We start from the raw sequence: 57,671 nt of genomic DNA, 5'->3' as shown, positions 1-57,671 counted from the left end.
AGGTGCTAGAGCAGCCTTACGTTTGGGATGGTCTCAAGCGTGCGCTTCGCTCACGTCAGCTGAGCCTGACTTCGTTAGAGAAAGAGGTCACCTTAACAGGGGCGGTTTCGCTTGACCCTGAGCCAATCCCATTGGATGTGAAGATCATTCTGTTCGGTGATTACCGCACTTACCAACTGCTTCAGCATTATGATGCGGAGTTTGGTGAGCTATTTCGCGTGACTGCCGATTTCGAAGATGAAATGAAACGCACCGCGGATTCAGAGCTGCACTACGCGCGCTTTATTTCGAGTATCGTTCATGACAACGGCATGCTGCATTGTGACCGAAAAGCAATTGCCCGCATCATCGAGCACAGCTCTCGTCAGGCTGGCGATCAGAGCAAGCTGTCTTTACACTCGGCTCATATCGCGAACCTGTTGCGTGAGTCCAACTATGTAGCCAAAGGCTCAAACTCGAATCTAATTCGAGCAGGTCATGTTGAACAAGCATTGGCAAATCAGCAGCTGCGTGTGGGTCGATTACAAGATAGCGTGATGGAGACCTTTACCAACGGCACAACTCTGATGCGAGTTGAAGGAGAAGCCGTCGGACAAGTGAATGCGTTGTCGGTGCTGAGTACGACTGATCATATGTTCGGTGCGCCAAACCGTATCACAGCGACGACTGCTTACGGTGATGGTGAGGTGATCGATATTGAGCGAAACGTTGATCTTGGTGGCAGCATCCACTCGAAAGGGGTGATGATCTTGTCGGCTTACCTCTCTTCTGTGTTTGGTAAAACCGCAAAAGTGCCACTCACCACCAACATCACTTTCGAGCAGTCGTATGGCGGGGTAGATGGAGACAGTGCGAGTATGGCCGAGTTCTGTGCCGTTGTGTCTGCTTTCTCAAAACAGCCTAACCGACAAGACATCGCGATTACGGGCTCGATGAACCAGTTTGGTGAATCGCAGCCTATTGGTGGTGTGAACGAGAAAATCGAAGGCTTCTTCGATGTGTGTGAAATCAAAGGGCGCAGTAATACTCAAGGCGTCATTATTCCACGCTCTAACGTGCACAATTTGATGCTACGTAGCGATATCGTGAAGGCGGTAGAGAAAGGTGAGTTTAACATCTGGGCTATTGAGCATGTGACTGAAGCGATCGAGCTGTTTACGGGTAAACCTGCAGGTGAGCCAAGTGACGAAGGTAGCTATCCGATTGATACCATCTTTGGTATTGCTCAAGCGAAACTCAATGCGCTGAGAAAATAGCGAGATAGACACAAGCAAAAGGTTAGCCTCGCTTGTGTCACCGTTCCTAACGAAAACAGCCATCAAATACGATGGCTGTTTTTATTGGATATACGTTTGGAAGCTTGGCACTTGGTGATTTTAGCCTTGTCTCAGGCGTAATTTCGTCCCATCAAACTTCAATTTGCTTAGAAGGTTGCGTGCATTAGTGCGTCCAACCTCGTCAAATTCGACGCCATATCTGGCATAGTGGGTCGATTTTTGAAGGTTACAGATCACCCCTTTTAATGGCGGTAATAAAGGACCATTGTAGTTGTCTGGCGAGATCTCAATCGAAACGCGCTCAGCCACCTGAAGGTTTCTTGAGGTCGGTGACGTGACAAATCGACACCCACTCTTTGAAAGGTCGCGGATTTCACAATCAGTGCGCTGATCATTGATGTTGATCTTGCCTGCTAGGTTGACCTCATAACGAGTCTCTTTACGCAGTTGTGTTACCTGCATAGTACTTGGCGTTGACAAGATCAGTAGTGGGAAGGGTTCACCGATGTTGTGGTGAATCTGACTTCTAAAGTGGATCAGTGCGCCTTCACCTCGAAGAGAGTATGCGCGAACGGTCATCCAGAAGCCCTCTTGAAAGAAAAAGCCAAGATCGTCTGATGAGACTTCAGGAACTTCAATCAAGATGCAGTTTTCACTGTGGGTGCCAATGAATTTGGTGGTGGCTAAGAATTTACTGCCAACTGGGGTAGTTATGTTGAGAGTCAGTTCACTGCCGTGCTCAATCATCGCCAACGCATCCGTGCTGTTGATGGTTGATACGGTGCGATTTCGCGGATCTTGCAGTGATTGGTTCGGCTCCACAGGTTTCTTTAGTGGTGCGTTCATTGTGTTTTCTCCATGCGCCAACATGCGTTGTCTGACAATAGACGGTTCTTACGTGCTAGATTTAGGTAAGTGAGGTGATTGAATGTTGAATCTGATGTGGCTGTGTCCATTTCAGATTTATTTGTAATCCCCACTACATCGTTTTATTTATATGCACATGCGTTAGTCTATTAACATCAATCCAAGACTTCAATTGTTTATCGTTTAGCATGTCGAATATTTATAGGAGTTGAGAATGCAGGCAGTAAAATGGGATCAGGAAGCCCAAAAAATAACGGTAGAGCTAGCTCCCGAACAGTATGCTGTGGTGAAATACCAGCAACAAGGACAGGTGCTTCACATTACCTCAACTCGCGTTCCGGATGAGCTACAAGGGAAGGGCATGGGCAAAGTGATGATGGAAGCGGTACTTCCAGAGATCGAAAAGGCGGGCTTTAAAATTGTCCCTGTCTGCAGCTATGTTGTGCACTACATGGCAAGGCAAAAACAGTGGTCTCATCTACTTGCAGATGAGGCATAACGAGAAAAGTATGTCTTGTTTAACCACAGATTCTACAACACGATTGTACAATGCTATTGCCCACTCTATTCATGGTTCTGAGCGCCACCAAGTCGAAGTGATTCAGCGCTTATGGGGAGGATACGGAGAGCTAGTTCGCTTACACTTCCCAGATGCAACGGAGGTAGCCAGTGTTATCGTCAAACATGTCGCACTGCCGGACAAAACCGAACATCCTAAGGGATGGAATACCCAGCTTTCACACCAGAGAAAAGTAAAGTCATATCAGGTTGAAACCTCTTGGTATCAAGGGTTTACTCAAGAATATGATCCACATTGCCCTGTACCTATTGGTTTGCAATGTCAGCAAACTGAGGGTGAGTGGCTGATCGTCATGCAGGACCTAAAGACGCTCGGCTTCCCAAACACATCCAACTTTGATGTGCTAGCGAGTGAAGTCGAGGGTTACAGTCTTGAAGAGGTGCAGCAGCGCAATGCTTGTTTACGCTGGCTTGCGCATTTCCACGCGAAACATATCAACATAAACCCGAGTGATGTATCGAGTTTGTGGGAAACTGGCACCTATTGGCATTTAGCAACGCGACCGGATGAACTGAGTGTATTGGATGATCAAGCTCTCAAGACAAACGCTGAGAAGATTGATCATAAGTTGAAAGAGTGCTCTTACCCAACATTAGTGCATGGTGACGCCAAGTTAGCCAACTTCTGTTTTGATGTTGAAAATAAAAATGCGGCAGCAGTCGATTTTCAATACGTAGGGCTTGGCTGTGCCATGAAGGATGTGGCGCTGTTTATGAGTAGTGCGATTAGGCCAAGAGATTGTGCAGAGCGAGAGAGCGAGGTGTTAAATGTCTATTTTGAGCAGCTTACTCACGCATTGGCACTCTATCAGCCACAATTAAATGCAGTGCAAGTCGAAGTGGCTTGGCGCCCTATGTTTGCAACCGCATGGGCCGATTTTCAACGCTTTGTTAAGGGCTGGAGCCCAAATCACTGGAAGATTAACCCATACACTGAGCAGCTAACGAAAAAAGCGCTCAGTGAGATGAACGAACAGGAGTTTGTTGATGTTCGATAAAACTGCAAGCTGGAAGACGCCGCAGAACTTTTTATTGCTGATTTCGATTATTGTCCCGATCGCGTTTTCTAGCTGGATGGCACTGTTGAACAACTTTGTTGTTGAGCGAGCTAACTTTGACGGTGCTGATATTGGGTTACTTCAGAGTGTACGTGAAATCCCAGGCTTTCTTGCGTTTACGGTTGTGTTTGTGTTGGCCTTTATTCGCGAGCAGCGATTCATGTTGGTCTCACTGGCAATGCTGACTGTGGGCACCGCAATCACGGGTCTGTTTCCAACATTGACGGGGCTTCTGCTTACAACGATTTTAATGTCGACTGGCTTTCACTACTTTGAAACCCTGAAGCAATCGCTGTCGCTGCAATGGCTAAGCAAAGAAGAAGCGCCGGAGATGCTGGGTAAGATGATCTCAGTCGGTGCGCTGGCTTCTCTTGTTACCTACGGTTCGATTTGGGTGATGTTGGAGCAACTGAAGCTCGATTTTGCATGGGTTTACGGTATTACCGGTGGGATAGGTTTCTTGCTTGTATTGGTAATGACCTTTGGTTTTCCTGAATTTAAAACCGAGACCCAGCAGAATAAAAAGTTGGTACTGCGTAAACGCTACTGGCTCTACTATGCATTGACCTTTATGAGCGGAGCACGTCGACAGATCTTTACCGTATTTGCAGGCTTCTTGATGGTAGAGAAGTTTGGCTATTCTGCAGCCGATGTGACGCTACTGTTCTTGATTAACTATCTATTCAACTTCTTATTTGCAAAACGTATTGGTAAGTTCATCGGAGTCGTTGGTGAGCGCAAAGCCCTGATGTTTGAATACGTTGGCTTGATTGGCGTGTTCGTCGGCTATGGCTTGGTGCAGAGCGCTGAGTGGGCTGCCGCTCTGTACGTGATTGATCATCTGTTCTTTGCATTGGCATTGGCGATTAAAACCTACTTCCAGAAGATCGCAGATCCAGCAGATATGGCTTCAACGGCAGGAGTTTCTTTCACCATTAACCATATAGCAGCCGTTGTTATCCCGGTGGTGTTTGGTGTTATCTGGCTAGCTTCTCCAGCAACTGTATTCTTTATTGGTGCTGCGATGGCGGGTGTCTCTTTGCTACTGTCTCTGAACATTCCTAAGATTCCTGAAGATGGCAATGAGGTGCGTTACTTTAGTTGGCGATAGCAATAGATTACTTTGATGAAGTTTGAATAAAACAAAAGCTCCAATGTCGCCATTGGAGCTTTTTGTATCTGAATGGATTTAACTACAGCGTTGGTTTTATGAGGCCAGTTTATTACTGACTTACCTTTAACCCGCTGCGTAGTTTGAACATGTTCTTTGGCGCTTTGGTCAGTAAGATACCAAACAGCAGTGGCAACATGAGAATCAGTGACTGTTCCGCAAGCATTTCACCGTTGATTACGGCTGAAATCACGAGCGCAACCACTGGGAAAATTAGGAAACAGATTGAAGCTTGGAACGGTGTCGACACTTGTCCCAGTTTGAAGTAAGCCACAATGCCACCGACACTTGCTACAAAACCTAAGTAGACAACGGCAGAGATTGAGTCCCAAGTAAACGCAGACACATCGACGTTTTCACCAACAGCAGACACTGCGAATAAGAAAATGGCAGCGATGAAGCTTGGTACCGCGTTGTAAGTCAGTACTTCAATGTCTTTACAGTGCTTCTGAACCAGTACGTACATGACTGCGTGAATCGCAACCGCTAGACCAAGAGATACAGTACCAATTAGGTAGTCTTCACCACCCATTTGCATCTCATTCCCTAGGATTAGACATAAGCTGATCACGGCTGTGATAAGACCAAAAATCTGGTGCTTAGCAAGGCGCAAACCTAGGAACAGACCCGACATCAACATCACGGCGACAGGCATGTTGGCAAAGATAATGGAAGCGAGACCTGAAGAGATGTACTGCTCACCATAGATCATTAGGGTGAACGGAATAGCAAAGTACATCAGAGCGACAATTAAGATCCACTGGCGCTTGCCTTTTGGAAACAATAAAGGCTGGTTGAATACTTTGGCTAGTACGACTAGCAGAGGTGCCGCCAAAAGGAAACGCAGTGCCGTAGCAAAGATTGGTGGGATAGAGTGCAAAGCAACTTCCATCGCAAACCAAGTGGTGCCCCAAATAAGACACACCGACAAAAAGAGCAAAACAGTAAAAGACTTCGAATTCATGGTGACTTCCCAATACTTATAATTGTAAATCATAGGCTTGTGCCGCCTAATTGATGTGCCACAGTATAAGGAGCTCGCAAGAGAAAAAATTTGCCTTTTTATCTCTAATTTGGAAGTTTGGTGAAATATTTTTCCTTTTATTGCTTTTTTTTGGAAAATATTTTCACTCAAGTAAGTTAATGTAATATCATTGTTCTTTGTGAGGGTATATTGAGTGTTTGAATGGAAAAATCCCCTTTATCCAAGATACGAAAATAAAGGGGTGAGAGTTACCAAATGAAACGGTAAAAAGGTTCAAATCTCAACAGGGTTCTAGAACCTTAAGTTAAACCCCAGTTCCACGCTGCCATCAGAGCGAAATACATCTCCAGGACTGACTCGTTTTTGCCCAAAGGTGTATTTCACATAAGGCTCTACCCACTTAGGTTTTAAAGTGAAAGTGACGTCTTGGCTGTTGTAATAGCCTTTTGCTCCCGTTAATTGGCGATCATGACTGAAAGAATAAGAAAAGCTCATGTGCTCGGAAGGTGAGTAGCTCGTACCTATGGTGTTCTTCCATTCGCGATTGGCATCATGAAGGTCAGCAAGCGAGAATTTTCGCCACTCATGCGAGGTATTGGCAAACAACATGATATTTTCTGATAGTGCTGTCCCACCAAAGAGCCCAACGTCATAAATATCAATAAGATCTGCACGACCATAGCTGACAAAGGCTTCGGTATAGAACTGGCCGAGTACTACGCCATAGCCTGTGCCAAGCTCTAGGTAGCCTTCACTGTCGATCTCAGCATTAATATTGATGGCATCAGTCGCTTGAATCACGCCAGATACGGTGCCGACCCATGTATCGCCAGCTTTGGCGGTTTGAAAGCTGAGGCTTGGTTCGTGGTAGCTTAATTGTTGTAGCTGGTGGTCATTGGCGGAAACACTAAGCGTTACCAGCATAGCCAAAGATATTTGTTTCATATCAATCTCAAACTTGGTTCAAACAAAAAGGAGCCACTTAAAAGCGGCTCCTTTGCTTTGATTCGCTGTTTTATTTAGCCGCGGCTCACACGGTCTTTCACAGCTTGTTTGATTTGCTGACGTTGCTCTTGAGAAAGCGATTGAACTTTTTGTTTTAGTTCTGCTTTTTGCTCCGCTGTTAGGTTTGGTTTCGCCGGAATCCAATCATTGATTGCATCTGATATAGCAGCCTTTGCTGCGCTACGAAGCTCTTCTACTGTTTTTCTTTCACCGGTTAGTAAGTAGTAACCTAAAGAGTTTCCTTGAAGGTCCATTTCAATATTGGCGATTTTAAGCATGGTTAGTTTGTTGTCTTGAGACCACTCTTTAGTCATCTCTTTAGTTACGGTCCAAGCTTTAATACGCATCTCTTCGTTAACTGCACCCGCACCTTCATTTGCTACAAAAGCTAGAGCTAGGAACTTCTGCTCTTCTTTGGTTAGGTGTGTCATCGCTTCTTTGTATGCATTTACTGTTTTAACGGAAACAATGCTGAAATCTTCACCACCAGCGATAATTGCACCAGTAGGGGTATCAGTAATTGTTACTTCACTCGCGCCAAGAGTAATAACTAGTTTGTTATCGTCAACCACTTCGAATTCGAAACCGATGCCATAATCTGGGTCTGTGATAATTGGATGATCAGGAGTGATTGGTAAGCCATATTCAGGATCGATTTCAATCGGGTGATCAGGTAGTAATGGCAGACCAAAATCTGGATCGATCTCGATTGGTGTATCAGGTGTAATAGGTACTCCAAAATCAGGGTCAATTGGTTCACGTACGTCTGAAACAATGAGACGCCCATTCTCAACTGTTAGTACAACTTCACCGCCATGATTACCTTGGAAAATGATTGCGTTGTCTTCTTTCTGAATATAACCGATGGTGTCACCGTTGATGTCTTTTACTACATCTCCATCAGTGATGTAGATCGTACCATCTACGCTAATGACAGTGTGTCCGTTAGAGCCTTGGATCAAACCTGCCATGTGGTTTCCTTCATCTCCATCCACAACTGCAGCGCTGAAAACTTCGCCTTCCACATATTGAACATCCGCAATACCGTCTTGTGCTGCTGGTGGATTGCTACTCGAACCAGAAGAAGAACAGCCAGCTAGGAAAGAAGCGGCGATTAGGGTACTTAGTAATTTTAGTTTCATGGATCTACTCTCAAAAAAGTTAAGGAACTCGTGGTGCGTCTTGCAGTTTTGATGGCGTTCCTAGCCGATGAGAGAAGTATATGGAGTGGACAAAACAGCCTCTAATCGCTTGATGGAATAGAGGCTTTAACGTTCGGTTATTAATGAGAGAGCAGAAACAGCGTGATAACTCAGGGTTATTATTGAACCTTTTGAGAATCGCCGTTCAGCAGATTCTCGAGGATCTTTTTCAGCCACAGTGTTGTTGGACTATTGCGGTTTTTGTGGTGGTAGTAGGCGCACATCGTTGGCTGTACATCTTTGCTGTCGAACAAAAGGTTGATGGCTCTCAGCGATGTCTTTTGTTCAATCTCTAAGAACTTAGAGGCAGGGAAAAGCATGTCGGAGTTACGCACCACGTCGATAACTGCAGACGGCAGTTCAGAGCGAAAACCAATATTGGCTTTGTGACCCTTAATCTTCAGTATTTTCTCAGCCAGTGACTGATGCGAGTTCCAGTCGACCGCGATAACAGAGGCCAGCTCGAAATTCACACCATCCTTTACCTCGATGAAATCGCCTTGATAAGGGTGGTCTTCGCGTACGTAACCTTTAAACGTATCTTGCGCAATGCGCTGTTGAAGTAGCTCTTTGGGTGCGTGGTTGATCTCGTAGTTCAAGCCGATATGAACCTCATCATTGATGATGTCGGTCATGGTCGTGCCTGACCAGTTCAGAAGCTGAACCTGTACATGTGGGGCTTGCGCGCGAATCGCTTTAAAAAGTTTGCTAGAAAGGGAGCTAAGCAGATACGGCGAGAGTGCAACTTTAATGATGCCTTGTAGTTCGGCGGGGTTGAACTCGTTGCTGTTGTTCAACGCGCACGACAGTTCGTCCAGTATCGGAGAGATACTTTCTGCGAGCAGGTTTGCATGTTCAGTCGCTCGTAAGCCGTGATGTGTTTTAACGAACAGTTCATCATCGAAATGATCACGCAGGCGCTGGAGAGCTTTACTTACCGCGGGTTGAGAGACAAAAAGGCGTTCTGATGCTTTTCTCATGTTGCGTTCTTGGTGCAGTATGATGAACGTTCTCAGAAGGTTGAGATCGAGATTCGCGAATAAGTCTTTTGCCATTTTGCCCCCTAACGTCACGTGTACTCTTTAATCATAAGACGACGATTCAGGTAGGACAAATTGAAACTTTGTATAGAGAAGAGACCAAATAAATAAAACCCGTGTGAAACGGGTTTTATTTAAGTTTGAAGGGGTTATCTTGCTTTTAGCGGCTTGTTCGGTGCGGGTACCGTTTTAGGTTGTCGAATCGCAAGGATGACTTGAGGGAGTAGCGACATCACGATCATACCCGTCATTAACGAGTACTGAGCGGCAGTAAATGACTCACCCATCAACAGCATACCCATTACGATACCTGCGACTGGGTTAGCAATACCACCAAAGGTAAAGTCGACCACTGACATACGTTGTAGTAGCCATACATACATGCCATAGCCCAGTGCCGTATTCAAACCAATCACCCATAGCAGGCCCATAAAGTTACGCGAATCGAAGTGGGTTACCGCGTTGACGTAAGGTTGTGGGTCAATGAAAGCGTGAACTGCTGAAGCTACAGACAAGATCACACCACCAAGAATCAATTGCCAAGTCAGTACTTTCCACCAGTGCATACGATCGCCGAGTGATTTAGTAATGCTGCTGCCGACAATGATACACATGATAGCGGCAAACATAGCACCTAACCCGACAGGGCTGAGCGAGATTTGACTTGGATTGAACAGCATCCACGCCAGTGAAATTAGACCGACACCCGACAGAGCTTGAATTAGGTTCGGGCGCTGCTTTTTAACAACCCAATGGAAAATCATCGCGAATACAGGTACTGAGATCATACCTACGCCTGAAATGGCAGAAGGTAAGGTGAGAGCCATAACAAAAATCAGACCGAAGAAGGTCGCAATATTGATTAAACCTAGTGTGAAAATGATCTGCCACTCGCCTTTTTTAGGTAGAGTAGGTTTCACGGCAAGCAATAATAACCCTGCAGGCAAAGCACGCAGAGCACCAAGTAGTAATGGTGGCCACTCCTGTAGCGTAAACTGCGTCACTGCATAAGTTGTACCCCAGAAGAAGGCGGGGATCATTGCTAATAATATATTCATCTAAAATATCTTTACGTTAAGATAACTCTTGGTGTGAAGAGTATACCCATAACTAGTGGTTGTAAAGTATCTTTATGTTAAACTAGTTTGAAGCAACTAAGACTAATAACGGAGCGTGATTGCAAATGGATGCTATTGACCGCGTGGTAGAACAATGGGCAAAGGAAAAGCCCGACCTAGAGACAGAGCCGATGGCGATTATGGGCCGAGTAATGCGTATCGCCAAATACATGGAGACACAAGTTGCCGACCTTCATAAACAGTATGATATGAAGCTGGGCGAGTTTGATGTATTGGCGACGTTACGACGCTCTGGCAAGCCTTATCGACTCACCCCATCAGAGCTGATTGGTTCAATGATGTTGACCTCTGGTGCAATGACTAACCGCCTAGATAAGTTAGAAGCCAAAGGGCTTATCAGCCGCGAGCACAGTAAAGAAGACCGTCGCAGTGTGAGTGTTAAGCTCACAAGAAATGGCCTAACCCTGATTGATGAAATGATGACAGAACATGTTGAGATGCAGAAGAAGTTGGTGAAAACCCTCACTGCGAGTCAGAAGAAGAATACCAATCAACTGCTGAAAACATGGCTAAGTGCTTACGAATAAGCGCTTTCTGTACTTCAATATTGATGGCCGTTTAACTGTTTGTAACCGTTTAACTATTGGTTTTTAATAAGTGCCGCCAAGTTAAAACGAAAAACCGAAGCTCAGTGCTTCGGTTTTTTTATTGATTGTAGATACCCGTATAAAGGTAACTCAATAAGTCGGTATTACATTAGGCTTGCAGCATCTCATCGCTGTAAAGGTCTGCACAGCCAATTCCATTAATCGCACAGCTTTCGTCGATATCCGAGATATCACCACTGACGCCAATGGCACCGAGTACGGTTCTATCTTTATCTCTAATGAGTAGCCCCCCTGGTACAGGCACCATGTTTCCGTGTGCGAGCACGTTGACTGCGGAGATAAATGCTGGTCTGTTATCAGCATCTTGGGCGAGTTTTCTAGAAGAGCAACCGAGTGCGAGTGCTCCCCAAGCTTTAGCAATGGCGATGTCTGGTCGCATCATGCTAGAGCCATCCTGACGTTGCAGGGAGATGAGCTTGCCGCCGCTGTCTAAAACCGCAACGGTTAGAGGCTCAGTATGGATCTTTCTGCCTGCTTTAAAGGTTCCATCTATGATGGTTAACGCTTGTTGTAGAGTCAAACTTCCCATGTTATCTCCTGTTTTTCAGGGGCTTAAACCAACTTGTTCCCGAGTCGTTTAAGGATTAAAGCGACACAAGTTCAAGTTGGCCAAGCGTCAGGTCAAGACGCTTGCAGTAGCCCATAGCTGGGTAAAGTTAGGAAGGCGGCGAACGCTTCTGCTGTAGACAGTTGATAGAAGAGATCGGCTGTCTCTTCGAATCGACCTGCAGCATAGCGAGCTTCTCCGACTTCTTGTTTAATGGTGTCTAGCTCTTGGTATAGCCAAGAGTGGAAGAGTTCTTTAGTAAAGGTTTGGCCATCGTCTAACGTGACGCCGTGGTGAATCCATTGCCAAATATTGGCTCTAGAGATCTCAGCCGTAGCAGCGTCTTCCATCAGTCCATAAATTGGCACGCAACCATGGCCTTGAATCCATGCTTCGATGTAGTAGAGAGCGATACGAATGTTCTTACGCACGCCTGCTTCGTCGCGGGTTCCCTCACAAGGCTTCAGCAGAAGCTCTGCACTGATCTCATGTTGTGGGCTTTGGAAGTCGATTTGGTTGACCTTACCATCTAGATGTTTGTTGAACTCAGACATCGCAAGGTCAACCAGTGCTGGGTGCGCGACCCAAGTCCCGTCATGACCGTTTTTAGATTCTCGCTGCTTGTCTTCAATAACCTTGGCGGTAACGCGCTCCATCTCTGCAGGATCTTTCGCTGGGATAAATGCCGACATGCCGCCCATCGCCAGCGCGCCACGAGCATGACAGGTTCTCACTAGCAGTTGGCTGTAGGCATTAAGAAACTCTTGATCCATACCGATACCGTGACGATCTGGCAGAATACGATCTTGGTGGTTCTTTAATGTTTTGATGTAGCTGAAAATGTAGTCCCAACGGCCACAGTTCATTGCAACAATGTGGTCACGCATCGCATAAAGAATTTCATCCATCTGGAATACCGCTGGAAGTGTTTCTATCAATACCGTTGCTCGAATCGTGCCTTTTGGTACTTTGAAATATTGCTCGGTGAAGCTGAAGATATCGTCCCACCATTGCGCTTCTTCCATACTTTCAAGCTTTGGAATGTAGTAATAAACACCTAAGCCTTGCTCTGCACGTGATTGATAGTTATGAAAAAAGTAGAGAGCGAAATCCATTAAGCAGCCAGCTATCGGTTGGTTGTTAAACTGGATAGACTGCTCTGGAAGGTGAATACCACGTGGGCGCGCGATCAACAGCGCAGGGTTATTCACCAGTTGGTAGTTCTTTTGTTTCTTTTCATCGTAGTAACTGATAGTGCCAAGGTTGGCATCTCTAAGGTTGATTTGACCGTCGACCATGTTCTCCCAAGTCGGAGATGAAGCGTCTTCAAAGCAACACATGAAAACTTTAGCGCCGGAGTTAAGCGCATTGATGACCATCTTACGTTCAATAGGACCGGTGATTTCAACGCGGCGGTCTAATAGTTCTGGTGGCGGTGTCGCGACCTTCCACGTTTTGTCGTCACGAATCGATGCCGTATCGTCTCTGAAATCAGGCAATGCACCCGCATCGAATTGGGCTTGTTTAGCTTCGCGGTCAGTTAGCAGGTTTTGACGGCGCTCTCCAAACTTTTTCACCAGTGCTTCTAAGAAGATCAAAGCATCTTTAGACAGGATCTTTTTGTACTCGGCGTTGTCCATATTGCCAAGTACCTGCATACACAAAGCCTCTTCTCTTTCTTTTACGTCATTCATCATTGTCTGTCTCCTTTGAACAATACGATGTCATTTTGTATACAAAATTCTATTTTTAAGTTTATTTATATGGCAAAAACTGTAAACAATCAAAGCCTATTTAACATTTAATTATCATTCGAGATATTTGCAATTTATTTTTATGTAAAGATATTTTATGTAAAGCAATGAATTGTAAGCTTTTCGGGGTTAGTGCTCACTTAAAACGCGCGTTTGATGTAACAAAAATGTTTCAGATTGGACTTGATAAATGCTGAGAATGGCTCATAGTACACAAAAGTTTGTTTAATTGTATACAATCTGAACTGGAGGTTCGAATGGCAATTATGAAAGCGATTGAAGCAGCGGTTGAAGTGCTTAAACGTGAAGGAGTAGACATCGCATTTGGTGTACCGGGCGCAGCGATTAACCCTATGTATGCGGCGATGAAAAAGCTTGGTGGTATTGATCACGTTCTAGCTCGTCATGTAGAAGGCGCTTCGCATATGGCAGAAGGATACACACGCACCAATCAGGATAATATTGGTGTCTGTATCGGTACATCTGGCCCTGCGGGAACGGATATGATTACCGGTCTATATTCAGCCTCGGCTGACTCTATTCCTATCTTATGTATTACAGGTCAGGCTCCGCGAGCTAGGCTACACAAAGAGGACTTTCAAGCGGTAGATATTGAATCGATCGCTAAGCCTGTCACTAAGTGGGCGACGACGGTACTCGAACCAGCACAAGTGCCTCGCGCGTTTCAAAAAGCCTTTCATGTGATGCGCTCCGGCCGACCGGGTCCAGTTCTTATTGATTTGCCGTTAGATGTTCAGTTGGCGGAAATTGAGTTCGATATTGATTCTTATGAACCGCTAGAGCCATACAAGCCAACGGCAACCAGACAACAAATCGAGAAAGCACTCGCCATGATGGCGGAAGCGGAGAAGCCATTGATTGTTTCTGGTGGCGGCGTGATCAACGCAGGCGCCTCTGAACTTCTTCAGCAGTTTGCTGAGATCACTGGTGTTCCTGTTATACCAACGCTAATGGGTTGGGGGGCGATTCCAGACGACCATGAATTGATGGCCGGCATGGTAGGGCTACAAACCTCCCACCGTTACGGCAATGAAACCATGCTTAACTCGGATTTTGTATTCGGTGTTGGTAACCGCTGGGCAAACCGTCATACCGGCTCTGTGGATGTGTACACCGAAGGTCGAAAATTTGTGCATGTTGATATTGAACCAACTCAAATAGGACGAGTGTTCTGCCCTGATCTAGGCATTGTTTCTGATGCTAAATCTGCACTAGAGCTGATGGTGGAAGTCGCTCGAGAGTGGCGCGACGCAGGCAAGTTGCCAAATCGAAGCGATTGGGCGGGGGAGTGTCAGCAGCGCAAGGCCACCATGCTACGCAAAACCAATTTTGAAGAAGCGCCGATGAAGCCAATGCGCGTCTATGAAGAGATGAACAAAGCCTTTGGCCGCGACACCTGTTACGTAAGTACGATAGGTCTTTCGCAGATTGCTGCGGCTCAGTTCCTTCATGTGTACAAACCGCGCCACTGGATTAACTGTGGTCAGGCTGGCCCGTTAGGATGGACAACCCCTGCTGCGTTAGGTGTTCGAGCTGCTGATCCAAATCGTGACATCGTGGCTATCTCCGGTGACTACGATTTCCAATTCATGATTGAAGAGTTGGCGGTAGGTGCACAGTTTAATCTGCCTTATATCCATGTGTTGGTGAACAACTCTTATCTAGGTCTGATTCGTCAAGCTCAACGTCAGTTTGATATCGATTACTGTGTACAGTTGGCATTTGATAACCAGAATGCACCAGAGCTTGAAGGCTACGGCGTAGACCATGTTGCCGTCGTAGAAGGCTTGGGCTGTAAGGCAATTCGAGTTCGCGAACCAGAGCAAATTGCGCCGGCGTTTGAACAAGCTAAAGCGCTTATGAACAAGCATAGAGTGCCTGTAGTTGTTGAATTGATTCTTGAGCGAGTGACCAACATTTCGATGGGTGTTGAGATCAATGCCATCAACGAGTTTGAGCCGCTAGCGGAGACTCGCGAAGACGCACCGACCGCGCTTGCGCACAAATAATGTGTTTCCGTTAAGCCGATAGTCGCTTAACGGAACGTCAATGGGCACAGGCTTAGTGCCCAAAGAATACAGATAAGAAGGACAGAGTCATGGCGAAATTTGCGGCTAATTTGTCAATGTTATTCACTGAAGTGGATTTTATGGATCGTTTTGAAGCTGCTGCCGACGCAGGGTTTCAAGGCGTCGAATATCTATTCCCATATGCTTTTGACGCGCAAGCGATCAAACAGAAGTTGGTTGAGAACAACCTAGAACAGGTGCTATTTAACTTGCCGGCTGGTGATTGGGAGGCGGGTGATCGCGGTATTGCGGTTGACCCAGCAAGAGTTGAAGAGTTCCAAGCGGGCGTGCCGAAAGCAATAGAGTACGCCAAAGCGCTAGGTTGCAAACAGGTGAACTGCTTAGCGGGAATTGTTCCGCAAGGGGTAACTCCGCAAGATGCGCACTCTGCGTTCGTGATTAACCTTCACTATGCGGCAAACGCACTGGCGGCTGAAGGAATCAGTTTAGTGATTGAAGCGATCAACACGCGCGACATTCCGGGCTTCTTCCTTAACACCACGGAACAGGCGAAAGCGATCATTAAAGAAGTCGGGAGCGACAACCTCTCGATTCAATACGACATCTACCACATGCAGATCATGGAAGGCGATCTTACGCCAACTATGCAGCAGAACATTGGTCAGATAGCTCACGTCCAATTGGCTGACAATCCAGGTCGTCATGAGCCGGGAACGGGGGAGATCAACTACCCATTTGTGCTCAACTACCTAGATGAACTGGGCTACCAAGGTTGGGTTGGCTGTGAGTACAAACCGAAAACGACCACTACAGAAGGCCTTGGTTGGCTGCACCAGTACCGTTAATTGTGTCTGGTTATCTTAAAACGTTAAGGAGAACAACATGTCTAAAATTGCATTTATTGGTACAGGTATCATGGGCAAACCAATGGCGAGCAACCTTCAAAAAGCTGGCCACGAAATCCTTCTTTCAGACCATTTCAACCCAGCACCTGCTGATCTTGTCGCTGCTGGTGCAACGGTTTATCACTCACCTGCGGAAGTGGCAGAGCAGGCCGATGTGATCATTCTAATGGTGCCAAACACACCTCAAGTTGAAGATGTTCTGTTTGGTGATAACGGCGTAGAGCAAGGCCTTACTGCAGGTGGTGCGGCTGGAAAGCTGGTGATTGATATGAGTTCAATTTCTCCTATCGCCACCAAAGCGATCGCGGCTCGTATTAACGAGGGCGGTGCGTCTTATCTTGATGCTCCGGTATCAGGGGGCGAAGTGGGTGCTATCAATGCGACGCTGACTATCATGGTTGGTGGTGAGCGGGCTGCTTTTGATAAGGCGCGACCTCTATTTGAAGTGATGGGCAAGAACATTACCTTGGTGGGTGATAATGGCGCAGGCCAAACGTGTAAAGTCGCTAACCAAATTATCGTAGCGTTAAACATTGAAGCGGTCTCTGAGGCACTGGTATTTGCCTCTAAAGCGGGGGCCGATCCTGCTCGCGTGCGTCAGGCGCTGTTGGGTGGTTTTGCTAACTCTAAGATCTTGGAAGTGCATGGTGAGCGTATGGTGGAAGGAACCTTTGACCCAGGATTTAGAATCTCGCTGCATCAGAAAGACCTTAACCTTGCACTGACTGGTGCCGAAGAATTAGGTGTATCACTACCGAATACGGCGACGGCTCAACAACTGTTTGGTGAGTGTGCTGATATGGGCGGTGAAGGTTGGGATCACTCAGCACTAATTCAAGCCATTGAAAAACGCTCGGATCACTCAATCCGATAGTACCCGATTTAGGGTAAATCTGTTCGTTACTCTGGTATTGAATGCATGTTTCATGAAACCAGAGTAACGAACTTAGGCTGCCACTTCTCCAGGGTGGGTGGCCGACCCCACAGGCTCAAGCAGTTTGTTTATAAATCGCGTAGTTTCGTCTCCTTTTATGCGCGTTCCTAATATAAGGCAGAGGTTGAAGTTGTTCCTTTCCAACTTATTTCTTAGCAGGCACCTGTGTCCTTGTATTAGGGTTCTTTTTTATTCCGTCGACTAAGGAGTGGCTGATGGACATCGATGCTAAACAGTTTTTACATACCCTTTTCTCTAGCGCAGTTAATGAAGCGCTACCGCGAAACCACATCGAACCTTTTCTTTCTGAATCTATTTTTTATCGCTCCTCCAATCAGGCTGGACGTACGGTGGTGATCGGTGCGGGTAAAGCGGCTGCGTCGATGGCAGCAGAGTTAGAAGCTGTATGGCGTGATAAGAAAAAGCACGACCTCGCACTTCGAGAACTCGAAGGTCTAGTGGTTACTCGTTACGAACATACCGCACCCTGCGAGCATATTGAAGTCATCGAAGCGGCGCACCCAGTACCCGATGAAATGGGGCTAGAAGTGAGCCAAAGAATGCTCGAACTGGTGAATGGTTTGAGCGCTGATGACACGGTTATCTGTCTTTTGTCAGGAGGAGGTTCAGCGCTATTAAGCCTACCCGGTGGCAATATCACTCTTGCTGAGAAGCAACAGATCAACAAAGCTCTGCTTAAGTCTGGTGCAGCAATTGATGAGATGAACTGTGTGCGCAAACACCTATCGCTAATCAAAGGCGGGCGTCTTGCCAAAGCGGCCTATCCTGCAAGAGTCGTTTCATTGGCTATCTCAGATGTACCCGGTGATGACATCAGTGTGATTGCATCGGGCCCAACCGTTCCTGATACCACTACCCGTTTTGATGCACTCGCCATCTTAGAGCGTTATCGAATAGATATGCCAACATCAGTATTTGAGTGGCTCAATAATCCAGAATCGGAGACCATCAAACCTGATGACTCATGTTGGAAGAGCGCTGAACACCATATTATCGCGACCCCGATGTCAGCGTTAGAGTCTGCCGCTGCGGAAGCTGAAGGGTTAGGAGTTCCTGCGTATATTTTGAGTGATTGCATTGAGGGTGAAGCGAGGGAGGTCGCTAAGGTACATGCTGCGCTGGCGAAACAAGTAGCTAGTCGACAGCACCCTTTTAAGACGCCTTGCGTATTACTTTCAGGTGGAGAAACGACGGTAACTGTAAAGGGGAGTGGTCGAGGAGGGCGTAACTGTGAGTTTTTGCTAAGTTTATTCAATGAACTCAAAGGGCATAACAACATCTACGCACTGGCGGCGGACACCGACGGTATTGATGGGGTTGAAGATAACGCAGGGGCTTGGATAACACCGAATACGTGGCAACAGAGCGAGGCGCTGTCTTTGAAAGCGGAAACTTATTTAGATGCGAATAACAGTTATGACTTCTTTGACAAGGTTGATGTGCTACTAACAACGGGCCCAACACTGACCAATGTAAACGACTTTCGAGCGATTTTGATACTTTAAAGTTAACCTCCCTCTCATTTATTAAAATATATGAACCAATCGATTGGCCGTCTCATGCACAATAAAGGGGCGGTCAAAGTTATTTGTATCGTAGAACACTAAAGCTAAATCAATCGGTTGTAGGGATATGATATGTCTAAGATCAGGCAGAAGAACCAAGACTTAATCATTCAAGTGGCGTGTGAGCAGTTCGCGATGCACGGTTATGCCGCGACCAAAATGGTTGATATCGCCAAAGCTGCTGATATTCCAAAGCCTAACGTATTCTATTACTTCAGTTCAAAAGACAAGCTCTACAACGCGGTATTGGAGTCGGTGACGCAACCCTTGTTGGAAGCTTCTCGTCCAATTGAAGAGCTCGATGATCCTGTCGAAGCTCTGTCTCAGTACATTCAAACCAAGTTAATCATCTCTCGTGATCACCCACACGCCTCCAAAGTGTTTGCCAATGAAGTGATGTCGGGTGCCAAAGTATTACCAAAAGAGATTGGTGATGAGCTTTATAAACAGTCTCAGATGATCATCGATAAGTTCGCCACTTGGTCTGCACAAGGGCTAATGGACGACGTGCCTGCACATCACCTAATGTTCACTATCTGGGCCGCGACTCAAACCTATGCTGATTTCGGCTGGCAGATTTGTAGTGTGATGAAAAAAGACCAACTCGATGACCAAGATTACGAAGACGCAGCTAAATTCATCACACAGTTGGTGATAAAAGGGTGTGGCGTAAAAAGCTAAGCTGTTTCAGTTTCATACAAGGCCTGCAATTGCAGGTCTTTTTCATATCGGCTCCAATATATTCAATTGCAGTGATTGCGCCTCGTATTTCCATAATTGTGACTTTGTGTGCAATAACGGATTTCAGTATCGGCTCGACTCGATTTAGTATGTCGTTTTATTTAATGGCAAGGCTGTCTTTGTCATCAAAAGTGAAAGTAGAAAAATCTCACGGGCAAGCTACTTTGACTTTATTAAGGAAGCATCCGCTCCCGATAAATGAACGCACAACTCAAAGGTACACGCATGACTCTCAAAAGCTTGGCTTACACAATTAGCGCCGTTCTTTTAACTGGCTGTGGTTCGACTATAGCGACGAACGATTACAACGCAGACTTAATGATTACCAATGGCCAAGTCTTGACGATTAACGCGACTAAGGACGTGATTGACGATGGAGTTGTCGTGGTGAAAGACGACCAGATCATCGCGGTTGGTAGTGAGGAGCTATTGACCCAGTATCGTGCGGAGAAAGTAATCGATGCTCAAGATGGTATCGTCATGCCTGGTATGGTCAATGCTCACAACCACCTTCCTATGATTGCATTTCGCGGGTTAGGAGAAGAGGGGATCTCGAATCGCTTATTTGCCTACTTCTTTCCTCTTGAAGCGGAAAAACTAAGTCGTGAGCTCATTTACAACGCTACTAAACTTGGCAGCATCGAATTGGCGCAAAGTGGTGTCACAACCTATGCCGACATGTATTACCACATGGATGAAATGGCCAAGGCAACCAAAGAGGTAGGTCTAAGAGCTGTTTTGGGTGAAACGGTGATTAAATTCCCGGTGGTTGATGCGAAAGAACCTTATGGAGGCATTGACTACGCAAAAGGATTTATCGAAGAGTACAAGAACGATGATTTGATCACACCTGCCTACGCGCCCCATGCCGTCTACACAGTGAGCAAAGATAAACTTCAAGAAATCAATAGATTATCGGCTCAATACGATGTGCCAGTGTTGATTCACGTTGCGGAATTTCCCAATGAAGAAAAGCGCATTAAAGATGAAACCACAGCCAATTCACCGGTGGAGTACATGGATGAAATCGGCGTACTCGATGAGCGTGTCGTGATTGCTCACGGTATTCATTTGTCTGAGAACGATCAGAGGCTTTTAAAACAGGCTGACGCTGGTATCTCTTACAATCCGATGGCAAATGCTAAAGGAGCGACGGGAATTGCGCCTGCATGGGATATGTACCGTGCTGACATGCGTATAGGCTTGGGCACGGACGGCCCAATGAGTTCTAACCAAGTCGATATCATGCGTACTCTGAGTTATGCAGCAAACATGCAGCGCTTGAAGCACTCAGACCGCACTATCATGATTCCTGAGCAGGTGATCGAGATGGCAACTCTGGGCGGTGCAAAAGCTCTGCATATGGAAGATCAAATCGGTTCACTAGAGGTGGGGAAAAAAGCCGATATCGTGATTGTAGAGACGCAATCGGCGAACATGATGCCGAGCTATGACCCATACGCGACCTTGGTTTACCAAGCGAACCCAAGCAACATCGACACCACGATCGTTAATGGTCAAATTGTGATGGAAAACCGCGTGATGCAGACAGTACAACTGAATGAAATCCGTCAAAGCGTTGATGAATTCGAAGCCGATATTGCTGAGTTTGCAAAGGAGCTAGCGAAGAAGGCAATCAAGTCAAAGAGTTTGATGGATTAGGGCATAACCCTGAACCTTACATTGAACAAAACAAGGCCGACATTATGTCGGCCTTTCTATTAGGTTGTCACACGGGAACCTAAGATTTTCTGGTTACAGAAGCACTTTAGTTAGTGAGAACAGCTGTTGCCATTGGGGATACCACTACCTAGGAATTCGACACGAATCTGTTCTATATCTTTTAGGTACTGGTTATTGGTTTGATCCGTTTTATCAAAGTTGTTGAGCGTGATATTCCAAGACGAGAATGGAGTCGGTTGGAAATACGCATACTCGAACTTATTCGCCACAGAGCCATCGGTGATGATGCTCACGTCATTGGTCGTTGGATCATCAAGGCGATAGTAGAATGCGCGCGATACTGGGTTAGAGCTGAATTGATAGTCCTGATTTTCGTATCGGTCAGCATAGTTACCTGAGCTGGAGACACGCAAGTTGAGTTGTTTTCCGTAAGGTAAGTTTTCCCCCTCAAGGAATACACGCACCGTTGAAAGCCTAACGCGATCAAATGCGCAAAGCTGAACTTGCTCTAATGGAATCGTGAAGTTCAATTCACCGGTGTTAGCAAAGCTCTCCAGTTGCTCTGGACTGGAAATGGTGTAGTTATCGATGGTGAAGTCTTGTGGTGCTGGCTGGAATGAAGACAGGGCATTCACGTATTCACTTTCGATAGAGGCTAAGTCGAACTGGTAGTCTAAATAGCTCTTATTGAGAGAAGGGGTGATCTCACTTGGCTTCAATGCCCAGTATTCGTATGCCTGAACATAGTTCGATAGCGCTACGTACATCGGACGTTTGAAGTGCATTAAGACTCGAGAAAGCTCACGCTCAACGGAATCAAAGCTATCACTGTCTAGTTGATAACCCTCAATGGCAGTATTCAGTCGTTGTTGCTGATTGGTAGTGACATTATTCGTTAAAAGCAGGTCGACCAACTTAGCTTGCTCGTGAGCAAAATTGAGCTGTGTGATGTTAATGGCTTTGCCTAGTAGCACCTGTTTTTCAAGCTCCAACAGATATTGTCTTGCGCCTTTGATACCCAAGCTGTCAGCGTATCTGAGATTGCTGCGAATCTCGGTGATCATCAAATCCCATGCAAGATTACTCTCGTTGAGTGTTGGGATATTAAAGTTAAATCCATCCATCGCTTCCGATACTTTTTGGAATTTAATAGCGGACTTAACATCGTTGGTCAGCTGCGAAATACCAGAAATCGTTTTAGTCACGCTATCAATAATGCCAGTGACGGACTTAATGTTGGTAACGAGATTTTTTGCCTTTTCTAGCGCTTCAGGTGTTTTTGCCAGCTGCTCGGTTAAGTCATTCACTCCAGAAAGGTTGCCTGTGAACACACCACTAACCGCACTTCCGATTTCCGCTATCGCCTTGAATATCGCTAAAGCGGCATTGAGTTGCTGCTGGGTTTTCCAGTTCTCTACACCAACCAAATAAGTGGTTCGGGCATCCAGAGTAACGAGTTCTTGAGCTTTGTACTGAGCATCAATTTCAGTCAGGCTATCGCCGATCTTATCAATGTTGGATTGAGTTTGAGTGATGATCGAACCTTGAGCTCTAAGAACATCTTCAATGTTAGCGAGTGCTAACTTAGAAGCTTCAATTTTGTCCTCAATAACGGTGTTTCTGTCTTGGATAATGTCCCATTGAGCTTGATAGGCGATCATGGCATTTAGATACGCTTCATACTTGTCTTGGTATAAGACTTTGTCGAGATACGGGACGTAGTTGCTCTCTTTGGTACTAAAGCTAATAAACTGTTTGAAAGCGACAGTTTGTAGGTAAAGGTCTGAAAGAATTGGGTCATCTTCAACCACTGAACCGGCGTGACGCAAGCTCTGTTCAATCCAGTTAATAAGGTCGAGGCTAAGCTCGGGATTCGTATCGAATAGCGTGGCAGCCATATCGAAAGAGCGGTTAACAATATCGGTGAAAGGGTCGGTTGCCAGTTTCATTTGCCCAGTGGTGTTGGAGTCGATGGTGGTTCTTCGGTAGTGCGACCCGGCCAGTACCACAGACGTGCCATTGCCTTCTTCACCAGAAACCGCATCTCGAGTGATACTGCCATCACTTTGGAAAGCCAATACATTAATTGGCGTTTCGATCTCTCCTGCGATGACGGAAACGGATGCCGCAGACCCTTGTTGTCCAAGTACAAAGGTTGGGGTGCCTTGACCAACAATCTTACGAGCAAAAATAAGGATGTTTTGGTTGTTGACGACTAAGTTGAAGTTCTCTGGAACCTCAATAGTGTCTGCGAAGACGACGATTTTTGAAGGTTTGGTAACGTAAAGGTTCTGCTGTGCGATCCAATCACTAAGGTTAATATGTAAATCTGATGTAGAGCGAGATAATACACCCACCTCGGAATAGGCTGATTGAACCCATGTTGGATATTCAGTGGAGTTTGGCAAGTTATTTAGCTCAAGCCAATCACTCGCAAAGGCTTGTTGAGAAAATGAAAGAGAAATAATAATAGGTAGAAGTCTCATAGAAAAATCCTGTCGAAAATGAGTATTACCAAATTTGGGGTGAAAGAAGCCGCACCTTATTGCTATAAGGCGTGGCTCTATTATTTGGTTTTATTTATTAGGTCTTTGTTTTATCGAACTGGAAGTAGACTATTCCATCTTCTGAATATAGGCGTTGTTTGCAAATGCTTTGGCTTTCTCACTGATATTATTCCAGTTCATTTCAGCAACCGATGTATTGGCTAGAGCCCCGATTGCACCAAGCATTGCATCATCTTTCATGATGTCGGCATTATTCTGAGCTTCATCTAACGCAGCAAGTAGCGATGTGAAATCTGAATTCATTTTCTGCCAGTTGAGTTTCAATTCGTTAATATGTGGAATGGCATTTTCAATCTGCTGAGAGATTATATCGATGCTTTCTGATGAACGGTGGTAAGAGTTATATATTTTCTGGGTATATGTTAGTTGATTTTGTAGATCGTCCACTTCTTTTTGTAGTTCATTACGAAGCTTACGTGCCTTCTCTGCTTTATCGCCATAGACACCCATGATAGGCACTGCCACCATAGGGAACCAGGCGTAAGTTACCGCAGTAGAGGCGACAGTAACGTAGTGAGTGTAGTCTTTATTGAGCTGGGCAATACGCGCATTTATATCATTGACTCGCTGTTGCAGCGCGCTGCCATCATCACTGAGGTAACCATTGTGTGTGCCTTCCAATACATCCAATTGCAGCTTTTGAGTGTCTAGCGTGGCCGAGAACTCCAATAGGTTGTCGCCAACATCAGACACTTCTTGTTGGTATCTCATAGAAAAGTTTTGCAGGCTCTTTAGATAAGCTATCGCCATTTTTCTGTTGCGCTCAACGGCTTCAATATCTTCCGGTAGCGGTGAGAAGGCTTTAGCTAACATCTCGTTGAGCGCGTTGCTCAATGGGTTAAGCATGTAGTCTTTGATTTGTGCGTAGTTAGACAAGCTCAATGAGAGGTTAACAATGCTTGGGTAGAGGTCTTTTTTCCAATAGAAAGCAGTGTCGTGAATATTAGAGTACTGCTCAACGAGTGCTTGGAAATTGGAGAAGGGAATATCATTGGGAATACCTAGCGTCGATTTCATGCTCGCTTCTGTTACGGGTAGCGCCAACGCGCCTTCGACATAAGCTTGGATCTGATACCACTCTTGCTGTTTTAAAATAAAGTTATCGGTATCCAGATCGATAAAGACGCCATTCTCGCCAATGATCGTATCGTAAGTCACCTGCGGTAGGTTTTGTTCTGCTGACGCTTGATTTGTTTGAATTGGAGCTGCTTGAGAAGTGAGAGCAAAAGAGGAAAGTAGCCCAATTGAGATCGAAGATAATACAAGTGTTTTAGTGATTTTTTTCATTTTTTAACCCTGCTTAATCTGTTATAAGATTTATTCAAAGACAATAATACCCCTACCATATCGATGGCATTTTTAAATACTTATAAGGTGTTATTGAATAATTTTCTTCTGTTATTACTTGTAGTAATTATGTGGTTTTTTAATCTCGCTCCTTTAATGTGAATATTGTTTTTATAAGAAGCGCTCAATCTATAGCAGATTTATAATGAAAAGTTCTATTTAGATCACATATTTGAATTCATATTGATCGTTTGTTGATCTATTGAATTAAATGATATTTAAGTCATTTGTTCTGCTGTTTCCTCTCAGGCTAGGTATATTAAGGATTTGAGAGAATTTTATTCTATGCACTTATGCTTTAAGTGATAAATCTATAATTATTTGTATTTTTGTACTTATTACTAAATCTGTTGGTAAATTTTATGGATTTATAATTAGAACGATCGTTTTAAACTTGATCTGTGCCAAATAATGAGTGTGTTATATATTAACAAAATGTTGAATTAGCATCTGTTAAATTAGCTAGGATTTAATTAGATTATTATTTTATTTCCATTATTAAGACGATAACCATTCAAAAAGATATAAAAGGAGAACGACTGAACGCGAGGATATAGCTAGAAAAGAAGGAGAAATTAAAGACAGCAGCTGATGATGTTGAAGTAAGGTGTATATGTCCACTGCCCATCACAGCCATTCATTTCGACTGTGATGGACGAAGAGTGACGCTAGTGGTTGTTCATCGCCAGCTTACCAAGCTTCATTGCGGCGGCGTGGTGGTGGTGCATGAGATGTTCCATATCGACACCTATCACTGCGCCATCGTTGACACGCCATTGTCCGGCTATCATCACTTTGTCTGCTTGCTGGGCACCACAAAGCAGAAGTGCAGCGAGTGGATCGTGACTGCCAGAGAAACGAATATCATCAAGCTTGAACATAGCGATATCGGCTTGTTTGCCAACCTCAAGAGTACCGATATCGGTACGGCCCATTGCGCGTGCAGACCCCGATGTTGCCCAGCGAAGAGCATCAAAGTGCGAGACATTGGCGGAGCCGTACTGCAGCCTTTGCAGATACATCGCCATTCGCACTTCGGCAATCATATTCGAACCATCATTCGAGGCCGAACCATCAACACCGAGACCGACTTTCACCCCAGCGGCTTCAAGGTCGTTGTTCTTACATATGCCTGAAGCAAGCATCATGTTTGATGTTGGGCAATGGCTGATGCCAACGCCAGCAGTCCCTAAACGTTTTATCTCTTCTGGATTGAAGTGAATACCATGAGCTAACCAAGTTCGGTCATTGAGCCAACCCACATCTTCAAGATAATCGACCGGACGCAAACCAAACTTCTCAATACAGAAATCTTCTTCATCTAGGGTCTCGCATAGGTGAGTGTGCATCATCACACCTTCACGTTCGCTGATTCGAGCGGTCTCTTTCATCAAATCTGTGGTGACCGAGAATGGTGAACATGGCGCAAGGGCAATTTGAACCATCGCGCCTTCATCTCGCTGGTGGTAGTCACGGAGTAAGCGCTGGCTATCGTCGATGATGGTTTGCTCAGTCTGGATGGTGTGCCTTGGAGGTAGCCCGCCTTCATCTTCTCCTAAACTCATTGAACCGCGGGTAAATATCGCTCGAACACCGAGCTTTTCTGCGGCTTCGACTTGCAGATCAATCGCGTGTTCAAGCCCGTTAGGAAGCAGGTAATGGTGATCGGAAGCAGTGGTGCAGCCAGACATCATCAGCTCGACCAAAGCCAGCTCAGTGGCAAGGCTCATCATTTCAGCATCAAGGTTTGCCCAAACTGGGTACAAACTTTTCAGCCAATGAAAAAGCTCTTTGTTGAGTGCGCCTGGGTAGGCACGAGTAAGGGTTTGATAGAAATGATGGTGGGCGTTAATCAGCCCTGGAGTGACAACATGACGCGAGGCATCAACACTATAGTCGACAGGGATAGTTGGTTCTTGGTGCTTACCTACTAACTCGACAATGGTATTGCCTCTGACGACGAGTCCGCCTTGTGCGTCGGTATTTGAACCTGTATAGATTGCGAGTGGATTCTTAATCCAGATGGTTTCCATTCATAATAGTCCTTAGCCATCTCAGCCTTTTCAGGGAAGAGGGTCTTTGGTTTTGTATTGTTTACGATAAGGGTTTATAAAGCAGCGCGTTTCTTCAACCCACTGCTGTATGCTTCTTTAACTGATGTAAGTGTTCGTACTTCTCATTAAGTCAGTTAAGCCTGAAATCACTAGCGAATGTAAGGCGTTTAATTTGCCTTAACCTCTGTTGTTTCAGTTTGTTCTTTTTGCTGTAGTTCTGCGTGCTCTTCCTGATCTAGCATTTCAGCTTGTTCTTGCATCTCTAGCTCTACTTGAGCTTGGCTTTCGGCGAGTGCTTCTTGCTCTTCAGCTCGTGAAGATTTAGGTAGAATCAGATTCAGCAAAACCGTCATGATTGTGCCAGTCGTAATGCCAGAGTGTAGGAAGTTCGCTAAATCATGAGGTAAGTGCTGTAGCAGTCGTGGTTCGAACGTTACCGCAAGCCCAGAAGCGAGACCGACACAGATCACTAGTGCGTTTCGTTTGGTGTCTGCAGCTTTTATCAACATACGAATACCCGCGTAAGCAATCATGCCGAACATAACAAAACCCACCCCCCCTAATACTGGTTTAGGTATAGTGACGGCAATGGCAGCGAGTTTCGGAAACAAACCTCCGAGGATCAGCAAACCACCCGTTGCCGCAACCACATAGCGACTGGCAACCCCAGTAATACCAACGATACCTACATTCTGGCTGAACGAAGCAAGCGGCATAGCGGTGAGAATTGAAGAAAGCGTACTACCAAGACCATCGCCTAAAAGACCACGTTTTAGATCTTTACCACTGACTTGGGTTTGGCAGTTATTGCCGAGCGCCATGAAGTCACCCGTTGCTTCAGCGATAACCACGATGTACACCAAGCTCATGCTAATGATGGCGCTCATTGAGAATGTGAAGCCGTATTTGAAAGGCTCAGGGCCGCCAATCCATGCAGCAGAGCTAATTTGGTCGAGGTTTACCATGCCAAGTGATAGTGCCACGATGTAACCGCCCGCAAGGCCGATCACGATCGCAGAGGCTGCGACTGCACCTTTGCAGTAAACGGAAACACAAACCACAATGCCTAAAGAGACCAACGCCAAAAAGAGTTTCGGCAGTGTGGCAAATTGCTCGCTATTGGCAGGCGAGTCTCCGACCCAATTCATGGCAACCGGTAAAATGGTTAGTCCGATAAGAGTAACCACTACACCACTTACCACGGTAGGGAACAGTTTCCTCACCTTGTCCATGTAAAAACTGGCTGTAATCACTACGAAGGAGCCAATCAGGGCTGAGCCCATAATTGCACTTACGCCACCTTCATTACCAATAGATATCGCGACACCGAGAAAGGCGAAGCTAGAACCCATCACTACGGGTAAGCGAATACCAATAGGGCCAAAGCCAAGACACTGGGCGACCGTGACGATCCCTGATGCCAGCAAGGCCGCGTTAATGAGCGAGACGATTTCAGTGTTGGGCAAACCAATGGATGCGCCAACAATCAGTGGTACTGCAACGATGCCGCCAATAGAGGCCAGCATATGTTGCAGAGCGAGTAGGAGCGTGAGCCCGTGAGGGGGTCTTTCATTTAGGGTATACAGAAGTTTCATTTGATATTCCTCTGCTTGTGTTTAGGTTCACAAGCGAATGACAGTCAAACAATGACTTCTACAAACTGCGTAGGGTCATAAAAAAGGTGCACGGAGGGAGCGCGTCTAAACACGCCGTGGATTCCGCACAGTTAGCTTTCTTAAAAATTGATAGAAACGCTTGGCTTGATTAATAAACCAAGCGTTCAAGGTGCGTGACTCAATAGCGGTTAACTAATGAACCGAAAATTAGCCAATGAACACCAATTTAGCGATGAAGATAGCCGCTAAGAAGTACATCGAGATAGAGACATCTTTGGTTTTGCCTGTTGCCAGCTTTAATACTGTGTAAGTGATAAAGCCAAGCGCAATACCATTCGCGATTGAGAATGTGAGTGGCATCATTAACGCAGTGATTGCAGCTGGTGCACCGTTGGTGAAGTCTTTCCAATCAACGTGCTGCATGCTGCTCATCATCACAAACGCTACGTAGATCAGTGCGCCTGACGTCGCGTAAGCCGGGATCATGCCAGCAAGTGGTGATAGGAAGATCGCAGCTAGGAATAGCGCGCCAACCACAATAGCAGAGAGGCCAGTACGCGCACCTGCTGCGACACCTGCAGCACTCTCGACGTAACTGGTTACTGGTGGACAACCCACACAAGCACCAGCAACACTCGAAATACTGTCGGCTTTTAGCGCCTTGCTCAAACCTTCAATCTTGCCTGTTTCCGGGTTAGTTAGATGTGCACGCTCCGCAACACCCATTAATGTACCCGCGGTGTCGAACATGTTTACAAAGAGGAAGGCTAAGATAACGCTGATCATAGAGACATTCAGTGCACCTGCGATGTCCATCGCCATAAAGGTTGGCGCTATGCTTGGCGGCGCAGCGAAGAAGCCGTTGTATTGCACTAGGCCCAGCATCATGCCGATAAGCGTTACGCTCAAAATACCAATCAGTACTGCACCAAACACTTTACGCTCACTCAGTACCGCGATGATAAGGAATGCGATAGCAGCAAGCAGTGCTTCTGGCTTGGTGAAATCACCTAATGAAACCAAAGTTGCAGGGTTTTCGACGACAATGCCTGCGGTTTTAAGACCAATCAGACCCAAGAACAGACCAACACCAGCGGTCATGGAGTAGCGTAAACTCTCTGGAATGCTCTCTATGATCCATTGACGAACCTTGTAGAAGCTCATCCCGACAAATAGCACACCAGAGATAAATACCGCCCCAAGCGCTACCTCCCAGCTGTAACCCATTTCACTCACCACGGTGAACGAGAAGAAGGCGTTGAGGCCCATACCCGGTGCAAGGCCCACTGGCCAGTTCGCAAACAGTCCCATTAACAGACAGCCAATCGCTGCACCAATACAGGTTGCAACGAACACCGCGCCAGAATCCATGCCAGATGCCGCCATGATCTGTGGGTTAACGAAGATAATGTAAGCCATGGTTGCGAAAGTGGTCACGCCACCAACCAATTCATTTTTTACACTGCTTCCGTGGGCCTTAATTTTAAAAAACTTCTCTAAAATTCCGTTATTCGCATCTTGGTTGAGTATTTCAGTTTTACTCTCACTCATGTCAGCAAGTCCTTTTATGTTGTGATCCATGTATTGAATACAGCAAGATTTCAATATTAAGGTTTCATGTGTTTAAGGTGATTTCTCTTTTTTGGGCACGAACAAGCCTGACCAAGCTCGCTGACAGAAGTGGTCAGCGAAGGCCTAGCAAAAATTAAGTGCGGCTAAATTTCCTTTATTTGTTATTTCTTGAGGTTAACTTCCGCGATATGTCGAGAAGCTGTAAGGGGATACTAAAAGAGGGACGTGGTAATGCGCATCCGGATCATCGAGTCCGAAGCGAATCACGACATCGTCTAAGAAAGGCACGCCATCAAGTTCGACGCCTTTGCTTTTGTAGTAATCTGCTACATAGAACACCAACTGATACTTGCCTGGGAGGAAGTTGTTACCAGCAAGAATCGGTGCATCGGTTCTACCGTCGGAGTTGGTCACAACCGTTGCCAATTTTTCAGTTGAGTCTTCATTTACCTTGTAAAGCTCTACCTTGATCTCTGCTCCAGGTAGGCCGTGGGTGGTATCTAAAACGTGTGTTGTTAATCTTCCCATAATCCTTCACGGCGCGTTGACGCGTCCTGTCCTTATTCTGTTTTTCATCTGCGATGTTTATCTGACAAAACGTTTGCTTGCTCACTTTGTCAGCACTAACTATGAACGAACTGTATACAATTAGTAAAGCCAATTGTAGAAAAAATGTTAACTTTAAGTCGATTTTTTGATGCGCCAAGTCTGTGCGTTATCAATAAAAACTTGCACCATGATTATTTAACTTATTGTTATTAAAGGGTCTTGGTTGCTAAATTTAACTTTAATAACGAAATCTTTACATTAAGATAAATTATTGTATACAATGAATGTATGGGGTGAGGTTGCTCGTTGTTTCTAACTCATAGAGGAAAGCCGTGGGTGAGCGACTAAACCAAACACTAATGTTAGGAGTACTTGGATGAATAAGGATTATTCAAGAGATTTGATCGGGTATGGAGCTACCCCTCCAAATCCTCAATGGCCGGGTAATGCGCGTGTCGCGGTCTCCTTTGTATTGAACTACGAAGAAGGCGGTGAACGTTGTCTATTGCACGGTGATGATGAGTCAGAAGCATTTCTCTCAGAGATCCCATCAGCACAACCGATCAAGGGTGAACGTCACATCAGTATGGAATCGATCTACGAGTATGGTAGTCGAGCTGGGGTGTGGCGTGTACTTCGTCTATTTGATGAATATGAAATCCCATTAACTGTCTTTGCTGTCGCTATGGCCATCGAACGTCATCCAGATGTCGCAAAAGCGATGATGGAAGCGGGTCATGAGATTTGCAGCCACGGCTACCGCTGGATTGACTATCAATACATTGATGAGTCTGAAGAGCGCGACCATATGGTCAAAGCAATAGAGATTATCCAGCAAGTGACGGGCCAACGTCCACTCGGCTGGTACACAGGCCGAACGGGTCCAAATACGCGTCGACTTGTCGCAGAAGAGGGTGGTTTTTTGTACGACTCTGATGCCTACGATGACGATCTACCATACTGGCATACCGAGACTGGGCGCCCTCAACTGGTGATCCCTTACACCCTAGATGTGAACGATATGCGCTTTTCGACAGCGCAGGGCTTCAACTCTGGTGAACAGTTTTTCCAATACCTAAAAGACACCTTTGATGCTCTTTATATGGAAGGTGAAACCGCACCGAAAATGATGTCGGTTGGGCTTCACTGCCGATTGGTCGGGCGTCCGGGTCGAATCATGGCACTGAGACGTTTTCTAGATTACGTAAAACAACACGACAGCGTGTGGCTATGTCGTCGTATCGATATTGCCAATCACTGGCATGAACACCATCCGTATAAAGCGGGATAGTGGACTAGGAAAAGCAGTAACAACTTACAACGATAAAAACAACACAAGCAAAGAGAGCAATAGCAAGGAGGCTAACAGTGACAGTATTTCGATCATGCCAACCCACAAAAATGGCTCGCGATGAATTTGTCGCCCATTTTGCCGATGTGTACGAGCACAGCCCTTGGGTGGCAGAAGCAGTGTATGACCAAGGCTTAAATGCAGAAGATGATCATATCGAGAATCTTCATTTGAAGATGGCATCCACGCTTTTGCAAGCCGACCACGGCAAGCAGTTGGCTTTGATCAATGCTCACCCAGATTTAGCCGGTCGAGCAGCAGTGAATGGCGAACTCACAGAGTCGTCTACTAAGGAACAAGCGGGGGCGGGCATCGATAAATGCAGCGCCGAAGAATTTGAAAAATTCACTTCTTACAACAACAGCTACAAAAGTCGCTTCAACTTCCCTTTTATCATGGCGGTAAAGGGAGCCAATCGTTACCAAATTCTTGAGTCGTTCGAGATGCGATTAGGAAATGATAGTGAAACTGAGTTTGCTACGGCGATACAAGAGATCAACAAGATCGCAATGTTTCGTCTCTGGGATATGTAGGTTAACGGAGTTAGCAGCTATTTCAGAACTCGCTTAATGCGTCGGATGCTGAGTAGTCAGCCACTGAACCTTTAAGTTCTCATTTTATTATTACTTGATTAATTTCATAGGATTACACGGACATGACCCATAAATTTGAACAGTACATAAACCTAGCAGACGAAAAACTCGGTGCAGAAGCGATCTTCGCCACGGACGATTTCTTTGCCGACAAAAGCCGCCTACTCAGCCACGCAGCACCCGTATGGAAAGATGACCTATACGATGACAACGGTAAATGGATGGACGGTTGGGAAAGCCGCCGTAAGCGTGGCGAAGGTTATGACTACTGTGTGATTCGCCTTGGTCTAGCAGGCACGATTGCGGGTGTTGATATCGATACTTCATTCTTTACAGGTAACTTCCCGCCTTCTGCATCGATTGATGCATGCTATTCACCACAAGGCGAGCCAACAGACTCTACTGAGTGGCAAGAGATCCTTCCCTCTATTGGCCTGCAAGGCGATCACCATCACCTTGAAGAGATTGAAAGTGACCAAGTATTTACTCACCTGCGTCTAAACATTTATCCAGATGGCGGTGTTGCGCGCCTTCGTGTTTACGGTCGCCCGAGCGTTGATTGGGATGCGATTAATGCACAACAACAAATTGACCTTGCAGCGGTTGAACATGGCGGACGCGCGCTGGCATGTAGTGATGAGCACTACGGTAATAAAGCGAACATTCTTGGCCCTGGCCGCGGTGAAAACATGGGCGATGGCTGGGAAACAGCACGTCGTCGTACACCGGGTAACGATTGGGTGATTGTTGCGTTAGGCCACCCGGGCAACATCGAACGTATCGTTGTTGATACTGCGCACTTTAAAGGTAATTTCCCAGACAGTTGTTCAATTCAAGCGGCGTATGTAAAAGGTGGTACCGACGACCAAGTAGAGACGCAAAGTCTATTCTGGCGTGAGCTTCTACCGGCGCAAAAACTGTCTGCCCACAATATTCATGAATTCATTTCCGAGGTGAACGATCTTGGTGCGGTGACACACGTACGTGCCAACATCTTCCCAGATGGCGGTATCAGCCGTTTACGTCTATTTGGTACCAAAGCGAAATAGGTAAGGAAAAGAGTATGAGTAATGGAATACGTCGTTTAGTGATCGAACCGTTAACCAAACAAGCGTTTGCTGAGTTTGGTGATGTTATCGAGTCTGATAACAGTGATTTTTTCATGATCAACAATGGGTCAACTCGTCGCTACCACAAGCTTGCGGCAACGGATGTGCAAGATCAAGGTGGAGAAGCCATCATCAGCATCTTCCAGGCCACTCCGCTGAAGTACCCATTGACTATCGAGATGCTAGAGCGTCATCCACTTGGCTCTCAGGCATTCGTTCCATTACTTGGTCAACCCTATTTAATTGTTGTCGCGCCAAAGGGCGAAAATCCAACATTAGCCAGCTGCCGAGCGTTCCTCAGCAACGGTCGTCAAGGAGTGAACTATCACAAAGGTGTGTGGCACCATCCTGTTCTCGCGCTTACCGATCAAGACCAGTTCTTGATTGTGGATAGAGGCGGTGAAGGTCATAACTGTGATGAAGTTTATTTTGATAGCGACCTCGTGGCACTGCACTTGGAAGACCTGCCGACGGACAACAATAAGGAAGAGCAGCGCGTTGAAAATGCGCTGTGATACAGGAGTTTATTATGGATCCGCATATTACAGAATGGTTGAATTTGGCGATTCGCTGGATTCACATGATCGTTGGTGTCGCATGGATCGGCGCATCATTTTACTTTGTCTGGCTTGAAAACAACCTAAACAGAGTAAACCCAAAAACAGGCCTATCTGGTGATTTATGGGCGATTCACGGTGGTGGTATCTATCACCTTGAAAAGTACAAGCTGGCACCACCAGAGATGCCAGAACATCTTCACTGGTTTAAATGGGAAGCTTACTTCACTTGGATCACAGGTGTGTGTCTACTTGGGGTTGTCTACTACCTTAACGCTGAGATTTACCTGATTGCACCGGGCTCAGGCCTTGATTCGACTACCGCAATCGCGATTGGTATTGGTTCTTTTGTCGCTGGTTGGTTTATTTACGACCTGTTGTGTGACTCTCCATTAGGTAAGACGCCAGTATTGCTTGGTATTGTGTTGTTCGTACTGCTGGTGGCGGCGACTTACGGCTTGACCCAAGTGTTTAGTGGTCGTGGTGCTTACATTCATGTTGGCGCGATCATTGGTACCATCATGGTGGGTAACGTATTCCGCGTTATCATGCCGGCGCAGCGCAACCTGGTGAAAGCGATTGAAGAGAAGCGCGAACCTGATCCAGCACTTCCTGCGAAAGGCTTACTGCGTTCTCGTCATAACAACTACATGACGCTACCAGTATTGTTCATCATGATCAGTAACCACTTCCCGAGCACGTATGGTTCGGAGTACAACTGGTTGATTCTAGCTGGCTTGGCGGTATTCAGTATTTTGGTTCGCCACTACTTTAATACCCGACATGGCAGCCAGAAGTTTGCTTGGACAGTGCCAGTGGCGGCACTCGGTATGATTACGCTTGCGTTCGTGACCTCACCTTACGCGAAAAAGCAGATGACACCGACACCAGTCGCGAAAGCGCCCGTGGTTGAGCAGGTGCAAAGTAGTGCAGAAGCTACACCAGTCGTGGAAGAAATTGCAGCAGGAGCTGTGGAATCTGACAAAGGTGCTCAAGTTCAGCAAACAGCTGCCACTAGTGCTCCGGTATCTTCGGACGCAGGCATTCGCTTTGAGACCATCAACCAAGTCATTCAAGAGCGCTGTTCGGTGTGTCACTCAGCTTCACCGACTCATGCTGCCTTTGCCGCCGCACCAGCCGGGGTCATCTTGGATACACCTGAAGAGATCAAAGCCAACGTACCGAGAATCATCGCTCAAACCGTAACAACGAAAGTCATGCCACTTGGAAACCTCACCCAAATGACAGATGACGAACGTGCATTGATTGGTGATTGGGCCGCACAAGGAGCGAAGCTTCAATAAATTATCCAGAATCCTTTACCTAAGAGCGTGAGTCTTAGGTGAGGCTTGGGGAGAGTTTGGCTACACGGGCACGCGCCAAACTCGTCCCACCCTGTTTCCCCGGTTCCTATACCGGGGCTTTTTGTATGCTTTCCCAAGCGTTGGTTCTTTTTTGAAGGTATTTCCCTTTTTTGACGCGCTGCTTACATTCTTCAAGCAATTGATATTTACTATCGAAACTCTCTTATTCATATAGGCAAGTGTCTAATTATGAAGCATTTCTTTGAAAGTGAGTTGATGCTCTCTAGCTCACTCAACTTTGTTCTATTGTCCGTTGGGCTGACTCTTCTGCTGCATATCCCAATTTGGTGTGGGTTCAACCTGAGCCGACGTAAATGGAAACTGATGGATTATTTATGGCCGTTTCTGGCGGGGATAGGCATGCTTGGCGCTGTCTCAGAGATTCGGGCTAAGGTTGCCGGTGATTGGGTAGAAACTGAACAGACAAGAGCTGTGGTGATTCTAGAATCTATTCAGCAGTTCTCTCTTGATCGATTGCGCGGTGATGTTTGTTCGGGTCAGCCGTCGGCCAATGATCAAGCCGAATACCATCAAGCCTGTATGTGGTACCTCACAACCGCGAAGACCTTTAAAGATGTTGATTTCTCTATGCTGCCGAGCGCTTCTACATTAATGGTTCCAGCACCTGATATTGCGTTACTAGAGAGCGACTCTGTATGGGTGAGTGGGATGCTGAATCAATACGAGAAGCAGAAAAATCAATACATCAAAACCAGGGAAGCGCAGCTTAAACAGCCAATAGAAAGCCTTTTCTGGTATGTGAGTCCTTACTTAGTCTGTTTTGCGATTGCGTTGCGCCTGACTAAGGTCACAGCTGAACTCAAACTGGACAAAGCATCGTAGTAGGTTGTGTTCGCTTTCTCGCTCTAGGTCAAAACAATACTGCGTGATATTACCTAGCTCATGTTACGACGTTACCCAAATGACAGGGCAAACGTCAGCAATATCGGTAGGGTCACGATACTTAAAAAGTTGCCAAACAGTACCATAGAAGCAACCTTAGGTGGCTCAACGTTGAAGCGTTCAGCAAACAAGTAGTTCATTACCGCTGGTGGCAGCATGGTGAACAGAACCATCATTTGAAGCTGTAGGGTTGGTAGTGGAATAAAGAAGTAGATAATGCCGAAGGCGATGGCTCCGGTGAACAAAGATTGCGCAGTGCATAGCAAACCCACCTTGAGGCCGCTAAGCCTTAGGTTGACCATTTGTGAGCCAAGAGATAGCAGCATGATAGGCACGGCTGCTTGCCCAAGTAGTGATGTCGCTTCGTAAAGCGGATTCCAAACCGCGACGCCAGATAAATTAAGCGTCATTGCCACGGCAGCAGCGAGGAAGATTGGCATCTTGAAGATCTGTTTTAGCGGGTTCCCTTCACTTAATAGCGCCAAACCCAAACTGATATGGATGCAGGCTGAAACCACAAACAGCAGTACTGCTGGCGCCAACGCTGTCTCACCAAAGGTATAGGTAAATAGTGGTATCGCAAGGTTACCGCTGTTGCGAAACATGTGCGGAGGTGCCCAAGCTTTGAAGTTGAGCTTAAAGATCTTACAGATTGGAATCATTAACACTGCAGGTACTAATACAGCAACTAATGAGGCTGTAATTAGTGGTACTTGCTCAGTATCGAGCGGCATGGTGGTGAGTGAGGCAAATACCAAAGCCGGGATACACACGTCCATATTGATGCGGTTGATAGGCTTAAAGTCGGGCTTGAGCAAACGGCCCACGGCAAAGCCAGCAGCAGCGAGCGCAAAAACGGGAAACAGAATGCCAACAACCTGCTCGAACATAGAATTCCTTTTCTAAGTGACGGGTAAATTTAAGGGTGTGCTCAACATGGATTAGAAAGGCTGAGCGACTTGTATAGTCGTCTTAAGTTACCAACATAAATTGTTTACGTCGTGGGCATTTAGCACACAGTAGAGATTTAATTGTTGTTATTTGATGAGGATGCAAAAAAGACCAGAGGCTGGGGGCGACTGGTCTTAGAAGGCTAGGCGAATCTGGACGGATTATTTACAACGATTGTCGTTGTTACCTAGCGGGTGTTACTCGCTTTTAAGCCTAACTGACGAGTTTTTTATATTCTTTGAAATTAGCGTCGTACGCCTTTTCACCGTAGATGTATGTCTCGCTGACGGTTCTGTCATCTCCAAGACTCATCAATACAAACAGCTTCTCTTCAAGCTTGGTTGCTTGCTCCATTCTAAAGCGCATTAGCTGAGTCGCGTGCATATCCAGAACCACGAAATCTGCCTCTTTGCCCACTTCTAAGTTACCGATTTTGTCTTCTAGATGAAGAGAGCGTGCACCACCTAATGTGGCTAAGAATAGCGATTTAGCAGGGTGTAATTTCTTATGTTGAAGCTGCATGATTTTGTACGCTTCACTCATAGTTTGCAGGATAGAGAAGCTAGTACCTGCTCCCACATCGGTACCCATACCAACACGGATTCCGTGCTCTTCCATTTCAGGCAGTCTGAACAGACCTGAACCCAAGAATAGGTTTGAGGTTGGACAGAAAGCGATAGCAGATTCAGTATCGGCTAAACGCTTACACTCGCAATCAGACAAGTGAATGCCATGTGCGAAAACCGAACGTTTGTGCAGCAAGCCATAGTGGTCGTATACATCTAGGTAGCTATCGCGTTCTGGGAATAGAGCCTTCACCCACTCAATCTCTTTCTCGTTCTCTGAAAGGTGGGTGTGCATGTACACATCTGGGTACTCTTCTAACAGCTTCCCTACGGTTGCCAGTTGCTCCGGGGTACTCGTTGGCGCAAAACGAGGCGTCACTGCATACAGCAAGCGACCACGATTGTGCCACTTGTCGATCAGCTCTTTTGAGTCGGCATAGCCTGATTCTGGTGTATCGGTTAGGTAATCTGGCGCGTTGCGATCCATCAGCACCTTACCCGCAATCATACGTAGGTTACGTCTCTCAGCTTCTTCAAAGAACACGTTGACCGACTCTTTATGAACGGTGCCGAATACCAACGCTGTTGTGGTACCGTTGCTCGCCAGCTCGTCTAGGAATAGCTTCGCTACTTTGTGCGCGTAAACTGGGTTTTTAAAGCGTTTCTCTTCTGGGAAGGTGTAGTTTTCAAGCCAGTCGAGCAGCTGCTCGCCATACGATGCAATCATACCGGTTTGCGGATAGTGGATATGAGTATCGATAAATCCTGAGGTGATCAGCTTATCTTTGTACTCTTTGATATCGAGGGTTTTGGGCTGACGAGCAAGCACATCATCGGCATTACCCAAATCAACCACATGGCCATTCTCAACCACTAAAATACCGTCTTCAAAATACTCATATGATTCTTCTAAACCGACATCCTTTGGGTCGGCCACGCTATGAAGAATACTGGCGCGATAAGCTTTGCGTTGCGTTGTCATGTTTACTTCCTTTTAATGCCCTCCAGTCACGTTATGGCGACTGGAGTCTGCGATTTGTGTTAGGCGATTTTCTCTTCCAGAGGATGTTCGTCTACATCGCTTGTTTGCTTGGGATCGTTACGATCCTCAGTTTGATAATGTTGGGTCGGGCGCTTCTGTTCAAGCGCTTGTCCCTGATAGTGTGCGATTAGTTCACCGGCAACCGATACCGCGATTTCTGCAGGATGTTTTCCATTCACAGCGCTAATACCAATCGGACAAATCATGGTGTTGATCTGCTCTTGGTTATAGCCGCGTTGTTCCAATCGGAAATCGAACTTCTTGCGTTTTGTTAGTGAGCCAATCATGCCGAAGTAACGACTGTCTTCGCGGTCAATGATGGCTTTAGCAAGGTCGAAATCGAGCTGGTGGTTGTGGGTCATCACTAGGTAGTAACTGTTTGGTGGCATCTGTTTCACTTCACCAACTGGGTCGTCAGTGACAAGCTTTTTAACGCCTTGAGGTAAGGTTTCTGGGAACACTTCTTCGCGTTCATCAATCCACGTTACGCGGAAAGGCAGAGTGGCGACAATGTGCAATAGCGCCTTAGCCACATGGCCTGCACCAAATAGCACCAGATGGTTCTGTTGAGTACCAATCGGCTCGAAGCTCAGAGTAGCCATTCCACCACAACATTGGCCTAGGCGAGCACCAAGGTTGAAGCGCTCGACTTTGAGAGACTTTTCGCTGGCGATCAGCATCTCGCGCGCCATTTTAGTCGCAACATGTTCAAGGTGGCCGCCGCCAATGGTCGCAATGATGCGATCGCGAGTGACCAGCATTTTTGTTCCGGCATCACGAGGCACAGAACCTCGATCTTCAAGAACCGTCACCATGACACACGGCTCGTAGTTCTCTTCCAGTTTTGCCAGTTCGTGAATCCAATTATCCTTAAACATACTTCCTCCAAAAGCTCCAGCTTGATGCTTCTTACGCCAGTCTAAAGAGCTCCCTGCTCAATACTGCGGACTGGCGAGTGTCCTTGTTACCTGTTGGTTACAGCTTGATGATGTTAATCACTACGCCGTCTCTTGCTCTGTGTCGACTGACGCCTTCGCGGGCTCTGAAACAGCTTGAACAGCCATCAGAATGCGCTCTGGTGTCGCGGGTGTATTCAGCTTCGGAATTGCCCCATCGACGGCGACTGAGTTAATGGCATCTTTGAGTGCACTCCACACAGACATCCCCAACATAAACGGTGGTTCACCAACCGCTTTCGAGTTGAAGACGGTGTCTTCTGGGTTACTGCGGTTCTCCAATAGATGCGTTCTAAAATCGATCGGCATATCGGCAATCGCTGGGATCTTGTAACTTGCAGGGCCATTGGTCATTAGACGGCCTTGCTCATTCCATACCAACTCTTCCGTGGTGAGCCAGCCTGCGCCCTGAACGAAGCCCCCTTCTACTTGGCCGATATCGATAGCAGGGTTCAATGAAGCTCCGACATCGTGCAGGATATCGACGCGCAGAATTTTGTTCTCACCTGTCAGCGTATCGATGATCACTTCAGAACATGACGCGCCGTAGGCGTAGTAGTAGAACGGACGGCCGCGCGCTTTCTCGTGATCGTAATAGATCTTCGGAGTGCGGTAGAAGCCAGTGCTGGAGAGCGAGATTTGGTTAAACCAAGCCAGTTCGACAAACGCGTTGAAGGTCATGATCTCGTCGCGGATCTGTACCATACCGTTTTTGAACACCACTTCTTCTTGCGAAACTTTGAAGTGCGAGGCTGCAAAGTCGATCAGTCGTTGCTTAATCGTTATTGCGGCGTTCTGCGCGGCCTTACCATTGAGGTCGGCGCCCGATGAGGCCGCGGTTGGTGATGTGTTCGGAACTTTGTCTGTGTTTGTAGCGGTGATCTGGATACGTTCGACATCGACTTGGAACTCCTCTGCAACGATTTGCGCCACTTTGATGTTCAAGCCTTGGCCCATTTCCGTACCGCCGTGATTCAGATGAATACTGCCATCGGTGTAGATATGGATAAGCGCACCAGCTTGGTTCAAGAAAGTTGCGGTAAATGAGATGCCGAATTTCACCGGAGTGATTGCCAAGCCTTTTTTTAAGATAGGGCTCTGTTTGTTGAACTCATCAATTTCTTTACGGCGAGCGTGGTAGTCACTGCTGCGTTCAAGCTGTTCGGTTATCTCAGGAAGAAAGTTGTCTTCAACGGTTTGGTAGTAATGGGTCACGTTACGGCCTTCTTCGCCGTAGTAGTTCACCTTACGTACCTCCAATGGATCTTTTTTCAGGTAACGAGCGATCTCATCCATGATGTGTTCAATTGTCATCATGCCTTGAGGGCCGCCGAAACCGCGGTAAGCGGTGTTAGATGCTGTGTTGGTTTTGCAGCGGTGTCCTACCACGGTTGCATCGCCAAGGTAGTAGGCGTTGTCTGAGTGGAACATCGCGCGGTCAACAATCGAGCTTGAAAGGTCAGGTGAGTAGCCACAGTTACCTGCTACGGTAATATCGGCACCTTGAATCACGCCGTTGTCATCAAAACCGACCTTGTATTGGTTGTAGAATGGATGGCGTTTGCCCGTCTGCTGCATATCTTCGTTACGCAGTAGGCGCATTTTAGTTGGTCGACCTGTTAGGCTGGCGACGACTGCAGCGATACACGCAGGAGATGCCGCTTGAGTCTCTTTACCACCAAAGCCACCACCCATACGGCGCATATCAATCACTACTTTGTGCATTGGCACACCAAGCACTTCTGCAACCAATTTTTGCACTTCGGTCGGGTTTTGTGTCGAGGTGTAAACAATCATCCCGCCGTCTTCGGTCGGCATCACGCTGCTGACTTGAGTCTCAAGATAGAAGTGCTCTTGACCGCCGATCTCGAGATCACCAGATATCACATGTTTGGCTTTGGCAAGCGCCGCTTTCGAGTCACCACGTTGCTGTGTGTGGCTCTCTGTGACGAAGTGCTCTTTAGCTAAGGCTTCTTTCACATCGAGAATCGCTGGCAGCTCTTCGTATTCTATGATGGCGGCGTGTGCCGCTTTGCGTGCCGTTTCTAAATCGTTGGCTGCCACAGCAATCACTGGTTGGCCGTAGAATTCGACTTTGCCATCTGCGAGTAGGGGATCGCCAGGAAGGATGGCACCGATATCCAGTTCACCCGGTACATCTTTAGCCTGAATCGCGATGGCGACACCTTCAAATTCGTAACACGGCGAGACGTCGATCTTGGTGATTTTTGCATGCGCTTGAGTACTAAGGCGCGCGTAGACGTGCAGTTGGTTTGGGAACTCTAAACGGTCATCGATGTATACCGCTTCGCCCGTTACTTGTTTTGGTGCACTGTCGTGTTTAACGCTTTTACCCACGCCAGTTTTAAGATCTTGTTTTGCGATAGTCACCATCTCTTCGTGGGTCATCGCCTGTTTGTTTTTGTTAGACATAAGACGTTACCCTTGTTTCGATTTGATTGTGCTTGTTCTGCTGTTCAATGAAGTAACGGCGCAACATATTGGCTGCCGACAATGAGCGGTACTCTTGACTCGCTCGAAAATCAGAGAGTGGCTCGAAGTCTTGATACAGTTCCTGCATCGCTTCTTTAATTGTAGCGTCTGTCCAAGGGCTGCCTAATAACGTATTTTCACAACGAGCGGCGCGCTTAGGCGTTGCAGCCATACCACCAAAGGCGATGCGAGCATGCGTTACCTTGCCTTCTTCCACCTGAATGTCGAAGGCGCCACATACGGCTGAGATGTCATCATCTAGACGTTTTGAGAGTTTGTAAGCGCGGAAGTTATCGCTGCTTGGTTTAGGTATGATGATCTGCTCGATAAACTCACTCTCTTTCTGAGCGGTGACTTTATAGCTGATAAAGTAGTCCTCGATCGGCATGGTGCGCGACTCATCACCACAACGCAGTTTGATCTTGGCATCTAACGCAATCAGTAGCGGAGGCGTATCACCGATAGGAGAAGCATTGGCTACGTTGCCACCAATCGTTCCTTGGTTACGTACTTGCAGTGACGCAAAGCGGTGAAGCAGTTCGCCAAAGTCTGGGTAGTGCTTTTTCAGTAGTGAATAAGCCTCACTGATTGGAAGGTTGGCACCGATGATAAGGTCGGTGTCGGTCTCTTCACACAGCTTCATATCTTCGACAAGGTTGACGCTGATAAGGGTTTCGATTTCACGGTGAAACTGCGTAACTTCCAGTGCTAGGTCGGTGCCGCCTGCAACCAGCCTAGCTTTCGGGTGAGCGATATACAGTTTCGCAAGCTCATCAATACTTTTTGGAGAGAATGCGGTGAGATGACCTAAACGAAGGTTTGCTTCAGTGCCTTGAATGCTCTCCAACTTTTCAATGGTTTTGCGTTCAAGTTCAGCGAATTGGTCGATAAGAGGTTGGTCTGTAGACAAAGACATTGCAGCATCAACAATCGGTCGGTAACCCGTACAGCGACATAAATTGCCTGCTAGAGACTCCATCACATCTTCTTTGCTAGCGTTAGGCTTGTTCTTGCCAAGCGCGAACATCGACATAATGAATCCCGGTGTACAGTAGCCACACTGTGAACCATGAAAATCCACAACCGCTTGTTGTACTGGGTGTAAAGAGCGATCTCGGTTCTGTAGATCTTCGACGGTAATCAGTTGCTTGCCGTGCAGAGCAGAAACGAACGTTAAGCATGAGTTTACCGAGCGATACTGTAATTGCCCGTCTACCACTTCACCTAACACCACAGTACACGCACCGCAATCGCCTGAACCGCAACCCTCTTTGGTACCTGTCTTCTTGACGTTAGTACGCAGGTAATTAAGTACGGTCATATTCGGCGACAGATTGTCTTCGTGTCTTATTTCCTGATTGAGCAAAAAAGTAATCAAGAGACCTCCTTGTATATCGACATATTCCATGTGTAATTTTTTTGACTTCTTGGTCAATAATTATCCATCCTGACCCTGTGGTCAACTATTTATTTACAAAAATGCAACAAAGAGATTTTGGGTAAGATTGTATACAATAATTTTTTGATTTTAATTCGTTGTTTTTAATTGAGTAAATTTGGAAATTGAGGATTTAAAAGAATGAATGGATTTACTTCTATGTATACAAATAATGTTTGGATAATTGGAGGGTTTTGGTGAATATTCGGTCGTGGCTGTGGGGCAAAATTCGATAGGAAAGCGAACAAAAAGTACAGAAAATGAGTTGTGAGAGAGTATGACCTTTGGCTTCAGGCATGAAAAAAGCGAGTGTAGAACTCGCTTTTAAAGAGGATTTTAACTTGTTCAGCAAGCGTTCGAACTAGGACTTACTCTTGAGAAGATCAGAGAAAACCACATGAAGATCGCTAGAGGCGGTGCTGCTGTCTAGGTTGAGCTTAGAGCGAATATGGCTCAAGTGTTCACGCATTAAATCAACCGCTTGCTCTTCATCACCGGATTCGATGGCATCAAGTAACTGCTCGTGCTCGTCTTGAGAACAGTTTGAATGAGTACCTGTTTCGTACTGGGCGATCAACAGGGAGGTTTGTGACACTAAGCTACGTTGGAAAGCCAGTAGTGGTGCATTCTCTGCCATTTCAGCAAGTTTAATATGGAACTCACCAGACAGTCGCAGGCCAGAACCGTAGTCGCCCTGTTCGAAGGCGCAGTTCTCTTTCGCGACCAATTTTCTACATTCGTCGATCTGAGCTTTGGTGGCATTCTTAACCGCAAGTTCAGTGATGGCCAATTCCATCACTTCACGTGCTTTGAAAATCTGTTTTGCTTCATCGACCGTTGGCGCGGCAATCACGGCGCCTCGGTTTGGACGAATAACCACAACTTGTTCTAACGATAGACGCAGTAAGGCACGACGGATGATGGTGCGGCTTACGCCAAAGATTTCTGCTAATGCTTCTTCGCTCAGTTTGGTGGCTGGTGGCAGCCTTTGTTCTAATATCGCATCGAAGATATGGCAGTAAACGACGTCATCTTGGGTTTGACCCGTTACTTTCGTTTTTACACCTTTTGAGACAGAGTTTTTGAGAGCTGTCATAGAGATAAAGGCCCTTGTTTAGTCGAGTAGGGATTGTTGAGCATATTGCACTGGTATTAATCTATATTGTATACACTTATCCATACAATGCTACCGCCTGAGGCCAATAGGTTAGAGAGTTTGCGTATATCTGATAACAATTGAGACACAGTTTTCATCTTGCTTGAAAAACTGTGTCATCGAGTATGAAATCTTATCAATATGATTTGTCGAAGTAGAGGTTAGCCGTGCTGTTAAACGCGGTTATCTCCGCCACTGTAGGCAACAATTTGGCTTATCTCACTCAAGCTTCTTCCTGATTGCTGTTGCCACTCATTAAACGCGTTACTTGCGGCTTGTTGAGCGCGTTTGGTGTTGCGTCCGCTGTCGATAACACCGGTTGTGCGCAAGTGTGCTTCGACGTCTGTCGACAAGATAAACGTATCTTTACCCATTTGACGTAGGGTGTAGGCACCAGTGTTACCACCGAGTCGTTTACCGTGCTTTTTTAGGTGATCCCAAAGTTCGGTAATGCGCTCTGATGGCCACTCAGCTACCATTTGGGCGAAGCTACCATATTCACGTTGAGCGTTGCGGATCATCATCGCATTCGCAGGGATTGTCATGACTTTGGTTAGGTGGCGAATAATGCGTGGGTCTTGTGCTTTTTGCTCCCACATCTCATTAGGTAGCATCAGCATCTTCTCAACATCGAACTCAAAGAATACCTCTTCAAATTGAGGCCATTTCTTCCTAACAACACTCCAAGAAATACCACACTGAAAGACTTTTTCTGTAAAGGCAGCGAGCCAGCGATCATCACCAATCTGCATCAGTTCATCGTGGGTCAGTGGCTTGCGAACGATCTTCTCAAGTTCAGCTTCGCCACCCTTACGGTGAGCTGCTCTTTGATAAATGGTTTCAAACTTTTCTTGGGTCATGACGGATTCCAAATTACTTCGAGTTTTTAATGATATGGGGACTAATCTACAGATGAAAAGGGGTGCTACACCTCACTCGCTAATTGATCGAGGAATCCTCGCATATAGTTGGTGCGACGCTCAGCTTCTTGTTTGGCCGATTTGGTATTCATGGTCTGTGCGAGCTTGAACAGCTTCACGTAGAAGTGGTCAACGCTGAAGTGTTTATCATTTAAATCACGCTCTTCAGCGAACGGGTCTTCATGATTATAGAGCTCAGCATCAAAGCTTTGACCGACAAACAAGCAGCGAGCAATGCCAATCGCGCCGAGGGAATCTAGACGGTCGGCATCTTGAACGATCTGCGCTTCAACGGTTTCTGGCGTGATATTCGCGCTATAACTATGGGTAACAATTGCATGGTGAATCGCATCTAAATGATGAGCGGGGTAGTCAATTGACTTGAGAAATGCGATTGCTTTGTCGGCCGCGACTTTTGAACTTGTCGCTCGCTCGGGGTGATTCTTCGGGAAGGTAAAACAGTCATGCAGATAGGCTGCAGGTAACACAACTTCAAGCTCTGCTTGTTCTTGGGCACACAAGGATTTTGCTGTTTTGACGACACGCTTGATGTGGCTGATGTCATGGGCCGCATCTTGGGTCATCTCTTGCTTTGCAAAGTTAAGCATCTGATCTTCAAACTTTTCGAGCACGTTCGGTTCTTTTTCTGATTGGTATTGAGTTGTCATGCTAATCATTTCTGAGTCTGTTTTACAGCCAATCTTTTGGGCTTTGTACTGAAGCTCTAGTTTCTGAGGTTTGAGCTTATCGAGATCGTCTTCTGAAACATCAATACAACAAAGCCGACTCAAAGGTCGGCTTCAAATTATGTCTAGCTGAAGGCTTCTAGGCTGCTTCTTTTTGCAGTTGAGCCAGCACATCATGTAGTGATGGGCTAATGGTGTGGCCCAGTGCTTTCACCTCTTCACATGGCTCGACCAAATCCGGGATCTGGAAGCTGATCATATTCGCGGCCATAGAAGCGCGGATGCCATTGTTGGAATCTTCAAAGGCCAGACATGATTCCGGAGCAACGCCAAGACGTTCTGCCGCTAATAGGTAGATCTCTGGGTGTGGCTTACCATTCGTTACCTCACAGCCTGTGCTTAGAGAAGCGAAGTAGGAATCTAATCCTGCTAATTCAAGTTTCTTCTTGGCGATATCCAGTTGAGTCGAAGTCGCAACTGCAGCTGGAATATTGTTCGACTTCAACCACTCTAGCAGCTCAATCACGCCCTCTTTTACTGGAATCGCTTGGTTCTTCACGATCGCGCTGTAGCGAGTACGCCACTCATTGTTGAGGGCTGGGTAGTCGAGGTCTTCACCGTAACCGTTACGAAAGATTTGCTCGATGGTTTTAGCATTGCAGCCGATGATGCCGAGGTAAACATCTTTTAGGAAAGGGACCCCTTGTGCTTGGCACGCTTCTTCGAATATCTGCATACACAGGCGCTCGGTATCGAGAAGTAGGCCATCCATATCAAAAATTGCTGCTTGGAATTTCATAGTTGCGGTTCTTGTACCATCGTCTTTGCTGAGGGCGGCTATTTTGACATACCCCAATAACTTAGGCGAGTTAAAGCTCTGTGAATAAACGTTCCAAACTATGATAACTCGACTTAAATGTTCCCTTAATGATCGAGAAAACTCATATGCATATCATTGCTTTAATAACAAATGGATCTGATGGGTAAATTTTATAGATTCCCTCGTTCTAAAAGAAACAATCAACATCAGCGTGCATAACAAATCGACGTCGTGATGAAGAGAAATGATCACAATCTAGATACTTATGGTCCTGTTATCGTGACCATAATCTGATAAAAAACAATCCGTTAGAATGGTCAATCAGAGTGTGACCTAGTAATAAGTAAATCATTGAACATACAGAGAAAATATCCCTATTCCATGTTTTAGGTAGGGTAGCTTATGTTGTATTTTGAGTTTCTATTTTTGCTAGTTGTCCTCTATATCGGTTCTCGATATGGCGGTATTGGTTTAGGTGTTGTTTCTGGTATTGGTTTGGTGATTGAAGTCTTCGTTTTTAAGATGCCACCAACCTCTCCACCAGTCACTGTAATGCTGATTATTCTTGCGGTTGTGACCTGTGCTTCCATCTTAGAAGCCGCTGGTGGTTTGAAATACATGCTGCAAGTGGCAGAGAGGGTACTAAGAAAGAACCCGAAACGAGTGACCTTGATAGCGCCGTTTGTGACGTACTCAATGACATTTCTATTGGGAACAGGCCACGCGGTTTACTCAATTATGCCTATCATCGGTGATGTGGCGCTTAAAAATGGTATCCGTCCAGAACGTCCAATGGCAGCAGCGTCTGTAGCTTCACAACTGGCAATTACCGCATCTCCGATCTCAGCGGCCGTGGTTTACTACTTAGCGCAGCTGTCTGATATTCAGCACTCGATTACCTTATTGTCTATCCTGCTTGTGACAGTGCCTGCAACGCTGTTTGGTACGCTGTTGTTGTCTCTGTACAGCTTGAAGCGCGGTAAAGAGCTAAATGACGATCCTGATTACCAAGCGCGACTAAAAGATCCTGAGTGGAAAAAGCGCATTGAAAGCACCACTGCGACTTCTTTAGATGAAGTGCTACCAACGTCGGCTCGCAACGCAGTATTGATCTTCTTACTTTCAATTGTGGTGATCGTAATTGTGGCGATGGTACCTGAGATCAGAACCATTGTAGACGGTGAAAAGCCAATCAAGATGTCGGTGATCATCCAAATGATGATGCTATGCTTCGGCGGTATCATCTTGCTGGCGACTAAGACTGACCCACGTGACGTACCAAATGGTGTGGTATTTAAGTCAGGTATGGTGGCGGCGATCGCTATCTTTGGTATCGCTTGGATGTCAGATACTTACTTCCAGTACGCCATGCCTCAGTTCAAGTCTGGCATCGTTGAGATGGTAACTAACTACCCATGGACGTTCGCACTGGCGCTATTCATTGTATCGGTTGTGGTGAATTCACAAGCTGCCACCGCGCGTATGATGCTCCCTGTTGGCCTTGGTCTAGGGTTAGACCCAGCTTTACTTATCGGCTTGATGCCAGCGGTATATGGTTACTTCTTTATTCCTAACTACCCATCAGACATTGCAACGGTGAACTTCGATGTTTCTGGCACCACTAAGATTGGTAAGTGGTACTTCAACCACTCATTCATGTCGGTTGGTTTGATTGGCGTCGTCGGTGCATGTTGCCTAGGCTACGTGTTAGCTAAGGTGTTCATCGGCTGATATAAATATCAATGAGTTAACAAGAAAAACAGCGCTGATTAAGGCGCTGTTTTTGTATCTGTTTGATGGTTGAATTTATAAGATGTTGTTGTTAGATTGGATGAATGCAAACGAATCCTACACCTTCATCATTCATTATCTGGTGGCGCTCTAATTAGAGCGGCGCAGGATTCTTACATTCTTAAGCTGCTGGTAGGTAGCTAAGAATGTCATCTCTTTTTGTATCTCCAGTAGCGGTTTATTTTTACTAGGAGATACTATTATGAAAACCAATCAACACACTGATACAAAAGACATTATCCTTACTGGTGACAGAGCCACAGGCCCTCTGCACTTAGGCCATTATGTGGGTTCACTGAAACAGCGTGTAGCTCTGCAATCACAGCATGAGCAGACCATTCTGGTTGCAGATATGCAAGGCTTAACGGATAACGCGCATAATCCAAGTAAAGTCTCTTCCAACATTCTAAACGTGGTGGCTGACTATTTAGCTGTTGGCATTGACCCTTCGCAAACCACTATCTGCCTTCAGTCGCAAGTTCCTGCGCTCGCAGAGCTGACCATGTACTACAGCAATCTTGTCTCTATCAGTCGATTAGAACGCAATCCTACAGTGAAAAGTGAGATTCAAAACAAGGGCTTTGAACGCTCTCTTCCGGCAGGCTTCTTAACTTACCCTATCTCTCAAGCTGCAGACATTACAGGTTTCAATGCTACATTAGTGCCTGTAGGCGATGACCAACTGCCGATGTTAGAGCAAACCAATGAGATCGTGAGAAAGGTAAACGGCTTAGCAGGACGCACCATTTTGAATGAGTGCCGACCTCTGCTCAGTAATGCTCCGCGCTTACCTAGTACTGATGGTAAAAACAAGATGTCGAAGTCGATGGGTAATGCCATCAATTTGGGCGCGAGTGAGAAAGAGATCTCTACAGCCGTGAAATCAATGTACACCGACCCTAATCATCTAAGAGTGGAAGACCCGGGTACCGTAGAAGGGAATGTGGTGTTCACGTATCTTGATGCGTTCCACCCAGATAAGAACGAAGTAGAGCAGCTTAAAGAGCACTATCGACGTGGTGGGCTAGGTGATGGCACGACCAAGAAAGTCTTGGAAGAGTGTCTGCAAGAGATGCTTCGTCCAATCAGAGCACGTAGGGCAGAGTACCTTGATGATAAGGCTCAGCTGTTGGAGATCTTATCTATCGGCAGTCAGCGTTCCAGAGAAAAAACAGCCAAAGTTCTGTTCGATGTGAAGGATGTATTCGGGCTCAATATCTTCTGAAGGTCTCAAAGGTATCCAGATACAACATTGAAAACCTGCTACGTTGGCGGGTTGCGACCAAAACCAATGAGGCTCACACCGAGCCTCATTAAATTCAGTCTTTTCAAGTCCTAAACCGGCTCTCCTGCTTCATCCTCTTCGACAATGTCTGTCTCTAGGCTTGCTTCTTCTAACCATCTAACAATGGCAGGGCTATTAAGTACACGCTCTTGGTAGCTAGTCGCAGCTTCTGAAAGCTCAATTCCATAGGTTCTGAACCTTAGAGCAAGAGGCGCGTACATAGCATCAGCGATAGACCACTCGCCGAAAAGCCAACCATCAGGGTATTTTTCGCCTTGTTCGGACCACAGGGTATCCACTCTCTCAATATCTTTCTTCGCTGCCTCGCTCAATACCACTTTTCTACGCGCTCGGCAGTTCATCGGTAGCTCTTCTCTTAGAGCAAAAAAGCCAGAGTGCATCTCTGCGGATATCGCTCGGGCATGGGCACGTTCTGACGCAGACTGTGGCCACGCAGCACCATCGAGATGCGCTTCGTTGATGTATTCCAAGATGGCAAAAGAATCCCACACTGTGATGTTGTCATCGACCAGTGTTGGTACTTTTGCAGTTGGAGTGACCTCAGAAAGCGTCTCATAGAATTCTGGTGTGAATAGTGTCAGTTTGGTGATCTCGGCGTCGAGGTTGTGCTGAGCTAAAATCAACCAAGCTCGAAGTGACCAGCTAGAGTAGTTTTGATTAGCGATGAAGAGTTTCATAAAGGCTTCCTTGCGTTAAATTTATCGTCTAATGGAATAGGTTTAGCTTAAGAGATTGTATTGCGCGCCACTAACGGATAATTTTGATGTAATACATTAATAAAAACGATGGGTACCAAATCGATATGGATATTGATGCGCTAAGGGGCTTTCTTGCCTTTGTCGAAACCAGCAGTTTCACCCGAGCCGCCAAACAGATAAACCGCACCCAGTCTGCATTTAGCGCTCAAATGCGCAAGTTAGAGGAAGAGCTCAACGTCACCTTGTTCCAAAAAGAGGGGCGTAACTTGGTGCTGACCGAAGCAGGGCTGGCTCTGCGCTCTCATGCTGAACAACTCGTGGCGTTACACAATACGGCACTGAAACAGGTCAAATGTTACGAGAACAAGCAGCCGCTGCGACTGGGTTGCCCTGAAGACTACAACGACACCTTGCTGCCTAAGTTTATTGAGGTGGTGATGGAAGCTGAACCCACCTGTTCGATTCAGGTATTCAGCCAACCAAGCATCACGCTACGTGAGTGGCTCGATGATGGACGACTCGACGCGGCGATTGTTACGCGTGCACCTGATAGCGAAGAGGGTTACTGGCTCGCCAATGATGTTGGGGTGTGGATAGCGAGCCAAGACTTTGATTTCGATGCTCATGAATCGCTGCCGTTGGCGCTGTTTCAAACCGATTGTAAGTATCACGCAGCCGCAGTGAATGGATTGACAAAACAAGGCACCGCCTATCGATTGCTAGCTTGCAGCAATACAGCATCGGCTCAGAGCGCCATCGTGAGAGCTGGCTTAGCTGTTGGGGCGATGGGTAAATTGAGCGTGCCACCGGAGCTTAAGATCCTTGAAAATATGCCCTCACTGCCTGCTGTAGAAATAGCTCTGATATTGGGTACTCAACATCATCCTCTGTTAGACAAAGATCTTTTAAATCGACTGGGCGATCTCAACCTTTCTCATTAAGGCTATCAGAGCTCTCAATCCTACATAAGCGACTATTGCAAAATGCCCAGTCGCTTAAGCTTGCGATAAATGGTGTTACGACTAATACCAAGCACCCTCGACGTTTTACTGATGTTGCCTTGGTTCGCTTGATAGGTTTGAACTAAGGTCTCTTCCACTGTGCTTTGCAGATCGTTATTAGATGGCGCTTGAGTGCAAGTGATAGGGCTTTGATTCGCCAGTTGTTCGGCGAGCTGTAATGGTACGTGCTCGAGTTTTAGTTGCGGTTCACCGCTCGACATTAAAGCGGATACCTTGAGTAGATTATCCAGTTCACGAATGTTGCCCGGCCACGGATAGGAGCAAAACAGAGACATCAGGTGCGAACAGATAGTTTGCTCTGACTCTGCGTATTTGCGATGGATGGCTTCAATCAATTCCTGTTTATCTTGTCTTTGACTGAGGCTTGGCAGGGTGAATATCAAACCATTGAGACGGTAGTAAAGATCTTGTCTGAATTGACCTGTTTCGACGAGCTGGGTCAAGTCTTTGTGGGTTGCTGCTATGATCTGGCAATCGACTTGATAGCTTTGGTTAGAACCGACAGGCACTACCGATTTATCCTGCAAGACATGAAGTAAACGACACTGAGCCTCTAACGGCATATCAGCTATCTCATCCAAAAATAAGATCCCTTTGTCAGCTTGACGGATCTTACCTTGGAAACCTTGTTTGTTTGCGCCAGTAAAAGCCCCCGGCGCATAACCAAACAGCTCAGACTCAATCAAATCTTTCGGTAGCGCGCCGCAATTTACTGCCACCAAAGGGCTATTGCTGCGTTGACTCTGCTTATGAAGTGCTTTGACAAACTCGCCTTTACCAACACCTGTTTCCCCGAGTATCAGAAGGCTGATGCCTTTATCTATGACTTTACTGGCTTGTTGCCACGCTTGTTCGATCTGTTGATCGCCATGGTGTAACTCGCATGAGGCAGTGATTGCGCGGCTGCGCTTTGGTGAGGGCGTGTTGAGGCTCTTTTTCTCAAACACAAAAGACGATTCAGAACGATTGAAGAGCTGATCAATGCTTTCACCAAGTATCGAGCCTTGCTCTAAAAGTTGTGAGGCGACTTGGTTATGGGCCAATACTTCTCCCGCCTCGTTGGCGATAACAATGCCCTGCCAACCGCTATGCAGCAGTGACTTTTCACATGCGAGGTCGATGCGAGTGGAGCCTTGGGGAATGTGATTGAGTAGTTGGTTCTCTACTAGTTGCACCATATTCTGCACTAAGAACTGTACTGAGCTGTCGTGTTGTTGCTGCTCACTGGTGATATCTAAAATGCCGACCATCTGCCCTTGATGATCAAAAATAGGGTTCGCTGAGCAGCTGATAAAGCGGTGCTGATGAATGAAGTGTTGTTCACCAATAATCGTCACGGGTTTGGCTTCAATCAATGCAGTGCCAATGGCATTGGTGCCCTTAAGTTGTTCCTTCCAGCAGGCACCAGAGCTCAATGCAATACTGGTGAGCTTCTCTTCAAAGCGCTTCTGCCCCCAACTCGCCAGTATCACCCCATCGGTATCGGTCAATATCAGCCGACTGTCACTACGGGCAAAGGTCTGATTAAACAGCGGTAGGGCCATGCTTTGCACGGTTTCGATGAGCTGTGATGAGTGAAAACGACGCTCTTTGAGCATCGCATTAGGCAGTCGAATGTCGTCGGGTAGCTTTCTAGGTTTTAATCCCGCCTCGCTGCTGCGGTGCCAAGATGAAGTAAGCCATTCTGAAGGATTTGTGTGTTGAATCTGCATAACTGTTCCATGTTGTCACAGTAAAGGTGTACCAATTTGGAACAGTTGAACACTGGAGCAATCTCCGTACGACGATTCAATTCCAACTCACCACTGGTTGTAAACGTTTGGTAATCATAGTTTTACAAATTATTAACAACAAGATTTTCGATGTTGGCGTGTGACTTGCGTTGTTAGGTATGTGAACAAAACACGAAATGACAGTGTTTTAAACAGAAACCATGAACATGACATGGCGAATATTCAAATACTTAGACAATCACAGAAGGATCTCACTATGATTTACGCACAGCCTGGCAGTGACAATGCAGTCGTCAATTTTAAGGCTCAGTACGACAACTTTATTGGAGGGGAGTGGGTAAAGCCTACGTCCGGCGAATACTTTGACAATAGTTCTCCGGTCAATGGACAAGTTTACTGCCAAGTAGCGCGCTCGACAGAAGCGGACATCTCGTTAGCACTAGACGCAGCACATGCAGCGCGTGCAAGTTGGGCGGCGACCAGTGTTGCTGAACGCTCGAACATCCTACTTAAAATTGCCGACCGAATTGAAGCGAACCTAGAAGAGTTGGCCGTTGCAGAGACTTGGGAAAACGGTAAGCCAGTGCGAGAAACGTTGGCTGCGGATCTCCCTTTAGTTGTCGATCACTTCCGTTACTTCGCTGGCTGTATTCGCGCGCAAGAAGGCAGTGCAGCCGAGCTTGATTCAAACACCGCTAGCTACCATTTCCCAGAGCCAATTGGTGTAGTTGGTCAGATCATCCCTTGGAACTTCCCGATTCTAATGGCAGCTTGGAAACTAGCACCAGCACTGGCGGCAGGTTGTTGTGTGGTGATGAAGCCTGCCGAGCAAACACCAACGTCTATTTTGGTCATGATGGAGAAGATCGCCGACCTTCTGCCTGCTGGCGTAGTCAACATCGTTAATGGTTTCGGTAGTGAGGCGGGGCAAGCCCTAGCGACGAGCGATCGCATTGCGAAGTTAGCTTTTACCGGCTCAACTGAGGTTGGTCATCATATTCTAAAATGTGCTGCTGAAAGCTTGATCCCATCAACGGTAGAGCTGGGCGGCAAGTCTCCAAACATCTACTTCCCAGACATCTTTGATCATGAAGACGAGTACCTAGATAAGTGTGTCGAAGGTATGTTGCTGGCGTTCTTTAACCAAGGTGAGGTGTGTACTTGTCCTTCTCGTGTGCTGATTCATGAATCGGTATATGACAAGTTCATTGCGAAAGTGGTCGAGCGTGCTCAAACCATCAAGCAAGGCAACCCGCTAGATACAGACACTCAGGTTGGCGCACAAGCCTCTCAAGAGCAGTTTGATAAGATTCTTAGCTATCTAGAGATTGGCCGCCAAGAGGGTGCGAAAGTGCTAACTGGTGGTGAAATCGCGCAGCAGCCAGACGATCTTGGTAGCGGCTATTACATCCAGCCAACGATGCTGGCGGGTAACAACAAGATGCGTGTCTTCCAAGAAGAGATTTTCGGTCCTGTTATCGCAGTCACTACCTTTAAGGATGAAGCCGAGGCACTGGCGATCGCTAATGACACAGAATATGGCTTGGGTGCAGGTGTATGGACGCGTGATGCCAACCTTGCTTACCGCATGGGCCGTAATATCGAAGCTGGCCGTATTTGGGTGAACTGCTACCACGCTTACCCTGCACACGCCGCGTTTGGTGGTTACAAGAAATCAGGCATCGGCCGTGAGACGCATAAGATGATGCTTGATCATTACCAGAATACGAAGAACCTGCTGATCAGCTACGATACTAATCCGCTAGGCTTCTTCTAAAATAGATGTTCTTTAGAACTCTCAATTAAGTATTCACTAGCAACGAGTTGGCTAAAACAATCTAGGTAAAGTGAAAAGCAAAACGCCAAGTTCTTATGAGCTTGGCGTTTTTTAGTGTGTGCGAGATGTGCTAGCTAGGTTGAACGCGCTTGGACTTATTCTTCGGCGATAAAGCTGTTAGCGATTTGCGCTTCTTGCTTAATCATAAGCTGGTGCGCTGTCAGCATATGTTGCTGCATGATTTGCTTCGCTTTTATTGCGTCACTTTTGCTCAGCGCTTGCACAAGGTCGCGTTGGCTTTGCACGCCGGTACGCCACAGTTTGTGGTTTCCTGGTTCGTAAAGCTTGTGATAAATCGTCAGCTCAGTGAGCATTTGCGCGGTAAAACGTACCACAAACTTTAATAGCTCATTATCTGAATAGCTCGCCAATAAGCTGTGGAACTCTAGCGATGCGATGTGGTGTTCGCGCTCTTGATAAATATCTTCAGGCGGCGTTTGATACTTGTCGATTTGGTCGCTCAGTGCCTGCAATTGCGACTCGCTTAGTCTCCCCGCGAGGGAAGCCGCAATCTCCGGCTCAAGCGACAAACGCATTTGGTACAAATCTGATATCGAAGTGTTCTTAAAAAACAGGTAGTTACTTAAGAGTGACTGTGCTTTATTTTCGCTCATCTCACTCACGAACACACCGCCATTCGGGCCGGTTTTGGTCGACAAAATGCCTTGCGCTTCCAAGATTCGCATACTTTCACGAACCGTTCCTTTTGAAGCGTCAAACTTCTCCATAACCTCAAGCTCGTTAGGTAAACGATCCCCAGGCTGAAGTGCTTGCTCGACGATCCAGTTCTTGATCGATTCTGCTAATTCTTGTGTTCTACGTCTCTTCGCGCTTTTTGCCACATTATCCTCGCTGGGGTGTTATCCGTACCTATTGAATTCTGACGGAATTCCTCTGAATGTCACCTGTTTTCTTGCCCTAAAAACCCCGGCAAATCGGAGTGTTGAGTTATGAAACACTCCGATTATTGATCGAATCTTAGTCACAAAATATTTATTTATCATGATAAATAGCTTTTATTTGATATTTATCATGATAAATTGCCTGGGTGTACATGATCAGAATGGAATGATTTTAGATGGGTAAATTCGAAGAAACTGCCAGCTTAACGTGGGAGTGGCTAGAGTCTATTGCTCAATGCAGCCAAACATCCGATCCCGATAAAGAAGGGGTTACGCGTTTATGTGCGTCTAAAGAGCATGAAGAGGCAAACCGAAAGCTGCATGACTGGATGACAATGTCTGGTATGGAAGTTCGAATGGACAACGCGGCAAACTTAATTGGTCGTTACCCAAGTGCTAATCCAGATGCTAAGACACTGATCTTTGGCTCACACCAAGATACGGTGCCTAATGGGGGCAAATATGATGGGATCCTTGGCGTAATACTGCCAGTCGCACTGGTTAATTACTTTCACAACAACCAGTTAGAGTTCCCGTTTCATATTGATGTGATTGCTTTTAGTGACGAAGAGGGCACGCGCTTTCAATCGACACTTTTAGGCTCAAAAGCGATTTCAGGCATCTTCGATCCTGCGATGTT

The 57,671-nt window shown here is 46.4% G+C and carries 47 protein-coding genes and 2 pseudogenes (2 of these 49 cut by a window edge); 23 read left to right on the top strand and 26 right to left on the bottom strand.

Annotated features, from left to right (window positions below; translation table 11 throughout):
* Positions 1–1,256: the 3' portion of a Lon protease family protein gene (locus AC6R05_RS19920; protein WP_500648419.1), read on the top strand. Its footprint begins 1,105 nt before the window's first position; only the last 1,256 of its 2,361 coding nucleotides appear in the window; its start codon lies beyond the left edge, outside the window; its stop codon occupies positions 1,254–1,256.
* Between the two features lie 120 nt (positions 1,257–1,376).
* On the opposite strand, the gene AC6R05_RS19915 is transcribed toward AC6R05_RS19920, so the two are convergent.
* Positions 1,377–2,123, bottom strand: a complete 747-nt coding sequence (locus AC6R05_RS19915; protein WP_500648418.1) for a PilZ domain-containing protein — start codon at positions 2,121–2,123, stop codon at positions 1,377–1,379.
* A 235-nt stretch (positions 2,124–2,358) separates the two neighbouring features.
* Between AC6R05_RS19915 and AC6R05_RS19910 the strand changes: the two genes are divergently transcribed.
* The 3 genes from AC6R05_RS19910 to AC6R05_RS19900 are packed head-to-tail and all read left to right on the top strand — an operon-like array spanning position 2,359 to position 4,892.
* Positions 2,359–2,643, top strand: a complete 285-nt coding sequence (locus AC6R05_RS19910) for a GNAT family N-acetyltransferase (RefSeq protein WP_032553557.1) — start codon at positions 2,359–2,361, stop codon at positions 2,641–2,643.
* A 10-nt stretch (positions 2,644–2,653) separates the two neighbouring features.
* Positions 2,654–3,721, top strand: coding sequence for a phosphotransferase (locus tag AC6R05_RS19905; protein ID WP_500648417.1), 1,068 nt, complete (start codon positions 2,654–2,656; stop codon positions 3,719–3,721).
* Positions 3,711–4,892 (top strand): MFS transporter, encoded by a 1,182-nt coding sequence (locus AC6R05_RS19900; RefSeq protein WP_150868398.1) that lies wholly within the window; start codon positions 3,711–3,713, stop codon positions 4,890–4,892. Before AC6R05_RS19905 ends, AC6R05_RS19900 begins: the two co-directional genes overlap by 11 nt.
* A 112-nt stretch (positions 4,893–5,004) precedes the next feature.
* Here the strand turns inward: AC6R05_RS19900 and AC6R05_RS19895 are convergent, their stop codons facing one another.
* The 5 genes from AC6R05_RS19895 to AC6R05_RS19875 all read right to left on the bottom strand — a co-directional run bounded on the left by AC6R05_RS19895 (position 5,005) and on the right by AC6R05_RS19875 (position 10,242).
* Positions 5,005–5,916 (bottom strand): DMT family transporter, encoded by a 912-nt coding sequence (locus tag AC6R05_RS19895; protein WP_500648416.1) that lies wholly within the window; start codon positions 5,914–5,916, stop codon positions 5,005–5,007.
* 312 nt (positions 5,917–6,228) lie between these two features.
* A complete protein-coding gene (locus AC6R05_RS19890; RefSeq protein ID WP_500648415.1) occupies positions 6,229–6,882 on the bottom strand; it encodes a hypothetical protein in 654 nt (217 codons plus the stop codon).
* 74 nt (positions 6,883–6,956) lie between these two features.
* Complete coding sequence (locus tag AC6R05_RS19885) at positions 6,957–8,084, bottom strand: DUF1542 domain-containing protein (protein WP_500648414.1); 1,128 nt, start codon at positions 8,082–8,084, stop codon at positions 6,957–6,959.
* Between the two features lie 179 nt (positions 8,085–8,263).
* A complete protein-coding gene (locus AC6R05_RS19880) occupies positions 8,264–9,199 on the bottom strand; it encodes a LysR family transcriptional regulator (protein WP_500648413.1) in 936 nt (311 codons plus the stop codon).
* A 134-nt stretch (positions 9,200–9,333) separates the two neighbouring features.
* Positions 9,334–10,242, bottom strand: a complete 909-nt coding sequence (locus tag AC6R05_RS19875; protein ID WP_390518264.1) for a DMT family transporter — start codon at positions 10,240–10,242, stop codon at positions 9,334–9,336.
* 125 nt (positions 10,243–10,367) lie between these two features.
* Here AC6R05_RS19875 and AC6R05_RS19870 point away from each other — a divergent pair, with 125 nt between their 5' ends.
* The gene (locus tag AC6R05_RS19870; RefSeq protein ID WP_152470117.1) at positions 10,368–10,850 is read left to right on the top strand and encodes a MarR family winged helix-turn-helix transcriptional regulator; all 483 of its coding nucleotides are present in this window, start codon (positions 10,368–10,370) and stop codon (positions 10,848–10,850) included.
* A 169-nt stretch (positions 10,851–11,019) separates the two neighbouring features.
* Here AC6R05_RS19870 and AC6R05_RS19865 read toward each other — a convergent pair whose 3' ends face one another.
* Positions 11,020–11,460 (bottom strand): GlcG/HbpS family heme-binding protein, encoded by a 441-nt coding sequence (locus AC6R05_RS19865; protein ID WP_032553543.1) that lies wholly within the window; start codon positions 11,458–11,460, stop codon positions 11,020–11,022.
* 92 nt (positions 11,461–11,552) lie between these two features.
* Complete coding sequence (gene aceB, locus AC6R05_RS19860) at positions 11,553–13,175, bottom strand: malate synthase A (protein ID WP_500648412.1); 1,623 nt, start codon at positions 13,173–13,175, stop codon at positions 11,553–11,555.
* 314 nt (positions 13,176–13,489) lie between these two features.
* Here aceB and gcl point away from each other — a divergent pair, with 314 nt between their 5' ends.
* The 6 genes from gcl (at position 13,490) to AC6R05_RS19830 (ending at position 21,111) form a co-directional block, all read left to right on the top strand.
* Positions 13,490–15,262 (top strand): glyoxylate carboligase, encoded by a 1,773-nt coding sequence (gene gcl, locus AC6R05_RS19855; RefSeq protein ID WP_500648411.1) that lies wholly within the window; start codon positions 13,490–13,492, stop codon positions 15,260–15,262.
* Positions 15,263–15,351: 89 nt separating this feature from the next.
* Complete coding sequence (hyi, locus tag AC6R05_RS19850) at positions 15,352–16,128, top strand: hydroxypyruvate isomerase (protein ID WP_032553538.1); 777 nt, start codon at positions 15,352–15,354, stop codon at positions 16,126–16,128.
* Between the two features lie 37 nt (positions 16,129–16,165).
* Entirely contained in the window at positions 16,166–17,062 is an 897-nt protein-coding gene (locus AC6R05_RS19845; protein ID WP_500648410.1) for a 2-hydroxy-3-oxopropionate reductase, read from the top strand.
* Positions 17,063–17,337: 275 nt separating this feature from the next.
* Entirely contained in the window at positions 17,338–18,648 is a 1,311-nt protein-coding gene (locus AC6R05_RS19840; protein WP_500648409.1) for a glycerate kinase type-2 family protein, read from the top strand.
* Between the two features lie 132 nt (positions 18,649–18,780).
* Positions 18,781–19,389 carry a TetR/AcrR family transcriptional regulator gene (locus AC6R05_RS19835; RefSeq protein WP_261883222.1) on the top strand — a complete coding sequence of 203 codons (609 nt, stop codon included), beginning with the start codon at positions 18,781–18,783 and terminating at the stop codon, positions 19,387–19,389.
* 285 nt (positions 19,390–19,674) lie between these two features.
* Positions 19,675–21,111 (top strand): amidohydrolase, encoded by a 1,437-nt coding sequence (locus tag AC6R05_RS19830; RefSeq protein WP_285407056.1) that lies wholly within the window; start codon positions 19,675–19,677, stop codon positions 21,109–21,111.
* A 110-nt stretch (positions 21,112–21,221) separates the two neighbouring features.
* Here the strand turns inward: AC6R05_RS19830 and AC6R05_RS19825 are convergent, their stop codons facing one another.
* The 6 genes from AC6R05_RS19825 to uraH form a co-directional block, all read right to left on the bottom strand.
* Positions 21,222–23,618, bottom strand: a complete 2,397-nt coding sequence (locus tag AC6R05_RS19825) for a hypothetical protein (protein ID WP_500648408.1) — start codon at positions 23,616–23,618, stop codon at positions 21,222–21,224.
* 129 nt (positions 23,619–23,747) lie between these two features.
* Positions 23,748–24,986 carry an alpha-xenorhabdolysin family binary toxin subunit A gene (locus AC6R05_RS19820; protein ID WP_372063535.1) on the bottom strand — a complete coding sequence of 413 codons (1,239 nt, stop codon included), beginning with the start codon at positions 24,984–24,986 and terminating at the stop codon, positions 23,748–23,750.
* Positions 24,987–25,714: 728 nt separating this feature from the next.
* Entirely contained in the window at positions 25,715–27,079 is a 1,365-nt protein-coding gene (locus tag AC6R05_RS19815; RefSeq protein WP_500648407.1) for an 8-oxoguanine deaminase, read from the bottom strand.
* 188 nt (positions 27,080–27,267) lie between these two features.
* Entirely contained in the window at positions 27,268–28,695 is a 1,428-nt protein-coding gene (locus AC6R05_RS19810; protein WP_500648406.1) for a nucleobase:cation symporter-2 family protein, read from the bottom strand.
* 228 nt (positions 28,696–28,923) lie between these two features.
* Complete coding sequence (locus tag AC6R05_RS19805; protein ID WP_150868433.1) at positions 28,924–30,267, bottom strand: NCS2 family permease; 1,344 nt, start codon at positions 30,265–30,267, stop codon at positions 28,924–28,926.
* Positions 30,268–30,462: 195 nt separating this feature from the next.
* A complete protein-coding gene (gene uraH / locus AC6R05_RS19800; protein WP_150868435.1) occupies positions 30,463–30,816 on the bottom strand; it encodes a hydroxyisourate hydrolase in 354 nt (117 codons plus the stop codon).
* 397 nt (positions 30,817–31,213) lie between these two features.
* Here uraH and puuE point away from each other — a divergent pair, with 397 nt between their 5' ends.
* The 7 genes and pseudogenes from puuE to AC6R05_RS19765 all read left to right on the top strand — a co-directional run bounded on the left by puuE (position 31,214) and on the right by AC6R05_RS19765 (position 36,654).
* On the top strand, positions 31,214–32,128 hold the full coding sequence (gene puuE / locus AC6R05_RS19795) for an allantoinase PuuE (protein WP_150868437.1): 915 nt from the start codon (positions 31,214–31,216) through the stop codon (positions 32,126–32,128).
* 77 nt (positions 32,129–32,205) lie between these two features.
* Positions 32,206–32,721: a 2-oxo-4-hydroxy-4-carboxy-5-ureidoimidazoline decarboxylase gene (gene uraD / locus AC6R05_RS19790; RefSeq protein ID WP_032553523.1), complete on the top strand. Its 516-nt coding sequence runs from the start codon at positions 32,206–32,208 to the stop codon at positions 32,719–32,721.
* Between the two features lie 122 nt (positions 32,722–32,843).
* On the top strand, positions 32,844–33,830 hold the full coding sequence (alc, locus tag AC6R05_RS19785) for an allantoicase (RefSeq protein WP_500648405.1): 987 nt from the start codon (positions 32,844–32,846) through the stop codon (positions 33,828–33,830).
* Positions 33,831–33,844: 14 nt separating this feature from the next.
* Entirely contained in the window at positions 33,845–34,405 is a 561-nt protein-coding gene (locus tag AC6R05_RS19780; RefSeq protein ID WP_032553521.1) for an ureidoglycolate lyase, read from the top strand.
* Between the two features lie 14 nt (positions 34,406–34,419).
* Positions 34,420–35,413, top strand: a pseudogene (locus tag AC6R05_RS19775) (urate hydroxylase PuuD); the annotation flags it as partial.
* Positions 35,414–35,484: 71 nt separating this feature from the next.
* Positions 35,485–35,751 (top strand): annotated as a pseudogene (locus tag AC6R05_RS19770) (urate hydroxylase PuuD); the annotation flags it as partial.
* Between the two features lie 249 nt (positions 35,752–36,000).
* A complete protein-coding gene (locus AC6R05_RS19765) occupies positions 36,001–36,654 on the top strand; it encodes a hypothetical protein (protein ID WP_500648404.1) in 654 nt (217 codons plus the stop codon).
* 71 nt (positions 36,655–36,725) lie between these two features.
* On the opposite strand, the gene AC6R05_RS19760 is transcribed toward AC6R05_RS19765, so the two are convergent.
* From AC6R05_RS19760 to AC6R05_RS19720, 9 genes are all read right to left on the bottom strand, one after another.
* Positions 36,726–37,604, bottom strand: coding sequence for an AEC family transporter (locus tag AC6R05_RS19760; protein ID WP_500648403.1), 879 nt, complete (start codon positions 37,602–37,604; stop codon positions 36,726–36,728).
* A gap of 274 nt (positions 37,605–37,878) precedes the next feature.
* Positions 37,879–39,213 carry a guanine deaminase gene (guaD, locus tag AC6R05_RS19755; protein ID WP_500648402.1) on the bottom strand — a complete coding sequence of 445 codons (1,335 nt, stop codon included), beginning with the start codon at positions 39,211–39,213 and terminating at the stop codon, positions 37,879–37,881.
* A 59-nt stretch (positions 39,214–39,272) separates the two neighbouring features.
* Entirely contained in the window at positions 39,273–40,151 is an 879-nt protein-coding gene (gene xdhC, locus AC6R05_RS19750; protein WP_150868448.1) for a xanthine dehydrogenase accessory protein XdhC, read from the bottom strand.
* Between the two features lie 120 nt (positions 40,152–40,271).
* On the bottom strand, positions 40,272–42,662 hold the full coding sequence (gene xdhB / locus AC6R05_RS19745) for a xanthine dehydrogenase molybdopterin binding subunit (protein WP_500648401.1): 2,391 nt from the start codon (positions 42,660–42,662) through the stop codon (positions 40,272–40,274).
* A complete protein-coding gene (gene xdhA / locus AC6R05_RS19740; protein ID WP_500648400.1) occupies positions 42,655–44,100 on the bottom strand; it encodes a xanthine dehydrogenase small subunit in 1,446 nt (481 codons plus the stop codon). The genes xdhB and xdhA overlap by 8 nt, the downstream gene beginning before the upstream one ends.
* Positions 44,101–44,521: 421 nt before the next feature.
* The gene (locus AC6R05_RS19735; protein WP_032553512.1) at positions 44,522–45,256 is read right to left on the bottom strand and encodes a GntR family transcriptional regulator; all 735 of its coding nucleotides are present in this window, start codon (positions 45,254–45,256) and stop codon (positions 44,522–44,524) included.
* A 233-nt stretch (positions 45,257–45,489) separates the two neighbouring features.
* A complete protein-coding gene (locus AC6R05_RS19730; RefSeq protein WP_150868454.1) occupies positions 45,490–46,176 on the bottom strand; it encodes a DNA-3-methyladenine glycosylase I in 687 nt (228 codons plus the stop codon).
* Between the two features lie 65 nt (positions 46,177–46,241).
* Positions 46,242–46,868: an HD domain-containing protein gene (locus AC6R05_RS19725; protein WP_500648459.1), complete on the bottom strand. Its 627-nt coding sequence runs from the start codon at positions 46,866–46,868 to the stop codon at positions 46,242–46,244.
* Between the two features lie 193 nt (positions 46,869–47,061).
* On the bottom strand, positions 47,062–47,721 hold the full coding sequence (locus tag AC6R05_RS19720; RefSeq protein ID WP_500648399.1) for an HAD family hydrolase: 660 nt from the start codon (positions 47,719–47,721) through the stop codon (positions 47,062–47,064).
* Positions 47,722–48,144: 423 nt separating this feature from the next.
* Between AC6R05_RS19720 and AC6R05_RS19715 the strand changes: the two genes are divergently transcribed.
* Both AC6R05_RS19715 and trpS read left to right on the top strand, forming a co-directional pair.
* The gene (locus AC6R05_RS19715; protein WP_500648398.1) at positions 48,145–49,473 is read left to right on the top strand and encodes an anaerobic C4-dicarboxylate transporter; all 1,329 of its coding nucleotides are present in this window, start codon (positions 48,145–48,147) and stop codon (positions 49,471–49,473) included.
* Positions 49,474–49,735: 262 nt separating this feature from the next.
* Positions 49,736–50,758: a tryptophan--tRNA ligase gene (gene trpS / locus AC6R05_RS19710; protein ID WP_500648397.1), complete on the top strand. Its 1,023-nt coding sequence runs from the start codon at positions 49,736–49,738 to the stop codon at positions 50,756–50,758.
* Between the two features lie 110 nt (positions 50,759–50,868).
* On the opposite strand, the gene AC6R05_RS19705 is transcribed toward trpS, so the two are convergent.
* Complete coding sequence (locus tag AC6R05_RS19705; RefSeq protein WP_500648396.1) at positions 50,869–51,516, bottom strand: glutathione S-transferase family protein; 648 nt, start codon at positions 51,514–51,516, stop codon at positions 50,869–50,871.
* A gap of 125 nt (positions 51,517–51,641) precedes the next feature.
* Here AC6R05_RS19705 and AC6R05_RS19700 point away from each other — a divergent pair, with 125 nt between their 5' ends.
* Positions 51,642–52,478 carry a LysR family transcriptional regulator gene (locus AC6R05_RS19700; RefSeq protein ID WP_500648395.1) on the top strand — a complete coding sequence of 279 codons (837 nt, stop codon included), beginning with the start codon at positions 51,642–51,644 and terminating at the stop codon, positions 52,476–52,478.
* Between the two features lie 32 nt (positions 52,479–52,510).
* Here AC6R05_RS19700 and AC6R05_RS19695 read toward each other — a convergent pair whose 3' ends face one another.
* Entirely contained in the window at positions 52,511–54,271 is a 1,761-nt protein-coding gene (locus tag AC6R05_RS19695) for a sigma-54-dependent Fis family transcriptional regulator (protein WP_500648394.1), read from the bottom strand.
* A 277-nt stretch (positions 54,272–54,548) separates the two neighbouring features.
* On the opposite strand from AC6R05_RS19695, the gene exaC reads away from it, so the two are divergent.
* Positions 54,549–56,069: an acetaldehyde dehydrogenase ExaC gene (exaC, locus tag AC6R05_RS19690; protein WP_500648393.1), complete on the top strand. Its 1,521-nt coding sequence runs from the start codon at positions 54,549–54,551 to the stop codon at positions 56,067–56,069.
* Positions 56,070–56,224: 155 nt separating this feature from the next.
* On the opposite strand, the gene AC6R05_RS19685 is transcribed toward exaC, so the two are convergent.
* The gene (locus tag AC6R05_RS19685) at positions 56,225–56,971 is read right to left on the bottom strand and encodes a FadR/GntR family transcriptional regulator (RefSeq protein WP_500648392.1); all 747 of its coding nucleotides are present in this window, start codon (positions 56,969–56,971) and stop codon (positions 56,225–56,227) included.
* A gap of 236 nt (positions 56,972–57,207) precedes the next feature.
* Between AC6R05_RS19685 and AC6R05_RS19680 the strand changes: the two genes are divergently transcribed.
* On the top strand, positions 57,208–57,671 hold the 5' portion of the coding sequence (locus tag AC6R05_RS19680) for a M20 family metallo-hydrolase (protein WP_500648391.1). 790 nt of this gene lie beyond the right edge of the window; only the first 464 of its 1,254 coding nucleotides appear in the window; it begins with the start codon at positions 57,208–57,210; the stop codon falls past the right edge of the window.

The organism is Vibrio sp. R11-SG3-ISO9, assembly GCF_059834255.1.
The sequence above is the reverse complement of the archived record's forward strand: the minus strand, read 5'-3'. Positions and strand labels throughout refer to the sequence as shown.

Bases quoted from the DNA above. Each gene is read 5' to 3' on its own strand.
- alc (WP_500648405.1), top strand. From the start codon at position 32,844: ATGACCCATAAATTTGAACAGTACATAAACCTAGCAGACGAAAAACTC.
- guaD (WP_500648402.1), bottom strand. From the start codon at position 39,213: ATGACAACGCAACGCAAAGCTTATCGCGCCAGTATTCTTCATAGCGTG.
- AC6R05_RS19845 (WP_500648410.1), top strand. From the start codon at position 16,166: ATGTCTAAAATTGCATTTATTGGTACAGGTATCATGGGCAAACCAATG.
- AC6R05_RS19815 (WP_500648407.1), bottom strand. From the start codon at position 27,079: ATGGAAACCATCTGGATTAAGAATCCACTCGCAATCTATACAGGTTCA.
- AC6R05_RS19700 (WP_500648395.1), top strand. From the start codon at position 51,642: ATGGATATTGATGCGCTAAGGGGCTTTCTTGCCTTTGTCGAAACCAGC.
- AC6R05_RS19875 (WP_390518264.1), bottom strand. From the start codon at position 10,242: ATGAATATATTATTAGCAATGATCCCCGCCTTCTTCTGGGGTACAACT.
- AC6R05_RS19835 (WP_261883222.1), top strand. From the start codon at position 18,781: ATGTCTAAGATCAGGCAGAAGAACCAAGACTTAATCATTCAAGTGGCG.
- AC6R05_RS19805 (WP_150868433.1), bottom strand. From the start codon at position 30,267: ATGAGTGAGAGTAAAACTGAAATACTCAACCAAGATGCGAATAACGGA.
- puuE (WP_150868437.1), top strand. From the start codon at position 31,214: ATGAATAAGGATTATTCAAGAGATTTGATCGGGTATGGAGCTACCCCT.
- AC6R05_RS19730 (WP_150868454.1), bottom strand. From the start codon at position 46,176: ATGACCCAAGAAAAGTTTGAAACCATTTATCAAAGAGCAGCTCACCGT.
- AC6R05_RS19905 (WP_500648417.1), top strand. From the start codon at position 2,654: ATGTCTTGTTTAACCACAGATTCTACAACACGATTGTACAATGCTATT.
- AC6R05_RS19890 (WP_500648415.1), bottom strand. From the start codon at position 6,882: ATGAAACAAATATCTTTGGCTATGCTGGTAACGCTTAGTGTTTCCGCC.
- AC6R05_RS19820 (WP_372063535.1), bottom strand. From the start codon at position 24,986: ATGAAAAAAATCACTAAAACACTTGTATTATCTTCGATCTCAATTGGG.
- xdhC (WP_150868448.1), bottom strand. From the start codon at position 40,151: ATGTTTAAGGATAATTGGATTCACGAACTGGCAAAACTGGAAGAGAAC.
- AC6R05_RS19765 (WP_500648404.1), top strand. From the start codon at position 36,001: ATGAAGCATTTCTTTGAAAGTGAGTTGATGCTCTCTAGCTCACTCAAC.
- AC6R05_RS19760 (WP_500648403.1), bottom strand. From the start codon at position 37,604: ATGTTCGAGCAGGTTGTTGGCATTCTGTTTCCCGTTTTTGCGCTCGCT.
- trpS (WP_500648397.1), top strand. From the start codon at position 49,736: ATGAAAACCAATCAACACACTGATACAAAAGACATTATCCTTACTGGT.
- AC6R05_RS19895 (WP_500648416.1), bottom strand. From the start codon at position 5,916: ATGAATTCGAAGTCTTTTACTGTTTTGCTCTTTTTGTCGGTGTGTCTT.
- aceB (WP_500648412.1), bottom strand. From the start codon at position 13,175: ATGATGAATGACGTAAAAGAAAGAGAAGAGGCTTTGTGTATGCAGGTA.
- hyi (WP_032553538.1), top strand. From the start codon at position 15,352: ATGGCGAAATTTGCGGCTAATTTGTCAATGTTATTCACTGAAGTGGAT.
- AC6R05_RS19900 (WP_150868398.1), top strand. From the start codon at position 3,711: ATGTTCGATAAAACTGCAAGCTGGAAGACGCCGCAGAACTTTTTATTG.
- exaC (WP_500648393.1), top strand. From the start codon at position 54,549: ATGATTTACGCACAGCCTGGCAGTGACAATGCAGTCGTCAATTTTAAG.
- AC6R05_RS19880 (WP_500648413.1), bottom strand. From the start codon at position 9,199: ATGGCAAAAGACTTATTCGCGAATCTCGATCTCAACCTTCTGAGAACG.
- AC6R05_RS19840 (WP_500648409.1), top strand. From the start codon at position 17,338: ATGGACATCGATGCTAAACAGTTTTTACATACCCTTTTCTCTAGCGCA.
- AC6R05_RS19715 (WP_500648398.1), top strand. From the start codon at position 48,145: ATGTTGTATTTTGAGTTTCTATTTTTGCTAGTTGTCCTCTATATCGGT.
- gcl (WP_500648411.1), top strand. From the start codon at position 13,490: ATGGCAATTATGAAAGCGATTGAAGCAGCGGTTGAAGTGCTTAAACGT.
- xdhB (WP_500648401.1), bottom strand. From the start codon at position 42,662: ATGTCTAACAAAAACAAACAGGCGATGACCCACGAAGAGATGGTGACT.
- AC6R05_RS19830 (WP_285407056.1), top strand. From the start codon at position 19,675: ATGACTCTCAAAAGCTTGGCTTACACAATTAGCGCCGTTCTTTTAACT.
- AC6R05_RS19865 (WP_032553543.1), bottom strand. From the start codon at position 11,460: ATGGGAAGTTTGACTCTACAACAAGCGTTAACCATCATAGATGGAACC.
- AC6R05_RS19695 (WP_500648394.1), bottom strand. From the start codon at position 54,271: ATGCAGATTCAACACACAAATCCTTCAGAATGGCTTACTTCATCTTGG.
- AC6R05_RS19885 (WP_500648414.1), bottom strand. From the start codon at position 8,084: ATGAAACTAAAATTACTAAGTACCCTAATCGCCGCTTCTTTCCTAGCT.
- uraH (WP_150868435.1), bottom strand. From the start codon at position 30,816: ATGGGAAGATTAACAACACACGTTTTAGATACCACCCACGGCCTACCT.
- AC6R05_RS19705 (WP_500648396.1), bottom strand. From the start codon at position 51,516: ATGAAACTCTTCATCGCTAATCAAAACTACTCTAGCTGGTCACTTCGA.
- AC6R05_RS19870 (WP_152470117.1), top strand. From the start codon at position 10,368: ATGGATGCTATTGACCGCGTGGTAGAACAATGGGCAAAGGAAAAGCCC.
- AC6R05_RS19910 (WP_032553557.1), top strand. From the start codon at position 2,359: ATGCAGGCAGTAAAATGGGATCAGGAAGCCCAAAAAATAACGGTAGAG.
- AC6R05_RS19915 (WP_500648418.1), bottom strand. From the start codon at position 2,123: ATGAACGCACCACTAAAGAAACCTGTGGAGCCGAACCAATCACTGCAA.
- AC6R05_RS19810 (WP_500648406.1), bottom strand. From the start codon at position 28,695: ATGAAACTTCTGTATACCCTAAATGAAAGACCCCCTCACGGGCTCACG.
- AC6R05_RS19720 (WP_500648399.1), bottom strand. From the start codon at position 47,721: ATGAAATTCCAAGCAGCAATTTTTGATATGGATGGCCTACTTCTCGAT.
- AC6R05_RS19780 (WP_032553521.1), top strand. From the start codon at position 33,845: ATGAGTAATGGAATACGTCGTTTAGTGATCGAACCGTTAACCAAACAA.
- AC6R05_RS19735 (WP_032553512.1), bottom strand. From the start codon at position 45,256: ATGACAGCTCTCAAAAACTCTGTCTCAAAAGGTGTAAAAACGAAAGTA.
- AC6R05_RS19825 (WP_500648408.1), bottom strand. From the start codon at position 23,618: ATGAGACTTCTACCTATTATTATTTCTCTTTCATTTTCTCAACAAGCC.